This window comes from Anabaena sp. CS-542/02, assembly GCF_028331085.1.
GTDB lineage: Bacteria > Cyanobacteriota > Cyanobacteriia > Cyanobacteriales > Nostocaceae > Anabaenopsis > Anabaenopsis arnoldii.
Map to the genome: position 1 here is coordinate 57672 of NZ_JAQMTM010000076.1, position 56950 is coordinate 114621.

Below are 56950 nucleotides of genomic sequence, written 5' to 3' on the forward strand. Positions count from 1 at the left end.
GTCACGTAGGTACGAATGTCGGGCACAACCTTTGATGATCCCATACTATAGGCGGTGACGCACGCTGTGGCAATCAGCGATCGACCTGGTTCACACAACAATTTTGGCAAAGGAATATTTTCGGCAGTACAAGCTGCTTGTATAACTTCACAAATCGCCTTCACCCATTCTGTAATACTGGGGGGATCATCAGATTCGGTGTACCTAATTCCTAAACCACCGCCAACATTTAATTCTGTGACGCTTAAACCATAATTTGCCGCCTTTTTTAACCACTGCACCATGACAGCAGCCAAATCTCGATGGGGTTGGCGTTCAAAAATTTGGGAACCAATGTGAGCATGTAACCCAAGGCAGTTTAAAGAAGGTTGCTGACTAACAAAGGTAAATACTTCGTCCAAATCATTAGGGTCAAAGCCAAATTTACTATCTAAATGTCCCGTGCGAATGTATTCGTGGGTATGGCATTCAATTCCTGGGGTTAACCGCAACATTACCCGGATGGGGGTAGATGTCCCTGGTGCTTGTTCTGCCATCTTCACCAAGGTATGCAGTTCTTGCCAGTTATCTGCCACAATGGTGCTACCAGACTCTATAGCTAAAAGCAGTTCTTCATGAGATTTATTATTGCCATGGAGGTAGAGTTTCTCCGGGTTCACACCGGCACTTATGGCTGTATATAATTCCCCTCCCGAAACTACATCTATACCTAATCCTTCCGATGCTGCGATCGCACATACGGCTAAACAGTTCCAGGCTTTGGATGCGTATAGTACCTGGGATTCCCCCTGGTAATATTTTTTAAATGTATCTCGATATTGCTGACAAGCTAAACGCAGGGTTTCTTCATCTAAAATATACAAAGGTGAACCAAACTGCTCCACCAGGGTTTTGACATCACACCCACCAATTTCTAGGATGTCCTGACTGTTAACTTTGGCGGTAACTGGTAAAAGTTCCTGGTTGGGGGAAACATTGATGTTTTCACGTCCTTGAATTTGAGGTAAATATTGACTACCAGCATATTGAACGCCAGCGGGGTGAGTGGATACCATAGTTTTTATAAATTGTCCTTGCTCAAAGTTGAAATTTTTTTGGGCGTGGGGTCATTCAGCGTCCCGATTTTCAGTTTAACCAAAATAGCGTGGAAACAGGAGATATGCCTAGCTTCAGTTGACGGCGCTTTTTTCCCCTCAAGGATGTTTAAATCTTCATATTTATTTACCCATTCGCCATTAACGTGATCTTATTAGACTTAAAACTGAAATCCCTGACTTTAAATGATCTAACTGCCATCCTGGAACTAGATCAAGCCTGTTTTGGCGGTCTGTGGACTATGGATGGCTATCAACGAGAGTTAAACAGTCCTAACAGTGAATTATTGGGTTTATTTTCCCCGGTTTATGGGTCAAAACTGCTAGGAATGGGGTGCTTTTGGGCAATTTTAGAAGAAGCACACATTACAATCTTAGCAATTCATCCCCAATATCACCGTCAAGGTTTGGGACAGGTTTTACTGTATTCTCTACTTCAAACCGCAAGCGATCGCGGACTGGAGCGAGCCACACTAGAAGTCCGCGCTTCTAATTTCGCGGCCATATCCTTATATGAAAAATTTGGCTTTAAGATAGCCGGACGGCGGCGGGGTTATTACCAGGATAATGGCGAGGATGCTCTAGTGCTGTGGCTGTCAGATTTACAATCAGCGCAATTTGCACAAACTTTGGAGAATTGGCACACTACCGTAGTCCATGGCTTGAGGAAGTCATTTTGGCAAATGGTTTAACTGATTGGTGATGATCTCAAGGTAAACCGCGATCCTAATCACATTAGGGAGAAAAAATTCGGGTTTGTGCTCCCATATATTAAAACTTTAAATCAATAATTTTTTTTAATTTAAAATAATTTATTGTTCATTGATATTCTTGACTAGAGGGTGATAAGTATGTTATAATTTTTCATTTGGGAATGGTTAAATAAAAGCCTAACCATAGCGGTTTGGTGGATAGTGGTAAAGCAGGGAAACACTAGTAAACTCAAGGGCCTAAGTATAGCAACCATAAAAAAAGTAATAAAAAACTAACAATTAAGCCATGATGTGGGGCGAAATTTTTTCGTGGCCTATAATCTTTATACAGGCATCCAAAAGCAGAGCCTGTGCTAAAATCAGCATACCGGCACGACGCAGGTGATGGGAAAAATGCCATGTTTGAACGCTTCACAGAAAAAGCCATTAAGGTAATCATGCTGGCCCAAGAAGAGGCCCGCCGCTTAGGTCACAACTTCGTGGGAACCGAACAGATCCTCCTAGGTCTGATTGGGGAAGGTACGGGAGTTGCGGCTAAAGTGTTGAAATCAATGGGTGTCAATCTCAAAGATGCCCGGATTGAGGTAGAAAAAATCATAGGCCGGGGTTCGGGCTTTGTGGCCGTGGAAATTCCGTTTACGCCACGGGCAAAGCGTGTACTAGAGCTATCCTTGGAAGAAGCGCGCCAATTAGGGCATAACTACATTGGCACCGAGCATCTGCTGTTGGGCCTGATCCGGGAAGGGGAAGGTGTAGCAGCCAGGGTGCTAGAAAACCTAGGGGTAGATCTGTCGAAGGTACGAACCCAAGTGATCCGAATGCTGGGAGAAACAGCAGAGGTTTCAGCCACAGGGCCATCGGGACGCACCAAAACTCCCACCTTGGATGAGTTTGGCTCGAACTTAACCCAAATGGCGACGGACAACAAGCTAGACCCAGTTGTAGGACGCGCTAAAGAAATTGAGCGGGTGATCCAAATTTTGGGCCGCCGGACTAAAAATAATCCAGTATTAATCGGTGAACCAGGGGTGGGGAAAACAGCAATCGCTGAAGGTCTAGCATCCCGCATAGCTAACAGGGATATTCCCGACATCCTAGAAGATAAGCGGGTGGTAACCCTAGATATTGGCTTGCTAGTAGCAGGTACCAAGTACCGGGGTGAGTTTGAAGAACGCCTCAAGAAAATCATGGATGAAATCCGCTCGGCGGGTAATGTCATCCTGGTAATTGACGAGGTACACACTCTGATTGGTGCTGGTGCTGCAGAAGGGGCTATTGATGCAGCTAATATCCTCAAGCCGGCTTTGGCTAGGGGTGAGCTACAGTGTATTGGCGCTACTACTTTAGATGAGTACCGCAAGCACATTGAGCGAGATGCAGCTCTAGAGCGACGCTTCCAGCCGGTGATGGTGGGGGAACCTTCTGTAGATGAAACCATTGAAATCCTGCACGGCTTGCGCGAACGCTATGAGCAACACCACAAGCTGAAAATCTCTGATGAGGCTTTGGTGGCCGCGGCAAAATTATCTGACCGTTACATTAGCGATCGCTATCTACCAGATAAGGCTATCGATTTAATTGACGAGGCTGGTTCTAGGGTACGTTTAATGAACTCCCAATTACCACCCGCAGCTAAAGAGTTAGACAAAGAACTACGGCAAATCTTAAAAGAAAAAGACGAAGCTGTCCGCTCTCAAGACTTTGACAAAGCTGGAGAACTGCGCGATCGCGAAATGGAAATCAAAGCCGAAATTCGCGCCATCGCCCAAGGTAAAACTAATACCTCTACCAGCCCAAGTGATAGCGCCCGCGGCCCAGCCGTTGAGCCTGTAGTCGGCGAAGAGGACATTGCTCACATTGTGGCTTCCTGGACTGGCGTACCAGTGAACAAGCTCACGGAATCAGAATCCGAAAAGCTGCTGCACATGGAAGATACCTTACATCAGCGGTTAATCGGTCAAGAAGATGCGGTCAAAGCTGTTTCCCGCGCCATTCGCCGCGCTCGTGTCGGTTTGAAGAATCCCAATCGACCCATCGCTAGTTTTGTCTTCTCTGGTCCAACTGGGGTGGGTAAAACTGAGTTGGCTAAGTCCTTGGCTTCCTACTTCTTCGGTTCTGAAGAAGCAATGATTCGCCTGGATATGTCGGAATACATGGAACGCCACACCGTTAGTAAGTTGATTGGTTCGCCTCCTGGTTATGTTGGTTACAACGAAGGCGGTCAGTTAACTGAAGCTGTGCGTCGCCGACCCTACACTGTGGTGCTATTCGACGAAATCGAAAAAGCTCACCCCGATGTCTTCAATATGCTGCTGCAAATTCTCGAAGACGGACGGTTAACAGATGCGAAAGGTCGCACGGTGGACTTTAAGAACACTTTGTTAATCCTGACTTCTAACATAGGTTCTAAGGTAATTGAAAAAGGCGGCGGCGGTATCGGCTTTGAATTCGCTGATGATGCGACTGAGACTCAATACAACCGCATTCGCTCTCTGGTGAATGAAGAACTCAAGCAGTACTTCCGTCCTGAATTCCTCAACCGTCTGGATGAAATTATCGTCTTCCGTCAATTGAGTAAGGCTGAGGTGACGGAAATCGCCGAAATCATGCTCAAGGAAGTATTTGGTCGTCTGACTGAAAAGGGTATCACTTTAGAGGTGAGCGATCGCTTCAAGGACAGACTAATTCAAGAGGGTTACAGTCCGAGCTACGGCGCTAGGCCATTACGTCGAGCTATCATGCGCTTGTTAGAAGATAGCCTAGCTGAAGAAATTCTCTCTGGTCGCATTAAGGATGGTGATACAGCCTTAGTTGATGTTGACGAGAGTGGTAACGTTCAAGTTAGTGCTGAACAGCGCCGCGAGTTATTAACTCAGGGTGTTGATTCCTAGTTAGAAACTATAAAACTTAAATCAGCGGTGGGGAATTTCCGTTCTCTACCGTTTTTTTTGTGAAGCACCAGGTACAAGAGAAAGAAAGGAGGGTTTTGTGGCTGACCTAATTTCGGATCAGGTATATGGAATAATGTAACTAATTCTAGTTGCACAATTTTTCTCAGGACAGATAATGGAAGTAAGCAGTCGGGAGTTATCATGACCCGCAGGGAGAAATTAATTAAGCGGTTTCTTAGTATTCCCAAAGATTTCACCTGGGAGGAGTTAGTTACTTTGCTTGCGGGGTTTGGATTTGAGGAGGTCAGCACTGGAAAAACGGGAGGTTCTCGGCGGCGTTTTCTCAATGATGGGGGAGTGATTATTACTTTACATGAACCCCATCCTCAAAATATTCTCAAACGATATCAGATTGAACAGATTATCGAGATTCTCCAAGGGGAAGAATTGCTATGAATAACATGATGCAATACAAGGATTATTTCGGGTCGATTCACTATAGTGATGATGATAAAATATTCTACGGACAGGTGGAACATATCCGCAGTTTAATCAGTTTTGAAGGGGAAGATGTGGCTAGTCTCAGGGCTAGTTTTGAGGAAGCAATTGATGATTATTTGGCTCTGTGTGCAGAAAAAGGGATTGAGCCTGAGAAGCCGTTTAAGGGTAGTTTTAATGTGCGTGTAGGTAGCCAACTTCATCGTCAAGCGGCTTTATTTGCTCAACAACGGGGGGTGAATCTCAATAAGTTGGTGACGGATGCACTGGAACGTTATCTGAAAGGGGAATCCTTGGAAAATGCTTGAGGAATTGCGGATTTGAAGTACCAAAAAACAAAATTAAGTATCGTCTAACCATGATTTTACGTTTTGATACTATTAGTTGTGATATTGAAGTATGGATTTATCCGATGTGATCACCTCCATATATTCTTTTATTGCTTTTATGTTTATGTAAACATGGTAAAGTTGTCAAGGATAATTATGATTGAACGCTACGAAAATCAACAACATACCATTTTTCATGGTGATACTATCAGCACCTTATCAAAATATATTCCTACAGATTCCGTAGATTTAATTTTTATTGATCCTCCCTATAACATAGGTAAGCAATTTAGCAATTTCCATGATAAATGGGAATCAGAAGCAGAATATTTAAATTGGTCATATCAATGGCTTGATCAGTGTATTCGCATTCTCAAACCAAATGGGACAATTTATCTCATGACCAGCACCCAAGCAATGCCTTATTTTGACATTTACTTGAGAAAAAAGTTAACTATTCTCAGTCGCATCATATGGCATTATGATAGCTCTGGAGTACAAGCTACAAAATACTTTGGTTCAATGTATGAACCCATTCTCCATTGCGTCAAAAATAAAAACAATTATATTTTTAATAGTGATAATATTAAAATTGCCGCCAAAACAGGCGCACAACGTAAATTAATCGATTACAGAAAATCTGTACCTACTCCTTATAATGCGGAAAAAGTACCGGGTAATGCTTGGTATTTTCCCCGTGTGAGATATCGCATGGCGGAATATGAAAACCATCCTTCACAAAAACCGGAGTCATTACTAGAAAGAATTATTTTAGCAAGTAGTCATGAGGGAAGTTTAATACTTGATCCCTTTGCTGGTACTTTTACAACTGCTGCGGTAGCTAAACGGTTAGGGAGAAAATCTATCAGTATTGAACTACAGGAAGAATATTTAAAAATTGGTTTGAGACGGGTTTTAGAATTAATAGAGTATAAAGGAGAGCAACTTTTACCACCTCAGAAAAATCATCAGGTTAAAAATAAGAATGGTCAAGAATTAAATTTGGATGTGATAGAAACGAATATTTTTGAGCAGAATACTACAACATAATTTTACACTCATTATCAAGAAAATTATCAAATATTTTAATTATTCAGTTAAGAGGTAGAGAATAATTTTTCCCTACCTGTTTTCAGGTATCTTGAATCCACTACTCAAAAATAAAGTGAGATTGTCCCTTGTTTTCCCAGGTAAATTTTAATGATTTAGGGTTTGCAACAGGAAGTCTTTTGGTGGGGGTAGGGAACAGGGAACAGGGAACAGGGAACAGTTTCAGCTATCTGTCATCCCTAAATTTTCTGATTTATTTAACCCAAAATGTACACTTTTGATGGTAGAGCCTTCAAAAACCCTGCACCTGTTTTCTTTTTTAGCAACCTCAAACCTTTGATTTACAGCGCATTTCATCTGAGTAGGTACAAAAGGGCGGGCAGGATGCCCACCCCACAAGATTTATGATATTAAGGTGTGTACTTTATTTACTTGAAAAGTGCTGTATATAGGTTTTACATTTATTATTCAGCCAGCCCTATTTATTTCTCCCCAGATGCAAGCTTTAAGGGATACAATGGCTCTGATCCGTTTAATTGCCAAATTCTCCACACTAGTACAGCAGCTACAGTTAACCAAACACAGGAAAATGATAAAATCATCCCTGCTAAAGGATTAGTTTCCCAATAAATTGCTGTCACCACTAGCGCAGACAACCAAGGACCTAAAATCACCACCGGAACAGCAGCGCCTAATCTCCGTTCTACAGTAAAAATTGTATTCCAAGTATCCCCTAGAGCTAGATGTACCACAAACAGAATTAAAGGTAATAGCAAAAATTGGTGATTCATTGTTTGCCAAACTAATACAGAGGAAATTACCCGCAAAACTGCTATGATCATCCAAACGATGGGAAATGCTAAAGGTGGGGGAGACCATCTGGGTCTAATTACTTGGTCATAGGTGGTACGAGAACGAGTATTATCTAAAAGGGAAAAAATCCGGGAACGGATACTTAAGACGGCAAAAAATAATGCAGTTAATGCAGTGCTAACCCAACTGGGGAAACCGGAATTATGATCAATGAATATGATTAATTTTTCCATTCCCAGCAACACAAGAATCATCACTGCTATTTGTAGGATAGTCCCTAGTTTATAAACTAGAACTGCGTTGATATCTAGTTCTTGTGTGGTCGCTGTTGAGGTGTTGGGGGGGTTTTGTTTACCAGGTTTCACCCCCATAACTGTGTTGACAAATTTTTCTAGTATTCCCGTTTTGGCTTGGTTCATAATCAAGAGATGGTGAGTAGTTGGTAAGTATTAACAATAATTAATTATATGATCATCTAATGTTAATGCACTACCACCACAATCAAGAATGGCAAGAATTACAGACAGGAGACTTGATTGATTATTAGTTCTTCTGTCCCTAGACGTGGTAATATTTGGCTGACTAATTTTGATCCACAATATCATATATGTTGTGGGGTGGGCATCCTGTCCGCCCTAGTGTACCTAACTCAGATGAAAGGGGCTGTAAAACTTACAAGCACAAATATTATACAATTATTTTTATTAAAAAGTAATATAAGTATTAATTTTTTTGTATATTTTTCTATGAATCACCAATCATTATAAAATGCATATGAAATGTTTTGATACAGAGATTATGTATCAATAATTGTTATTTATTTATGAATATGGCGAAAAATCATCAGAGTCAATTTTTATCTAATCTTCAAGCTTACGCAAAGGAATTAACTAATAAATTCTCACTTTCTTCTGTCTCTTTTGGTGCTGAAGATCAACTGAAATCACCTATAGAAAATTTATTAAAATCAGCAGCAAATATTCTGAATCTATCTATTGTAGTAGTTACTGAGGTACAAGAAAAGCTACTTTCAGGAAGACCAGATATGGGAATAACAATTAATGGTCTTTTAATTGGACATATTGAACTAAAAGCACCAGGAAAGGGCGCAGATCCTAGTAAATTGAAAGGAGATGATAAACAACAGTGGGAAAAGTTTAAAAATATCCCAAATGTGATTTACACAGATGGCAATAATTGGGGACTGTATCGCACAGGTGAAAAGGTCGGAAAGATCATTAAATTTTCAGGAGATATTACTTGCAAGGGTGTATCAGCTATTAGTTCTCAAAATGCTAATGATTTACTAATATTATTACGAGATTTTTTCAAGTGGCATCCAATTGTTCCTTCTACGCCAAAAGCTTTAGCAGAAATGCTTGCTCCTATTTGTCGGTTATTAAGAAAAGATGTTTTGAATGCTCTTGAGAATCCTGAATCTAATTTAAGTCAAGTAGCTAAAGATTGGCGACATTATTTGTTTCCTGATGCGGATAATCAACAATTTGCAGATGCTTATGCTCAAACCTTAACCTATGCACTTTTATTGGCCAGGTTTTCCGGTGCTGATGATCTATCTTTACCACAAGCTGTTAAAACTATTAGAACTGGTCATAATTTACTAGCTGATGCTTTAAAAATCTTAGGTGATGAAGTAGCACGCGAACAAATAGAAGTTTCGGTAAGTCTATTAGAAAGAATAATTGCAGCTATCGATATTACGGCAATAAATGAAAATGATTCTGAAGACCCTTGGTTATATTTTTATGAGGATTTTCTGGCTCAATATGATCCAAAGATGAGAAAAGAAAGAGGAGTTTATTATACTCCTATTCCTGTTATTAAAACACAAGTAAGATTAGTAGCTGAATTATTAGGAGAGCATTTTGATGCTGAATTTTCCTTTGTAGATGATAAAGTTATTACTTTAGATCCTGCTTGTGGTACAGGAACTTATATTTTAACAGCTATTAAACATGGACTGGATCAAATTAGTAATTTAAGAGGAAAAGGAATGAGAGTTTCTGCTGCTACAAATGCAGCAGCAAATATTCACGCTTTTGAAATCTTAGTTGGTCCCTATGCTGTTGCTCATTTACGTCTCACTCAACAAATTTTAAGTGAAGGTGGTACTTTACCTGAAAATGGTGTTCATGTTTATTTGAGTGATACTTTAGAATCTCCCTATGCTCAATTAAGTGGTAATTTACCTTTAATTTACAAATCTTTAGGTCAAGAATATAAACGCGCTCAAAAAATTAAACAAAATACACCGGTGATGGTTTGCTTAGGAAATCCACCTTATAACCGTCAAACAATTGATGAAGATGATTTAATTAATCAAAAAAGAAAGGGTGGATGGGTCAGATTTGGAGATGATGAGCAAAAGGTAGATGAAAATCGGCAATTAATTAAAAAACGTCCTATTTTAGAGGATTTTCTAGAACCATTAACAGAAATGGGTTATGGTGTTCATGCTAAAAATTTATATAATGACTATGTTTATTTTTGGCGATGGGCTTTGTGGAAAGTATTTGAAGCTAACACAGAAAATAAAGCCGGAATTATCAGTTTTATTACAGCTTCTTCCTATTTGCGTGGCCCTGGATTTGCGGGAATGCGTAAGGTGATGCGTCAAACGTTTGATGAACTGTGGATTATTGATTTGGAAGGTGATAATTTAGGGGCTAGAAAAACAGATAATGTGTTTGCAATTCAAACTCCTGTGGCTATTGCTATTGGGGTTTGTTACAACCAACCTCAACCTGAAGTTGCTGCTAAAGTTCATTTTACTATAATTGATGGTACAACTCAAGAAAAACTAGCAATTTTAGATAATATTCACTCTTTTAAAGATTTACAATGGCGTGAATGTCCTAATAATTGGACTGATTTATTTTTACCTGTTAGTGATACACATTATTGGAATTGGGCAAAGTTAACTGATTTATTTCCTTGGCAAGAAAATGGTATTCAATTTAAAAGAAAATGGACTATTGGTGAAAATAAGGAAGTTTTAAATAAACGTTGGCAAACTTTGATTAATGCTAGTAAATCGCCAGGGATACAGAAAAAACTGTTTAAAGAAACAGATGCTAGAAAAATTAGTAAACAGTATTCATCTTTAGAAGATAAAGGAAATTTATTAGCTCCCATTGCTAATTTATTATCTAAGGATTTACCTGTAGAACCAATTCGTTATGCTTATCGCAGTTTTGATCGCCAGTGGGCTTTATTAGATAATAGATTGTGCGATCGCCCTAGACCCAATTTACGACGTTCTCACAGTGATCAGCAGGTTTATATGACAAGTTTATTAACTAATGTTCTAGGTGAAGGTTCTGCTGCTGTTGTTACTGCTTTAATTCCTGATTTACATCATTTTTGTGGGCGTGGAGCAAAAGATATTATTCCTCTCTGGAGAAATTATGAAGCTAATCAACCTAATATTACCACTGGAGTTTTAGAAGTTATTAGTAATATACTCAATTACAATATTGCACCACAATATTTTTTTGCCTATTGTTATGCTATACTAGCAACTCCCAAATATGTCAAAGAATTTTGGCATGAACTAGAAACACCTGGACCAAGGATTCCCATTACTAAAAATAGGGATTTATTTATCAAAGTAGTGGAAATAGGACGCACTTTAGTTTGGTTACATACCTATGGTGAAAGGTTTGTTCCCAGTGGTAAAAAACCAGGTAAAATTCCTATTGGTAAAGTTCGTTGTCAAGTAGGAATACCCAATACAGTCAATGATTATCCCACAGAATTTTCTTATGATGTGGGTACACAAGAATTAAAAGTTGGTAGAGGTGTATTTGAAAATGTCCGTCCAGAAGTTTATAATTTTAGTGTTTCAGGTTTAGAAGTTGTCAAGTCCTGGTTAGCTTATAGGATGAGAGACGGTGCTGGTAAAAAGTCCTCACCTTTGGATGATATTCGTCCTCAAACCTGGCAATTTGATGGTGAATTGCTTGATTTACTCTGGGTTTTAGATGCTACTGTAGATTTATATCCTAGTTTATCTTCCTTATTTGAGGAAGTGATTAACAGTGAATTATTTGCAGCTACGGAGTTTCCACAACCAACAGAGTTAGAAAAGTCCAACTCTTTAGAAGTGCAGACAGATTTACCAATTTTCAATATACAAGAGATAGATGTAGAAGGTGAGTAAGCACTTACAGCGGACTTCATCTAAGTGGGTAGGGTAGAGCGGGCAGGATGCCCACCCCACAATAGTTATACAATTAATACCTGTATTTTATCTAGGTATAAACTGCTATAACTAAATTCTCAGAAGCTCGAAAATTTAACGATATTGCTGGTGTCAAGGCGATCGCCTACTTTACGGTAAGTAGTTATTTAATATACATTCACAATTTTTTACTCAACTTAATTGTAAATCAAAGTCATAATGACTATGATTAAAGTGGGAGAGGAAAGAAGGATGATGAGAGTTGAAGAAATCCCCTTAAATCAAATCAAACGCCCTTTACCCCGTGTCAACGACCCTGATAAAGTCCAAGCCTTAATGGAGTCTATTGCAGCGATTGGACAACAGGAACCCATCGATGTCCTAGAAGTGGAGGGACAGTATTATGGGTTTTCCGGTTGTCACCGTTATGAAGCTTGTCAGCGTTTAGGTAAAGTAACAATCAAGGCGAGAGTCCGTAAAGCTACACCTAGGGTACTCAAGATGCACTTAGCATAATCGGATACAAGTAAACAGGAGAAAAAATATGTCATCTCAAGCAACAGCTAAAAATGTCAATATCGGTATTGACGACGCGAGTAGAGCGAAAATTGCCGAGGGGTTATCTCGTTTATTAGCTGACACTTATACACTGTATCTCAAAACCCATAACTTTCATTGGAACGTTACAGGTCCAATGTTCCAAACCTTACATTTAATGTTTGAGACACAGTATACAGAACTCGCTTTAGCGGTAGATTTAATTGCAGAAAGGATTAGAGCCTTGGGATACCCAGCACCGGGAACCTACAGCGAATATGCTAAACTCAGTTCAATTGCGGAAACTGCGGGAGTTCCTAAAGCTAAGGAAATGATTAGCTTGCTGGTGGAAGGACAAGAAGCGGTAGTCAGAACTGCACGCTCTATTTTTCCCGTACTGGAAGAGGTGAACGACGAACCCACCGCCGACTTATTAACTCAACGGATGCAAGTTCATGAGAAGACCGCTTGGATGTTGAGAAGTTTACTGGAAGAATAACCTAAAAAATATTTACATGAAACTTTTGTGGGGTGGGCATCCTGCCCGCCCATGGTATATAAGTTAAATATGTCACCGCTTAACCAATGAGTAATCACACCCAAAAGCTGCAAAATTTGATGCAGCGTGTAAATATCCCTAGTTTTAAAGCCTTAAGTCGTGATGCTGGGGTTTCAGAACGGCAAATTTTACGGCTGCGACAAGGGAAATTAACACAGATGCGGGTGGATGTGCTGCTGAAGTTATCCCAAGTGCTGAAGATTTCATTGGCTGAATTAATAGAGACTTTTTCACCGGTGACTACTCAGGATGACCTACCCGGTAGCCAAACGGAGATAGAAGCATTAAGAACAGAGTACCAGCGATCGCAACAGCAATTAGAACAACAGCGAGAAATGTTAATACAGGAGTTCCAGCAGTCGAGTTTACAACTGCTGGAATCTTTATTATTACAATGGCCGACAGCGGCGCAAAAAGCTGAGGAAAATCCCCAGCTAGCTGCAATTAAAATTGTGCCTTTGGTGCAGAAACCCTTAGAAAGACTGTTACAGCAGTGGGGAATAGAGGCGATCGCCCCTGTGGGAGCAGAGGTAGCATATAATCCCCAAATACACCAATTAATCGAAGGGACAGCAGAACCAGGCGCAACAGTGAAAGTACGTTACACGGGCTATCTCCAGGGACACAAGCTACTGTATCGAGCTAAAGTTAGCCCAGTGTAACCATTAAGCTGGATAAATCCGTAACCGCCGATTTGGTTCTTCCCCAAAACTATCAGACTTGAGCCGATAATGTTCTACCAGCTCATGCTGCATCTTCCGTACCTTAGAAGAACGGGGTAATAACTCTACAGGCTGTCCTTTAGGAATGACAATCTGCTCCACAGCCAGTCTAGCTTCTTCTAGGGCGTCCACCTCATCATCAGTGCCACTGTGTAAAAACAGTTGTAGTTCTAGCTCATCGGTCATTTCCGGATCTTCCATGTTCAGCAACCGCCGCAAACCACGGGTAATCTGGGGAATTGTACTAGCCTTAATCATGTGAATTGGCACATGGCGGGCTTTAGCCATTTGCCTGAGTTTGGCCTGGTTTTTCACGTGCGATCGCAGTGCTAAAACTGCATCAGATGTGTCAATGTCTTTAGTTAAAATCACTGGCAGATTTAATACAGCAATTACCTGTTCTAGTTGGTGACGACTGACACCATAGGGATAAATATGTAGTGGTAAATCTTCACCATTGGGTCCAGTGTATCTACTGGTCTTGACATCAAAACTCTCAGAATAGTTAAAAGACTCATCCAGCAAGCGGTCAAACTCAGTAGGTGCACTTACCCGCTCCCGTTCTAAAGACAGGGGAGGTAGTGCTACCATTTGTCCTGATGAACGCCAGCCATTAGTTGGTCGCACTGGTGGCAAAGATTCCTCTGTGCTGGGAAACTCCCCACCCAGACCTTTAACCAGGGATAACTGCCGCGTAATGGAAACCTTCCCCTGGTCATCTACGGTTCTAGTTTGTGGGCTAGGCTGACGACCTCTCAGGAGGGTATCTACAGTATCAGCTACACTTTCATGTATTACCCAGCGCTGCCGTTCTAACATTTCTACAGCAATTTCAAAAGTCGGTGGGGCTTTGCGCTCCAGAACAGTCTTTTGACTACCCCGCCTTCTAGCTTCGTCATCCCCTAAGGTCACAGCCTGAATACCGCCAACTAAATCAGAAAGGGTCGGGTTTTTAATCAGGTTGGCAATTTGATTACCGTGAGCAGTACCAACTAACTGTACACCCCGTTCCGCAATAGTCCGAGCCGCTAAAGCTTCTAATTCCGTACCAATTTCATCAATAACGATCACTTCTGGCATATGGTTTTCCACAGCCTCAATCATCACCTGATGCTGTAGTTCCGGTTGTGCGACCTGCATCCGTCTAGCCCTACCAATGGCCGGGTGCGGCACGTCACCATCCCCAGCGATTTCATTGGAGGTGTCAATAATTACTACTCGCTTACGTAAATCATCCGCCAAAACCCGGGCAATTTCTCTTAAAGCCGTGGTTTTACCCACACCTGGTCGCCCCAGCATCAGAATTGATTTACCAGTTTCCACTAAATCGCGGATCATGCCAATAGTGCCGAATATTGCCCGACCCACACGACAGGTCAAGCCAATAATTTTACCACTGCGGTTACGGATAGCACTGATACGGTGTAAAGTTAGCTCAATTCCGGCTCGGTTATCTCCGCTAAAAATTCCCACGCGCTGAATACAATCGTCGATTTGTGCTTGAGTCACCGGTGTTTCGCTCAGATACTCAGCTTGATGAGGAAAGCGAGCCTCTGGACAACGCCCAAGATCCAAGACCACTTCTACTAAATTATCTCGTTGGGGATGACTTTCTAGAACTTTCTGCAGGTCTTGGGGTAAAATGTCTAATAACTTTTGAAGGTCTTCTTTAATCGTCATGCTTTCTATGGTGACCTTTTGAGAGATAACGTTTACACTGAAGGCGGCCAAAGTGAAGGAGGAGTGATAGCTCCTGCTATGACTTGATCTGGGAAACTAGGGAATGGGCAAGCTTGACTGCTCGCCAGAGTAATTCGGGTTCTTCTTCCAGGCGCAGTTTGGCCTTAACACTGGTTTGACTCACCTCCTGATTCTCTAACTGTTCGAGAACTGGTGACAGCAGCACACGGGCGTAGCTACCGTAAGCGATGCCAGAAACATGAGCACTGTTGACAGATTTCAATAGCCCCATTGCTTTTAACTTAGCAACTGTGTAGCTATTAGTGCCACCTGCTAATTGGACATACCCCGGTAAGTTAGCTGTCAAAACTTTCTGCCCTAATTTCACCGTTGCTAAGGTGGTGCCATCCCCAATATCACCACTCATAGGGCGTCCGTCTGTCTGCCAAATTAAGGCACCAGAGAAGGAGGTAATTATATCAGTAATTTCTCGGAGGTAGTCAATTATTCCCTCCCCATCTGGGCAGCTAATGGCTACTAATTGGAGTTGGTCAGCCCATGGTGCAATTGTTTGCCATAGTTGCCTAAATTCTGCCAAATTTCCGACTTTTGTATGAATTTCTAAGGCATCTACTACCTGGGAAATCACTAATGGTGCGATCGCCGTCCCACTGGATATATATGATTTTGTATAAATTTTATCATATGGGCAAATGGGTAGGCAACGTCCACAGCCGTAACACTTTTGGGCTTCAATCCCCGAAAATTCACTTATACTCTTAAATATGATGGCTTGTGCCGGGCAAATAGTTTCACAGGGTCTAGGGCAATCTGGGGGACAGTCACTAGAGTTAAACTCGGCTTTACGAAAATGGGGATCTTCGCCATCGTTCAAGCTCACCATCAAAAAAGGTAAGTTACCTCTATAGCCATAACCCCTCTGTTTAGCATCCTTGACCAAACTCTTGGCTACTTGCAACCCTTCCTGGGCTGCTGCGATCACAGCAGGGTCAGCAGCCACATCTATACAGTCAGCACCCGCCAATGTATAGGCTAATGTTAAACTTCTGACGGCGGGCAGATGTTGGTAGCTGGCTCCGCAGATCAGTTTGAACCAGTTTCCTGCTTTCAAGGATTGTAAAGGGGCTAACAAATCAGTCACATTTCTATTATGCTGTTATGAAACTAAAAATAGTAGTCTCGAATATATAAAAAAGTCTTGATTTTCTGAGCTTGAGTTCTTAGTAGTTAGAGTCTCATTGTTGTCAATGGTCTGTCAAGCCTCTATGGTCAGATATTTGGCGGCGACTATTTGATTTTTCGTTATAAATTCATACTTCCTGGTATTCATTGCTGCTGAACAAGAATGAACGCCAGGAATTGAGCGCAATTCCCCATCCGGGGGGTTTGACTGTAATTGACTCTAGGCATACAATAGCGGCTAATTCAGTCCCCCAATATTATTTAGCGGCCAAAAACGGAGTACGGCACGACCGATAATATTCTCCCGGGGAACAACACCCCAGCAGCGGCTGTCATAGCTACTGTTGCGATTATCACCTAAAACTAGGTATGAGTCAGGGGGTATGGTTTGCGGTTGTGCTAAGTATGCTTGCTGGGTGGCTGATGTACAAACATCAATTTCTGTGCGCCGCTCGGAGGACAGGTAGCTAAGTTCCTTCAGGGGTTCATTATTAATGTACACTTGCCCATCCTTAAGTTGTACCTTTTCTCCTGGTAGGGCTACTATACGTTTAATAAAGGCGTCTTTGTATTGTTCGTTTTGTAGTGTTTGTGTGGGAGAAAAGACGACAATATCTCCGCGCAGTGGTCGAGAAAACCTATACTTCAATTTATCGACAATTATCTTGTCTGCCTTCCACTGGTCGGGAGTACCATTGAGTGTAGGCTCCATAGAGCCGGAAGGAATCCAGCGAGCTTCGGCTACAAAGGTACGAATGCCTAGAGCTAGCACAATGCTTAATACAACTGTTCTAGCTAGTTCGGCAAACCACGAATTATCAGATTGTTGAGCGGAGTTGTTATCAGACACTTGATTTTGCATGAAATTACTGAAAATTTGGCAGGAGGACAGTAATTAACTCGTTGGCGGAGAATATATTCTTTAATCTTAACGAGTAAATTCTGTTTTCTGACTTGAAGTGATCATTGATCATAGAAGGTTTAAGCAATTAAAAATTAACTTTTTGCGCTCTGGGATGCCAAAGGTAGTCAGGATATGTAAAAATACATCCCAATAATAAGGGAAATTAACTGGCAATCAAGTTTATCCTAAAAGCAGGAGTATCTGTTGAAATCCTATTAACCTCATGTCATCTCCATATAGTTTACTAATTCGCGGCGCTAATATTATTCTCCCCAATGGTGAGTTAATGGTGGGGGATGTGCTAACGCGCGATCGCCAAATAGTTGAAGTTGCGCCCCAGATTTCCACCGCTGCACCAACTACAGAAATTGACGCTCAAGGGTTAACTTTGTTGCCGGGAGTTATTGACCCCCAGGTGCATTTTCGTGAACCGGGTCTAGAATATAAGGAAGACTTGTTTACGGCCAGTTGTGCCTGTGCCAAAGGTGGTGTGACTTCCTTTTTGGAAATGCCTAACACCCGCCCGCTGACTACCACTCAGCAAGCTTTAGATGATAAGTTGCAACGTGCAGCCAGTAAGTGCGTGGTTAATTATGGCTTTTTTATTGGCGCTACCCCTGAGAATCTGCCAGATTTACTTTTGGCAACGCCGACACCAGGAATTAAAGTTTTTATGGGGTCGATGCATGGTCAGTTACTGATGGATCAAGAAGAGGCTTTAGATGCTATATTTGCTCGAGGCGATCGCTTAATTGCTGTTCATGCGGAAGACCAAGCGAGAATTAACCAACGTCGTCAGGAATTTGCCGGTATTCATGATCCAGCGGTTCACTCTCAGATTCAAGATAATCAAGCGGCACTTTTAGCCACTCAATTAGCATTAAAACTTTCTCGCAAATATCAACGCCGTCTGCATATCCTCCATATGTCCACGGCGGAGGAAGCTGAGTTACTACGTCAGGATAAACCTAGTTGGGTGACAGCAGAGGTAACACCACAGCATTTAGTATTGAATACTAGTGCTTATGCAACAATTGGCACTTTAGCCCAGATGAATCCACCCTTGCGATCGCCCCACGATAATGAGGTACTGTGGCAAGCTCTGCGCGACGGTGTGATTGATTTTATTGCTACAGACCACGCCCCCCACACCTTGGCAGAAAAGGCTCAAGAATACCCCAATACCCCCTCTGGAATGCCGGGGGTAGAAACTTCTCTACCAGTGATGTTAACTGCAGCTCAGGAAGGTCGCTGTACTGTGTCTCAAGTGGTTAATTGGATGTCTCACGCGGTGGCGGTGGCTTATGGTATCCCCAATAAGGGGGCGATCGCTCCTGGTTATGATGCGGATTTAGTTCTAGTAGATTTAAACACCTATCATCCCGTCCGCAGGGAGGAACTCTTAACTAAGTGTGGTTGGAGTCCCTTTGAGGGCTGGAACCTCACAGGATGGCCTGTAACCACTATCGTCGGCGGTGAAATTGTTTATGACCAAGGTAAGGTAAATACAGAGGTACGGGGACAGGCTTTAAGCTTTATTTGACACTCCCCACGGCTAGAAACCGGTGAAGTCGCTAGCGCACTACACCCCCCATAGTTAGAAACTAGGGGTACTGTGCGCGTTTTTTGGTAGGGGCTACTCACTTAAAAGTGGCTTTAAAGCCTTTTTCAGGCCAATTAAGTACACACCAGTTTGTTCCCCATTCCCCATTCCCCATTCCCCATTCCTCATTACCTATTCCCCATTCCCCATTCCCTAAAACTAAAAAACTTTATAACTCACGATCATGGGAAATGCTTTATGTCAATATATAATCTGATGTTTATATCTATTCTCACCTACATAAATTTATAAGTATAACTTCTAAGAAAAATCATTTAAATAAATTAATCTCATTCATCTACTATCAGTAACTGTTGCTCTGTAAATCCCGAATCCCACCGGGGAATACTACTGACAAGGATAAGTTCAGGATATATATTTTAAATATGAGTTTTTGTGTGGAAACTATCCGGATTTTGGATTTAAACAACGTATTCAATAACTAGAGTTAAGTAAACGGGCAATTTTTTTCAAAACTATGTTTGATACATATAAGAATTTCGTATTCATTTAACTGAACCGTCTGAAAACTTAATTCTGATATTTCTGATTATTTTTGATTTTCTTCTGTAACTTTGATCACCAGCTTTACAGCAGGCAGTCAGTCGAAACACAACCAGATAAATCAGCATCTGATCACACAAACTTAACCATTATTTACCGGGACATCAAAACAATGAAGCAATAGGAATAACAGTCGTGGCGGCAGATGAAAAAACAGGGTAAGTATTAAAAACTGCTGGTAAGTTCACAGATATTGCTAATCAAGGCAATCTCGTCGGATGGTTTGAGTTAGTTAACATTCATCTACTAGCTGTTCACATATTCAGGAATATTTAATTGATTTTGGAATCATGAAAACAACAATGATAACCGTAAGTTTTGCTGATGAGCGTGGTAGTGGTAGATAGCGGCATTTTCATGCATTTAGTATGAATATTCCACAAGCAAGGTTATTAGGAAAATTCCGCACCTTGACAACTGTCAGTGTTAATACTGTAACCTTTTCTCAAATTGATAACCTGATTTTCCCTACTCAGGCGATTTTTCGCTTGAGCTTTTGTGCTTTGATGCTTTTTTGGTTTTAGACAGAGGACGTTGAAATCTCTGGAGACACTTTTCGCTGTTTTTCCAGTGTCTAGGATTCTCAACCGTTGAGATAGGAATGATAATAATATACAGCACTTTTCAAATAAATAAAGTACACACCTTAATATCATAAATCTTGTGGGGTGGGCATCGGTGCCCGCCCTTGTACCTACTCAGATAAAATGCGCTGTAATTATTGCTGTTTAAGCCTTGTGAGGTACAAAATACATAATAGTCTCGGTCCATCCTTCTGTATAGTGCCGCAGATACAAGTCATAATCATCCCTGATAGTTAACACAAACTCAGGAATACGCCAAAAATCTGAGGGATGATGATAGACTGCGATCGCCAATTTTAGTGTGTTCCCTTTTGGGTGATCGCTTTTTGAGCTTGTGTAGCTTAAGGCGATCGCTCTTTTAGCCTACAGGTAAACCATACCTAGAGCCTAGTAATTTGGGCTTGACGAGTCCCGTCTTCCCCATAGGTCAATAACACCCTCAGATAACTATCCGGCTTGTAGCACATTCGTTGTGGCCATTCAATGGCCACGATTCCCGGTATCACCTCCACACCTTCCCAATAAGTTTCTAGGTTCAAAGCCACAACCTCAGAGGGTTCTAGGCGATATAAATCTAAATGGTATAGAGGGATACGCCCTTGGGTATACTCATTAATCAGGGTAAAAGTAGGACTAACAATTGATTCAGTGATGCCTAAACCTTGACCAATTCCCTGCACTAGGGTAGTTTTACCACTGCCTAAATCACCTTCTAATAAAATTACAGTCCCAGGAGTGAGGTTTTGACCAAGTGTGATGCCTAAGCTGAGAGTTGCCTGTGCATCTGTAAGTACAATATTCCCATACGGGTCAAAATGGGATATTTTTTCTGGTTCCATTTTGAATTCACTTGCCATGATGATTTCCACTGTACCACCGTAATAACACTCGTGCTAGTTTCTGGGGATTGTGACGCACATAACCTGTTTCATCTTCATATAAGACATTAGCTAGAACAATTCGCCGCCCTAATAGGGTGACATTTTCTCTATCCAAGAATACTGGATGGGAATTTTGTTGAGCATAACGGATGAGTGATGTCGCAGAGGGAGATTTTTTGTGTACTAAAACCGCATCAAACAGTTGTCTGTTTCCGCATACTGCATCAATAGCTTGAATATGGTCACCAACAGTATATCCCTGGGTTTCTCCCGGTTGAGTCATGATATTGCAAATGTAGATGCGAGGGGCTGTAGATTTGGCGATCGCATCGGCGATTTCTGGTATAAGTAAATTCGGAATGATACTAGTATACAAACTACCAGGGCCAATAATAATATAGTCAGCCTCCTTAATGGACTTAATCGCTGCGGGCAAAGCCGGGGGATTTGGGGGAATACAGCCAATTTTGACAATTTTACCCCCGGCTTCAGGAATACTAGATTCTCCCTCAATGCGACGACCATCCTCTAATTCTGCCCAGAGACTCACATCACTTAGAGTAGCCGGTAACACTTGTCCTTGTACGGCTAGCACCTTAGAACTGGCTGCTACCGCCTGTTCTAAATCCCCAGTAATATCACTCATAGCAGTTAAAAACAAATTGCCAAAACTATGGCCTATCAACCCATCCCCAGCCTTAAAACGATATTGAAATAATTCTGTTAATAACTTTTCTTCATTTGCCAGTGCGGCCACACAATTACGAATATCCCCCGGTGGTAAAACACCAAATTCCTGACGTAACCGCCCCGAAGACCCACCATCATCAGCTACAGTTACAATGGCGGTAATATTGGCGCTATAGGTTTTCAATCCCCGTAATAAAGTAGAAAGTCCTGTACCACCACCAATCACGACAATTTTTGGACCGCGGTATAATCGGCGATGTGCCATCAGGACGTCAATTAATTCTTCTTCACTATCTGGTCGTAGCACCTGAGTAATTGAGCCTACAGTCCGAGTTTGACCCCAAAGCAGCAACAGTAAACCAGCCAGTAACACCAACGGTCCACTAATATAGTGGGGTAAAACCTCAGCAATTACTGCCAAAAAACTCCTAAGCAACTCTATAGCCCAAAAAATTGGGGTTAGCTTCACCGATATTGCTAACCCCAAAATTGCCAACAGTACACCCCCCAGACTGATAAGTAACCAACGTTTTATAGCTAGTCCTGGGGATAACCACTTGAACCACTGGTTGAGACGGTGAGAGGTGAAGCAGGTAGACTGCTTTTGCAGGGCTTTAAGAAGCCGATTGAGAAAACCAATTGACATACCTGATTCAGACCAGTGCTACAAAATAAATGATTAACAGGAAATTTACCCTACTTGGCTTAACATCAAATGTGAAATTTAAACTTGATTCAGGATTTTAGATTAGCAGCAAGTGGTCAAACTTGCCAGTGTGACTTTCAACTTGAATTTAATGGAAAAACGTATTTTAGGATTAGATCCGGGATTAGCAATTTTGGGCTTCGGGCTAATTAGTTGCACCCAGAATCCGGATCAAATCACCGATAAATCGGTGAAAATGGTAGATTTCGGGGTCATCCAGACCTCTGCTAAAATGGATATGGGACAGCGCCTGTGTACGTTATTTGACGATTTACACACTGTGATTCAGGAATTACAGCCAGATTTGGTGGCGGTAGAAAAATTATTTTTCTATCGGATGTCGAGTACAATTCTTGTGGCACAGGCTAGAGGTGTGCTTTTGTTAGCTTTAGCACAGCATCAGCTGACCTATGTGGAATTTACTCCCGCCCAAATTAAACAAGCCCTAACGGGTTATGGTAATGCCGATAAGTCTGAAGTGCAAGATGCTGTGGCGCAGGAATTGGACTTAGATGAGATCCCCCGACCAGATGATGCTGCTGATGCTTTGGCGGTGGCTTTGACGGCTTGGTATCAACTACCTCCAGTTCAGGGGAAGCCAACTAGAGGTAGTTCCTTCTAAAATATTTGAGATTTTTTGATTTTTCTATGGATTTTTGTGTTAACTTATTTCACTTACCCAATCAGCAAATTCAGTTAGTATTAAGGATGTTTGACCATTTACTCGCTGATTGTCACAGCTAAAAGTATTAGTGTTATTTTTATCTCATTCAATAGCGTTTAGCTCCCATCGCTCCCATGCTGACCCATCACCGCAAACCTGTATGTTTATCACTTATTTCCACTGATCTGCCCCTCCGGTCTGTGGTTGAGACTGCGTGTACACTGTATCAAAAAGATACTGATAAATTCCATTTACTGTTGACAGTACCGCCCCTAATTACCTGTGAAGTGGCCAGTTCTTTAGGTTCACAAGACATCTATCACGGAAATCACAAGCAAGCTCAAACCCCCAGAAGTCCGCGAATTTTGTGGTTGGAGATTTCGCCCTACCGCGTAATTATGACTATGCAAGGTAATGATCAAGTTAGTTATCGTCATTTCTGGGAACAAGGCGTTTATGGAGTGAGCCGTTATTGGTTACCTACAGAGTCTTTGCAACCTCATACTCCCATGCGGTTACGAAATTTTACGAAAATCCTCTCACTCAAGGGAAATTATTTACCAGAGTATTTGCATCTGGAATATGAATTATGGGCTGAAAAAGTCCAATTGGGAAGTTACATCTTGAATCTAGAAATTCACCACTAAGCAAGGTTTTTTTTGGGAATGGGAACTGGGGAAGAATTGCTTTCATCTCCGACCCCAATTACCCGAAATAACTGGGTTCATTTCCAGGTTTCCATTTAATATTGCAGCCAATACTGGGCTTTTGTTCTATCTTAATGGGTTGACCGGCCAACACTGCGGCGATCGCACTGCGTAAATCTGCACCTGTCACCGGTTGATTATTACTGGGACGGCTATCATCTAGTTGTCCCCGATAAGCGAGTTGACGTTGGGCGTTAAATAGGAAGAAATCTGGTGTACAAGCGGCTGTATAAGCTTTTGCAGTCTCCTGGATCTGGTCGTAACACAAAGGAAACTTAAAATCAAGTTCTATAGCCATTGCTTTCAAAGACTCTGGCCCATCATCCGGGTATTTTTCCGCATCATTAGCACTGATGGCAAGGATACCTAAATCACTGTTGAAATAGTCTTTTCCTAGCTGGGCTAATTCGGTTTTAATATGTTTGACAAATGGGCAATGCTGACAAATAAACATGATTAATAATGCTTTTTTATCAGCAAATGTGTCTAGGGAAATTGTTTTTCCAGATACCACTTCTGGTAGATGAAAACCTGGTGCTTGTGTGCCTAATGGCAACATTGTGGAAGCAGTTAAAACCATAGTTCACCCTGATAATGTCATTTGACAACGGATCTTGCTGGTGCGTTACTGTCAAAATACCATGGAACTCTCCATAAAATTAAAGACGTTCACTATAAACGTCTTAATCATATTTTAAATATTAAATTGTCAAGATTAGTTTTTACAGGCTCGCCAATAGGCCGAAGATACCATGTCCTGTGAATACTTCTAATGCTATGAGGGAGACAAAACCAATCATTGCTAAACGACCGTTGAGTAATTCGGCGTAGGGAGTAAACCCGGTGCGATCGCCTTGCTCATCTACATAAACCTTTGGCTCAATGGCAAAGTTGTTCATCAGACCTTGTTCGTCAACAATGCTTGTGTTGCTACGCATGTGGTTTTTCCTGTCTTTTATATCTTATGTGAATAATTGTAACAGGTAAATTAATTTTTGTAAAGTATCTAGATCAAGTTTTAGTTGGCTTCCCTAGTGGATGAAAGAGCTATGATAATGAATCGGGTTGACAAGACATTTCACGAACAGGCTACAATTTATCAATGGATCGATTTCGAGTAGAGGTTATTGCCAAAACACCAAATCCTCAGCAGGTGATTTACGCCGCGATGCACCAAGATTATAGTGATGGCTTAGTGTATGATCAGCGTGACTCCTGGCCTACAGAGTCAAAATGTGGCGAAATTATTCTCAAGCGACTATTAGCGGGGGAAAGGGGACATTATGGACCACTGGAGCATCCCCAAATTGTTTTCAACTGTGGTTATTTTCCCCATAGTGTGATGCAGCAGGCTCGTACTCATAGAATTTCTGTATCCTTTGATGTCCAGTCTTTTAGGTATACGGGTAACCAATTTATTGATGTAGTGGAAGGCAAAAAAGACATTGAAGAGGTTTTTTACCTGCGTCCAGTTGGTTATTACTCCGATAGAAATGGTAAAAAATATTACTATTCTCCCGAACAACGCACAGCGGATTTAGCATGGTGTCTGGAAGCTGCGAAGCGTTATAAAGCTGATTTTGAAGGGGGAATGTCTGAGGAACACGCTAGAGGTAAGGTACCTTTTGATTATCGCCAGCATTTTGTGGTCAGTTTCAATTTACGCTCCTTCATGCACTTTTGTGATATGAGATATAAAAAGGATGCTCAATTGGAAATTCAAAAGTTGTGTGAACTGATGTGGCCTCATTTTGTAGAATGGACACCGGCGATCGCACAATGGTATGAAAAGCAGCGTCAAGGTAAGGCTCGATTAGCACCTTGAATTTTGTCAAGGTATAGTTTAATCCACGCTATCGCCAAGTTTTTTGATCTGAGTTACACTTTTTTAAAAGTGCTACGGGGAAGTTTTGTAGTGCTTCCCCAACCATGATATTTTTATCAGCTTTGAGCTTTTCCCCGGTAATGCTATCTTGCCACATCAAGGACGCAACTGGTGGTAATTGAATATAGGTATTATCCCAGACTGATAAACCAAGGGGATATTCACCTGGTTGAATTACACTGGTAAGAAAGCGGGGTGCAATGGTAATGATTTGATCATCACCATGTATTCTCGCAAAAGCAATGATATGGTCTGAAAATTTTCCCCCAGTTTCTAAGGGAATATAACTACCCTCTTGAAAAACCCTGATGTTTTCTCTTCTTGCTTTTAAGGCTTGGGTAGTGAGAAATAATTTTATCCTACCATCTTCTTTACTTGCTAACAATTTATCTATCAAGTTTAAAATATCCGTCTGGATTTCTTGTTTAATGAATTTGAGATGATCCTGGCGAATCGCAAAATCAACTTGACGACGATTATCCGGGTCTACCATACTCAAATCCCAAAGTTCAGTTCCTTGATAAAAGTCTGGAACTCCCGGGGAGGTGATTTTTATTAATGTCTGGGATAAAGAGTTAAAAATACCATAGTAGGCGACCTTTTGCTGAAAGGGTAAAAATTTCTGCCAAAATTTATTTTCTGGCGACAATTTTAACACTTCTGCCACAAATTTAGTTAAAGCGTTTTCATAGGTTTGATTTGGTCGCAGCCATGCTGTGTAAAGTTTAGCTTCTCTAGCAGCTTTGAGTACATAGTCTTGAATACGTTGATTAAAGTTGCTATACTCACGTTCAAAAAATGGCAATGCCCCTATGAGCATCTGATATAATTGATATTCGTCATTAGTATCTGGTATGGATAAAGTTTTATTTATAGTGGTTTTGTGAACACGGCTGATTTCACAAAATCCATAAACTTGTTTTTGCCATTCTTCGGGAATTTCTGATAAAACATTTAATCTGGCGCGAACATCTTCACCTCTTTTAGTATCATGGGTAGAGGTAGTATTCACCGAGTGTAGCCAACGAGTTTGGCGCTGTTGGTTAAAGTCATGGAAATCGGTAATAGTGAAACCAAATTTAGCAGGGTTTCCACCAACTTCATTTAAGGAAATAAACCGGTTATAAACATATAATGCAGTGTCTTCAACGCCTTTAGCCATTAAGGGACCGGTATACTGTTGTAGTCGCATGACGAAATACAGCCATTGCTCTTGGTCTTCTGGTGTGAGAGAATTTTCATATTCCAGTAACAGGACTTTTTCAATGAAAGTTAATTCATGGTGTAATAGAGGTAGATTTGATTTAGCTTGTTGAATTACTGCTGTGATATATTGGCGGTCTGCAGCTAAAATATGACTTTGATGGGTATAAGTTCGATAAATGGGAAATAAAGTGAGGATTTGGGCGATCGCTCGTTTTAAACCATTAATGGTAAAATCATTACCATAACGATATTTACTCGCTATTTTCTTAAAAATATAAGTTAAATTATCAACATCTCCAGCTAAATTTGTTTCTAAAATTAAGTGTTTTTTATCAACAGTCAATTGATCATAGGGGGTTCTAAAACCTGTCACATTGCAATAAGTTTTGGTCAAAGCTTGTGCGCTTACAGGTTGACAAAAAATACCATTCAGATAATTTAAGAAATCATAACCCGTAGTCCCCTGAATTGACCAGTTGTGAGGTAAATCTTCTCCTGCTTGCAAAATCTTTTCGACGATGATGTATGTATCCCCTACTTTTGATTGTAATCTCTGCAAATACTCAGTTGGGTTATAAAGACCATCAATATGGTCAACTCGTAAACCGGTAATTTGATTTTCCTTCACCAAGTTAGTAATTAAAGTGTGGGTGTGTTCAAATACCTGAAAATCTTCACTTTTAACAGAAATTAACTCGTTAATAGTGAAAAACCTCCTGTAATTAATCTCTTCTGCGCCCACCTTCCAAAAAGCGAGGCGGAAAAATTGTTCAGAGAGTAAACTATCTAAAAGATTAAAGCTTTCTGGGTTACCGGGTTGACCATTAAAAAAATTGAGATTTTTATCAATAAATCCTTGAAATTCTTTATGTTCCGTATAAAGTTCCCATAATAATCCTTTGACAAAATCAATTTGGTCTTGTCTTTCCTTTGGTGTGACATCAGCAGGTATATGTTTGACTATATAAAGAATGCCTAATAGTCTGACAAATATGGGATTATTTCTCCCTAAAACTTGAGATAATTTAGCTATATTTTGATCAAAAAATGTAGCGTAAGATTCCAGTTTCAGCGGGAAGCTTAAATCATAATAATTCACACTCAAGCCATTTTGACCATATTTAAGTTTAATTTCCCCGTTTTCCAAAGAATCACCATAAAAGTTACCAAGTAAAGGTGCTAAAAGTTGTTCTTGACTCTCACTAAATCCATTAATTATGGGAGAATTCCAGGAAATATCAAAATAGTTTGCATAAACAGAATTACTACCATTTTCTAGAACATTCATCAGATATTGATTTTGGGTATCATAAGCCATATGGTTAGGAACAATATCTTGTAACCATCCCATATTATGCTGTTTTAGTTCTGCAACTAAAGCCGTAAAATCTGCCGGTGTTCCTAACTCTGGGTTTAATTGATTAGGGTCAACTATATCATAGCCGTGATTACTACCCCTTCTGGCTTTAAATATTGGTGATGCGTATAGGTCAGAAATACCTAAATCATCCAGATACTTGATAATTTTTTGAGCGGAATTAAAATTAAATGCAGAATTGAATTGAATGCGATAAGTTGCTGTAGGTATGCGCATAGGAAAGCTAACTCCTTTTGAGGTTACCCAAGAATTAACTCTTTACTGTTTGTGTCTGGGTGTTGATTTTTGATACACTACAAAACTTTGCTGAGGTAGGGTTAATTCCTGCTGTAATTTAACTTGAACCGGTAACTGTGAACCCCTACCTAACCACTTGGTTGCAGCAGAGTCTAAAACTTTAACCCAATTATTACTTGCAAAGTTTTGGGTAAAACTAACTTGATAATTATCAAAATTCATTGCGCAAAATATCTGGTTATTTTCCCTATATTTAGACCATGAAATTAGCTTTTTCTCTTCATGAAATCCTATTTCTAAATTTTCTCTGGCGCTTTGTAATAAAGAGAGATTTTCGCGGCGTATCTCAATCAGCTTTTGGTAAAATGATAATAAAACTTGATGCTGGCCTGCTTGGCGTTTTTCCCAATTCAGCTTACAGAGGTTAAAGGTGTTAGTTGACTCTGGGGGTGGAGGTTCTCCTTGAGCATAAAAAACCGAAAATTCCTGTTTACGTCCTTGTTTAACTGCTTGAATTAAATGGGGGTCTGAATGACTAATAAAGTATATAAATGGTGATTGTTCGCCATATTCTTCCCCCATAAATAACAGAGGAATATAGGGAGAAAGTAAAACTACACCAGCAGCTAATTTTAAGGAGTCAAAATTTACCAGTTGCGATAATCTTTCACCTAAAACTCTGTTACCTATCTGGTCATGATTTTGGCTATAAACTATAAATTGAGATGGAGGGCGATCGCTGGGGTTATTTCCGTGATAACGTTGGCGATAATGGGAATATTGCCAGTCATAAACAAAACTATCTTGGTAGGCTTTTACTAGATGTTCACACAGACCAAAATCCTCATAGTATCCTGTGCGATCGCCTGTCAACAAACTATATAATGAATGATGAAAGTCGTCACTCCATTGAGCATCAATACCATAACCACCCAACTCAGGTGGGCGAATAATACGCGGGTCATTTAAATCACTTTCAGCAATTAAATACAGTTTCCGTCCCTGTTGCTGAGAAAGCACAGCTACATTTTCAGACAGTTCAGCTAAAAAGTGTTTTGCACCCAAATCATAAATAGCGTGAATAGCATCTAAGCGTAAAGCGTCAATATGAAATTCAGTTAACCAATATATGGCATTTTGAAGAAAAAATTGCCGCACATTATAGCTATGTGCATGATCAAAATTAATCGCACTACCCCAAGGAGTGCGATAAGTTTCTGTGAGATAAGGTGCGAACCGACTTGTATAATTACCCTCTGGGCCAAAGTGGTTATAAACCACATCTAAAATTACAGCTATTCCCTCTTGATGACAAGCATCAACTAATTGTTTTAACTGATCAGGGGAACCATAGGAATTATGTACCGCAAAGGGATAAACACCATCATAACCCCAATTGCGTTCTCCGGGAAATTGGGCTACAGGCATAAGTTCAATAGCATTTATTCCCAACTCTCGTAAATCTGGGAGTCGGGTAATAATCGCGGTAAAGGTTCCCTCCGGGGTGAAAGTACCAACATGCAACTCATAGATAATCATGGTTTCCAATGGAACACCAGACCAACTGTGATCACTCCAACCAAAACTATGATTTATAACTTGGGAAGGTCCATGTACATCTAAAGGCTGAAAATGTGATGCTGGGTCAGGTCGAGACTCACTATTATTTAATAGATATAAATATTGTGTTCCTGGATCAATATCTCTCCCGGTAAATTGCCAATATTCCCCTAACTGCTGCATCGGAAGTAAGCGCCGCTGGGGGGAGATAATTTCCAGTGAGACTGTTGCTAAATTTGGACCCCAAACGGTAAATGTACAAACACCATCACCTAAATAATCAGTGCCAATTTTCATAACACCGCCAGAGAATAATTGTGATTTTACTTTACCTCAGCAATGATGCTTTTTATTCCATCACTGGGGGTAAGCATGATGTAATCAGGGAGATATTAAGAGGTAGATTTTAGTAAATTGTTTAAGTATGGTAGATGACAAAGCAATCTTAAATTAATCATGTTTGGATCTCATCTTGTGATTTAAATTCATACTTGTGAGAGTCAATATTGGTGAAAAATGTCATTCTCCTGGACTGAGGATAATCATAATTAGAAATATCTATCTTAAGGTTGTGATAAAAATGTCAATATTTTCTATAGGATTGGTACGAGTATTTTTAAAATCAAGCTATGTAGTAGCTATAAAGACGAAATGAAGTAATTAAAGGCAATAACGCTAAATCATACATCCTCTGGTGGAGAAAGGAATATGACACGACCGATTAGAAATTCAGTCATCGTAATTACAGGTGCATCAACCGGTATTGGACGGGCGACAGCTCTAGAATTTGCCAAAAAACGGGGAACATTACTGTTAGCAGCACGGAATCAAACAGCACTCGAAGAAGTAGCCCAAGAATGTCAACACTTGGGTGGAACGGCTCTAGCCATACCAACCGATGTTAGTAATGAGTCGGAAGTTCAAGAATTAACCCAGCGGGCGATCGCATCTTTTGGCAGAATTGATGTATGGGTAAATAATGCCGCTGTTAGTTTATTTGCCAGATTTGAAGAAGCACCCCCGGAAGTATTTCGCCAGGTAATTGAAACCAATCTATTTGGTTATATTTACGGTGCGCGGGCTGTGTTACCGCACTTCCGAGAACAGGGTAGCGGTAACCTGATCAATGTTTCCTCAGTAGTGGGGGTAACGGGTCAGCCATACACCAGCCCTTACACCATCAGTAAATATGCGATTCGTGGTCTTTCCGACTCTCTGCGCATGGAATTATATTTAGATAATGCCAAAGACATTCATGTTTGTACAGTACTACCAGGTTCTATAGATACACCAATTTTTCAACACGCAGCCAATTACACCGGTCGCCAAACTAAAGCCATGAACCCGGTATACCCTGCTAAACAGGTAGCTGATGCCATTGTCGAGTTAGTGAATAAACCACAGCGAGAAATTGTCGTTGGTCAAGCTGTATACTTGCAGATTTTACAAAAAACCTTAGCCCCAGACCTATATGAACCGATGATGGCAAAGCTTGTTGATCAGGATCACTTTCAGGATCACAAACCAGCCCATATTACTGATGGTAACGTATTTCAGCCCATGGGAGATTATACAGGTATCAGTGGCAATTGGCGAGGTACGGGCGGCATCACATCCCAAGATGTCTGGGATATGGCCAGGGAGACAGCACAGAAAATTGGTTTACCGCTGTCATAGTTTCTGATAGCGATAGCGTGGCGCTAGCCATACTACTCGTGAGGTAGTTCAGTGCCACGTGTTTCTGGCCGTTGTATTTTCAATACTAGCGTGAAAATGCTACCTTTTCCCACCTGACTTCCAACTTTGAGAATCCCTTTATGTTTTTGGGCGATCGCCTGAGCAATGGCTAGCCCCAACCCTGTACCTCCGGTTTTACGAGAGCGATCGCCATCAACACGGTAAAAGCGCTCAAAAATTCGCTCCTGATCAGCCAGCCCAATGCCAATCCCCGTATCTTTCACCGCAATCACAGCAGTGTAATCACTCTTGACTAGGCTAACAGTTACATATCCCCCAGTGGGTGTGTACTGAATGGCATTGGCAATCAAGTTTGAGACTAAACGGTAAAGTTGGGATTCGTTACCTAAAGTATAAACCTGGTAAGTGGGAATTTGGCAGGTTAAGTGAATATCACCAGCAGTGGCCATCTCTAAAAATTCTTCGGTCAAATCGCTCACCAAATCATTTAAGCAACAAGTAACCGAAAATTGCTCTCCATCTGAATTTTGCTCAAGACTGGTTAACAAGAGTAAGTCCGCGATCAAATGGCTCAATCGTCGTCCTTGGCGCTCAACAGTATAAAGCATTATTTGCATATCTTGTGGATTTGATTGCGGTATGCGCAGAATAGCTTCCACAGTTGCCAACAAGCTAGCCAGGGGCGATCGCAATTCATGGGCCGCATTGGCGGTAAATTGTTGGTGTTGCTGATAGGACTGGTAAATCGGCTGCATTGCTAATCCTGAAAGCCACCAACTAGAACTAGCAACCAAGCTCAAAGCAATAGGCAACCCAATGGCCATAATCGATTGAATTCGCCTGATTTCCCCATCAAAATGTTCTAAAGTGCGCCCAATTTGCAAATAGCCCCAGGATGAATCAGCATTGGCACTATGTAAAATCGTGGTGAATTGGTGATAGCGAATACCCTTAGCGGTGCGGAAGGTTTGCCATGAATTGCGGTTGAGAGTTGGCGGCACAGATAGGGGTTGATTGGGTGAAAAAGCCAGGAGTTTCCCTTGATGATTGAACAGCCGAATATAATATGTGGTGCGATCGCTGATACCAATGGTGTGTCGTTGAATCAGGGTTGGCGTAGCCTGACAAGGTTCCCCACTCAAACACAGATCAGGAAAAATTTGTTGCAGCACAGCAGTAGGTTCTTCCCCTGCGGGTAGTAGTGGTTCGACGCTATCGTGTAAAGTTCCCGCAATTGATTCTATTTCGCGCTCCATTGCTGCCCAGTTTGTTTGTACCATTGCTCGATACATCCCCAAGCCAGAAACACTCAAAATCACACCCATGACCCCAGCATACCAAAGGGCTAGCCGTAGACGACTGCGCCAAAAAAGTGAGTAGCTATTCATAGCCGAGAATCAAGTTGAGAGTTAAAGCGATAGCCAGCACCTGGAACAGTTTCAATAGGACACGGACAGCCATGATTTGCTAACTTACGCCGCAATAAGCGCATTTGCGCTGCAACTACATTACTAATAGGTTCTTCTTCCATGTCCCAAAGTTGATGACGCAATTTGCTACCGGGAATGATCCGATTGGGGTTTTGCATCAAATACATGAGCAGCTGAAATTCTTTGGTAGTTAAGGGAATCAGCAGGGGCGTAGACCGATCTGAATTCACTCCTAGGACATTGTTGGCTGTATCCAGAGTAAAACCTGCAACAGTCAGGGTGGATGGTTGTAGTTGAGGCGATCGCCTCTGTAGCGCCCGCAACCGCGCCAGCAATTCTTCCATGAAAAACGGTTTGACCAAATAATCATCAGCTCCCGCATCCAGCCCCGCCACACGATTTGACGGCTGCCCCAAAGCAGTGAGCATAAGCACTGGTAAGGGATTTTGGTGCAGTCTGATCTGCCGACATAACTCCAATCCCGACATTTCCGGGAGCAGCCAATCAACAATCGCAACTGTGTAGTCTGTCCACTGGCTTTCCAGGCATAGCCAGGCTTGAGTGCCATCTGTCAACCAATCCACTACATATCTTTCGCTAATTAAGACTTGCTTGATTGCCAGTCCCAAATCCGCTTCATCTTCTACCAGTAAAATTCGCATTGCTCCAGAGAATCAACCATGAGGGAGCTTCATATATTTTACAAAAACATCTGCCATTTCACCTGAATTTCATCTGCCCTTTGGCAAACTTATGGAGAACTTTTGTTTAACCCCTATCTTGTGAGGAGTAATCATGAAATCCTTTCGGCTAATGAGTTCGATTCTGGCAGCCAGTTTAATTGTTTGTGTCCCTACAGTTGGGTTTCCTCATGTCGGACATGGTGATGAATTTCAGGCAACCGGTGGCATTAATCGGGTGAAAGTCAATCCCCAAACCGATCAACTATTAGGTATTGTGGTCACGCCAATCGCCTCCTCTGCTCAAGCAGGGTCTGGCGTGATGATTCCGGTGACAGCATTGGTTGATGCCAACGGTAAACAGATAGTCTTTGTACAGTATGAGAATTTTTATGAGCCTGTGGAAGTCACCACCGGTGCGACCAAAGGCGAACTAATCGCAGTCACCACAGGATTGTCAGTTGGCGAAAAACTGGTTACTCAAGGTGGTTTGTCCCTATATGCCGAATCGCGCAAAGCCCAAACTGCGGATACCCCTGGGACTCCAACAGCCAGTGAGACTCCCACAACCCTAGCTGAAGCAGACAATCAGGATACTACACAGCAGGCCAGTGGATTACCAATGGGTATCTTAGCAGGAGTCGGTGGTGGAGTCGTGCTTGTGGGGGGAGCGATCGCCGTTATTGCTGGGAATCGCAAAAACAAGGGAGGCGTTTAATTGAGATGTTGAATTCCATCGTCAATCAGATTCTCAAAAACTCAATTACCCAGCGTTGGTTCATAGTTATCTGTGCGATTTTAGTGACCCTGTGGGGAGTGTTCACCGTCACTCAGATGCCACTGGACGTGTTTCCTCAATTTGCGCCCCCCCAGGTGGATATTCACACCGAAGCGACTGGACTAGCTGCAGAGGAAGTGGAATCACAAATTACCGTGCCGATTGAAAGCGCGGTGAATGGTTTGCCAGGGGTAACTACGGTGCGTTCTTCCTCCAAAGTGGGTCTGTCAATGGTGCAGGTGGTGTTTGACCAGGATGCCGACATTTATCAAGCCCGGCAATCAGTGACAGAACGACTCCAACAGGTGACCAATCAGTTACCTGAAGGGGTGCATCCGCCGGCAATTTCACCCTTAGCATCACCATTGGGGACAATTTTACAGTATGCCTTAACTGTGAATAGCCAGGGTAAAACCTCCCTGATGGATTTGCGCCGTCTGGTGGATACTACCCTGAGCAATCAAATTTTGTCTGTGCCGGGAGTCACCCAAGTTACTGTTTACGGTGGGGATGAACGACAGGAACAAGTGTTAGTTGATCCGGCAAAATTGCGATCGCTCAAGGTTTCCCTGACGGAAGTTACCAATGGGGCTAAGGGTGCAAATTCTAACGCACCGGGTGGATTTCTCATTGGTGGCGGTCAAGAACTTTTGGTACGCGGTATTGGCCAGGTAAAATCAATTGCAGACTTGCAGCAATCTGTGGTCAAGGTGCAAGATGGGAAACCGATTTTGCTTCAAGATGTGGCGCAAGTAAAAACCGGTGCTGCACTCAAGCGGGGAGATGCTAGTTTTAATGGACAGCCGGCTGTGGTGATGATGATTAACAAACAGCCTGATGTTGATACTCCCACGGTGACAAAAGCAGTAGAAGCGGTAATGCAATCCTTGCAACCAACCTTTCCCCCTGATGTGCAAGTGAAACAAACGTTCCGGCAATCTAACTTTATTGATACTGCCATTGTCAATGTCAGCAGTTCCCTGATGCAAGGCATCATCATTGTATCAGTAATTATGCTGTTATTTCTGATGAATTGGCGTACTGCGGTAATTACACTGAGTGCAATTCCTCTGTCACTGTTAATTGGCTTAATGTTCATGAAAGCTTTTGGCTTAGGCATTAACACTATGACCTTGGGTGGTTTAGTCGTAGCCATTGGCTCAGTTGTGGATGACTCAATCGTGGACATGGAAAACTGTTATCGGGGTCTGCGAAGCAATCAGGCCCAGGGCAACCCCAAGCATCCCTTTCAGGTGGTCTATGATACATCTGTGGAAGTACGGTTAGCCGTGATTTTTTCTACAGTGATTATCGTCGTCGTGTTTGCACCAATTTTTAGTTTGACAGGGGTTGAAGGCAACATTTTTGCCCCAATGGGTTGGGCGTATTTGCTTTCCATCTGTGCTTCTACTTTGGTGGCTATGACCCTTTCCCCTGCCCTGTGTGCAATTCTGCTGGCAAACCAAACCCTACCGCCTGAAGGTACATTCATTTCCCGTGGGGCAGAACGGTTATATCGTCCACTGTTAAATCTGTCCCTGCGATACCCTCAAATCATTCTGGGTGTGGCCCTGGCAGCATTGGTTGCCGCTTTTGCGATTATTCCCTCCCTGGGACGGGTGTTTCTGCCGGAATTTCAGGAGAAATCATTGGTAAATTCCATGGTTTTATATCCAGGGGTTTCTCTGGATATGACCAATCGGGCGGGGATGGCTCTGTCTACTGCGCTTAAAGATCATCCTTTATATGAGTGGGTGCAAGTACGGGCGGGACGCACTCCCGGTGATGCAGATGGGGCGGGAGTAAGTATGGCTCATGTGGATGTAGAACTCAGCGATCTCGCCCTCCAAGACCGGGAAGCCAGCATTAAACAATTGCGGCAAGAGTTCAATAAACTGCCTGGTGTGGCATCTAATATTGGTGGGTTTATTTCTCACCGCATGGATGAAGTGCTGTCGGGGGTGAGAAGTGCGATCGCTGTGAAAATCTTTGGCCCTGATTTAATCGCACTGCGGAAGATTGGCGAACAAGTGCAAGATGTGATTCAGCCCATCCCTGGGGTTGTAGATTTGCAGCTTGAACCCCAACTGCCCATTCGTCAGGTACAAATCCATTACGATCGCGCGGCGGCCGCTAATTATGGATTGAGTATGGAGCAGTTATCCAACGTGGTGGAAACTGCCCTCAATGGTCGTGTAGTCTCGCAAGTGGCAGAAAATCAGCAAGTCATTGATGTTTATGTCTCCTTGACGGAGAAAGCCCGCAATAGTTTAGATGCCATTCGCGCTATTCCTCTGATTACCCCTACTGGGCAAACCATCGAACTGGGTGCTGTAGCCACGGTAGACTACGGTATGGGAATAAATGTGGTGAATCGGGAAGATGTATCGCGGCTGATAGTTGTTTCGGCAAACGTTGCCGAGCGTGATTTGGGCAGTGTTGTTAGTGATATTCAATCCCAAATTAAACAGAAAATCAAACTCCCCAATGGCTACTTCATCCAGTACGGCGGACAGTTTGAATCGGAGCAACGGGCTACTAATAATCTACTGGTATTTAGTATCTTGGCAGCGATCTTGATTGCCGTGTTGATGTTCTTCTGTGTTAAATCCCTCAGCGCGACCATCGCGATCATGCTCAATCTGCCTTTGGCTTTGGTGGGTGGTATTGTCTCTATTGCCTTGAGTGGCGGTGTGATGTCCATTGCTTCTTTGATTGGATTCATTACCTTATTTGGGGTTGCTGTCCGCAATGGCTTGTTGTTGGTGGATAACTATAACAATAAGTTGGCTCAGGGAATGCCCCTCAAAGATGTGATTGTCAACGGTTCTCTAGAACGAGTTAATGCTATCCTGATGACCGCGTTTACTTCCGCACTAGGTATGCTGCCTTTGTCGATCGCCAGTGGAGCAGGGAACGAAATTCTACAACCCTTGGCAATTGTGGTTTTGGGCGGTTTATTTACTTCTACCGCTTTGACTTTATTAGTCATTCCGGCTCTCTACGCCAAGTTTGGGAAACAGTTTATCCCTCAAGACAAACCTGCTTTGATTAACCAAAAATGGTCAAATTAATAACGATGATGTTGTGATTTTGACACTCCCCACGGCTAGAGTCCGGGGGATTCTAGTTTCACGTTATCGCGATCGCTTTGCCGTACAATGGGAGTAATTTTGTCACAATATTTATCAAAGCTGTATCTAAAAGGTATGTTACTATCTCAAACATAACTGCACCAAAACAGCTATGGTAAAAGAATTAGCGATTCGTACCTGCGGATTAACTAAGCAATTTGATCAACATATTGTTGTCAACAATGTTGATTTAGAAATCCCAGAGGGTGAAGTATATGGATTAATTGGCCCCAATGGTTCCGGGAAAACCACTCTCATCCGGATGTTGGTCACTGCTGAACAACCAACCACGGGGGAAATTTATCTTTATGGTCATCCCCTAGAATTTGACAAGAGTAACTCAACTCTCAAGCGTCGTCTTGGCTACTTACCCGATAACTATCCCCTATATGAAGATTTAACAGTCTGGGATTACTTAGACTATTTTGCCCGGTTGTATCATTTGCGGGAACCATATCGTACCCAACGCTTACACGCAGTTTTAGAACTTATCCAACTGGAGAATAAACGTCAAGCCCTAATTTCTACCCTATCCCGGGGGATGAAGCAGCGCTTAGGTTTGGCGCGGGCGATTATTCACGAACCAATTTTACTCATTTTAGATGAGCCGGTTTCTGGACTTGACCCTATTGCTAGGATGCAGTTTCGCGACATCATTACAGCTTTGCAAGCTGCGGGAATGACTATTTTAATTACTTCCCATATTCTCAGTGATTTAGCGGAACTATGCACTAGTATAGGCATTATGGAATTGGGGTGTTTGGTAGAAACCGCTTCCCTGGAAGAAATCTACAAACGATTTTCTCAACAACACATCATCTTATCAACCCCTGGAAGTTTAGAGTTAATCGAGCAGGAATTACAAAACTATTCCTTGGTGCAAAGTTGGCAAAAAATCCCCGGTGAAAACAGTCTCAAGGTCAGTTTTACCGGTACACCAAAAGATGGCGCTGATTTATTGCGTTCTCTGGTTCTATCGGGTTGTTCTATCAGTAACTTTCACAGTACACAAGAAGATTTAGAAAGTATTTTCTTAAAATTAGGGCACAAACAAGCATCCTAACAAGTCAATAATTATCTGTGTATATCTGTTCGGGGAGTAGGCTCATGATGCGGAATATGATCTCTGGCTTAGGTGAATTAAACCCTCAATTCTTACGGGAAATTAAGGGACGCTTAAAAACTCGCAACGTTTTATTAGCATTATTTGTCAGTGTTCTGGTTCAGTTGATGGTGTTTAGTTCCTTCCAAGCTGAACTACCAACAAACGAAAATCTCGAATATCTCCATCCAGCTTATTGTGAATATGAATGGACGACTTCATCACAAATTGTTAAATGTGCTGTTGATCAGTATGGTAAGGTAATTATTGATTGGCGAGCATGGCATGATGATCTTTTCTCCTCTCTGAGTGTAATCATCGTTTTTGCTCTTGTGTTGGTCGGAGTTTATTTACTCATCGATGATTTAGCCAGGGAAACCAGGCGAGATACCCTCGGTTTTATACGTCTAGCTCCCCAATCACCTCAAAGTATTCTTGTGGGTAAAATCCTTGGGGTTCCCATCAATTTATATATTGCCATTTTATTCGCAATTCCTTGGCATTTGTGGTTAGGTTTAAATGCTGAAAAATCCTTATATCAGATACTAACTTTTTATGGCATTTCCCTGGCACTTACCATTTTCTACTATAGCGGTGCATTACTATTTAGTTTAATAGCTTCTTGGTTAGGTGGGGTTCAAACTTGGTTAGGAACTGGTTTACTTGCAGCTATTTTTCTATTCTATAACCTTCTAGATATTAACAATGCTCGACTAGATAATATACTCACATTGCAGCTAATTATGCCGCAATATTTTATTCCTGACTCTTATTATGGTGGTTTCAGATTGACCTATTTCCATTGGTTCGGTGTAGCACTAGGAGAGAATGTTGCCATAACCATCAGCTTTAGTTTATTAATTTCCCTGGTTGGCACTTACTTTTTCTGGCAATCTATCAGACGTTGCTATAGTGTCTCCCATACTACCATGTTAAGTAAACAGCAAAGTTATTTATTAACTAGTATTTTTACCATCATAACTGTAGGATGTGCTAATTGGCAAGACTTGACATATATCCATGGGGATATATTGCTTTTAATGTTTGCCAATTTCTGGCTATTTTTATATCTGATTGCTGCATTAACACCCCATCGGCAAACAATTCAAGAGTGGGCGAGATATCAGCACGTTTATAGTCATAGTTATCCTGGAAAGCACAAATTAATCAAAGATTTAATTTGGGGTGAAAAAAGTCCCAACATATTGGCGATCGCCATCAATGCTCTAATTTATGTCATCGGTAGCAGTATATTCATTTTAGCCTCATCGCTGCCTGTATTGCATAAGTTAAATATTCTTCTTGCCTTAACTTTTGTCTTCACTTTAATAGTAATTTATGCAGCGGTAGCACAGTTACTGTTATTGATGAAAAATGGGCGGCGGTTGTTATGGACTAATGTGATTTTAGCCGCTGTGATGATCGTACCACCGGTTTTGTTAGCAATGCTTTTTCGGGACTCTGCTCACAGTTCACTATTGTTTTCTGTGTTGGCACCAGTTGTAATTATATCCTCAGAAACTGCTGCCATAACTAAGGCGATCGCAATTATGGGACATATAGCTATTTTCGGGCTATTACTCTGGCAAATTAACCGCCAATTAAAAACATTAGGGGAGTCAGCAACAAAAGCATTATTAAGGTCAAGTTAACCACTCAGAAATCAAAACAATCCCCAAGTCTGGCGTAATCACTATGAATTATTCCCCAACTACAAGTTTTTTTCTCGACAATTTTTGCTCAGAATAGGATTTCTGAACTAATTCATAGTATACAGCCTGGGTTTCTTGATTAACCCGTGCTGCTTGGAAATACTGTAAATTTTCTTGAGCGCGACATTTCCACCTCTGTAGGTCTACAGGTTCCCTGAGCAGTTGTGTCAAAACTTCAGCCAAGGTTCGACTATTTTGGGGTGGAACTAAAATACCAGCTTGTCCGTTATCTAAGGTTTCTGGGATACCATCTACATTACTGGCGATAATTGCACAACCCGCTTCCCTAGCTTCTGTGAGCACTAAACCAAATGATTCACAGTGAGAAGCTAAAACAAAAATATCTGTTGCTAGCATATAGCGTTGCGGTTCAGGCTGGAAACCTGTAAAGTGAATGCGATCGCTATACGGTGTATTGCTGACCATAGCCTCAAGCATGGGGCGATCTGGTCCATCTCCCACTAAATATAGATGTGCATGGGCAAATTCTGCCGCAATGGTGATAAAAGCTGTAATTAACTCAGCAATTCCTTTGCGGTAATACATCCCCGCCACAGTGGTAATTGCTGGACGCTGTAGGGGTAGTGGTTGGTAATCTTGAATACGACGATGTCGGGGACTGTTTAATGTACCGTTGGCTACCACTCGCACCTTTGCTTGTGGTATACCACGCCGCACCATAGAGTTAGATACTGCATGACTAACTGCAATTACCCGCTCTGCTAATCCCATGACTATGGAACTATGCTGAAACTCATTATGTACTGTAGCAATTAAAGCATAATTACATATGCCTTTGAATATTCCTGCTAGTATAACCCCTGTCATCATATGTGCATGAACAATATGTGGCTGAAACTCTCGCACAATCTGTCGATAACCCCAAGCAGCTTTGAGAATATTTAGGGGTTCTCTACACTGATTTAATTGCCAGTGTTTAACAGCATACAATGCTAATAATTCCTCATATTCTCCACCATCTGAGACTACAGCAACGGTATGACCATCTTCAGTTTGTAAACAAGCTAAGTCTACCGCCACATTGACAATTCCATTACCAATTTTCTGCACATGATTAATAATATGTAAGATCCGCATTTAAGTTTTGTCCTTAGCAGTTATTCAACCTTAAAAAAGATTTTATAAGCAGCCCGAAAACGGTTTCATCAAGCATATGGCAAGTAAAGGCGGTAAAAAATAGTAAAAATATTGATGTTAAATCATTGATACAGCACATTTCATCTCAGTGAGGTACACAAAGTCCGGCAAGATGCCCACTGCACAAAAGTGTTATCAGATTCGGTGCAAGGTGCTGTATGACAATTTTCATCAGTTATGTGTTTCCTTGCTTGCTTTTACCTGAAAAAGCTTATCTAAATTTTACTACTTGTATAGCAAATAAATTTATTTTCTATAGGAAGAAATAAAATTAATTTTTTGGGAATTTTTGATTAACCATGCAGTCACAAACAAAAAAACGGGTTACTAGAGAAAGTCTAGAAACCCACTTGGATGATTTACAGCATTTAAAAAATGTGCTAATATCTACAATTTAAAGCGATAGATAATCACTTTACCTTTGGCATTTTCTTCTACAAATAGGAGATACTCACCATTATTTCGCCGCATAGCACGAAGACCATAGGGGATATCAATCCAACCACTTTGCGATGCAACTTCTGGACCTGGTGTTAAGTTTTTCACAAACGCCCCGGTTCTGGCATTATATATATATACTTTTGCGGTTTTACCCGTCACAGCAAAAACATAGTCACCCGTTACACTCATGGCTGAGGTAGAAACTTCACGTTTACCGGTATTATCGTAGGGAACTACTATCCGCCAACGGGGTGTTCTATTTCCCCGACTCCAATTATCAAAACGTACAATCTCAGAACCCACAACTTTAGTGTCATCCCCAACAGCTGGATGATCTAGCGTAAACCCTGATAAATACATGGTATCGGTTTCCGGTAAATACTCAATCCGCCGCAAATCGGTAAACAGACTCGGGGTTGCTTCCTTTGACATGGAAGCGTAGGTATAGATCGGGTTACCATGCTCATCTAGTCCCTGCAAAGGATAGTGTCGGATACCCTCCTTAGTTCGTACGGTTTTCCACACATCCCCTCGACTATCTACCCACCATCCCCCAATGTAGGGATAATCTTTGGTGTTGTCGTATTCAATCCGATCAAACTTACCGTTATTGTTGCGATCGCGCCAAATCCATTCTCCCTCTTCTGGCTGATCAGGAGGCCAATTTCCCAGAATTGATTTTCCCCCACCCCCACGAGTACCCACAAACATTCCCGACGGAATCGCGATTTTACCATCCGTCTGAGGATTAAAGCGATAAATTTGCAGAAAACTTTCATACATATCAACCAGGAAAATAAACGGTTTCCCTTGGATACGACGCACCCAAGTAGCATCAGGGGAGGTATGTAACCGTGGATCTTGGGGATATTTGAAAGGATTTAAGGTGTAGGCTTTATAAGTCCATTGCTTACCCGCAGGTTGACTATAATCCATCAAGAATTCTTCTTGTTTGGTAAATAAGCGTACTCCATCACTGGTGGGGTCAGCATCAGCATTATCAACAAACATCAATCCCATTAACTGCCATAATAATTTTCGTGATGATGAAAACTTGCGTAAGTCTGTACCTGAGTTGTTAAACCCATTACTATTTACATAGATATTACCTGCAAAATCTGTACCGACTCCCGTCAAACCGTACAGTTTTAAATCTTGGATTTCACCAGGAACACCCCCATAAACTCCCCCCGGAGTACCGAAGGTACTCACCAGAACAGGTTGATCTTTAACTTGGTAAATCAGCACCTGCTGACGAGGGCCATTTTCTCCTACCAAAATTCTGTTTTGCAAATCAACTGCGATCGCACTGGGTTCTACAATATTGGTTATTTCCTGGGGTAACTGCTTTCCTTCGCGGGAATAACGCACGATTTTAGCCGGATTACTCCCTTGTTTGGTTTGAATAATCCAGAGGTTACCCTGTCTATCAACAGCTATCCCCCCCGGACTCGCAACCCTAAAGCTGCGTATTTCCTGCATGGTTTCTGTATTATACACACGCAGACGGTTAGTAGCAGCATCACTAACATATAATTCATTTCCCCTAATTGCTAATCCAGTTACTGGACTTTGGTTACTGACAATTAACATACTTTTATCCCAACCACGTCCTTGAGCAAAGGGTGCGGATTTACCAGATAAGTGGTAGCGTCTGACACAATGCCAAGTTGTCCCTTCTGGGGGATAGTCTTGATCTTTCCTATTCACAAAATCTTGGCGCATGCCAATATAAACATATTTATCATTGGCTGTCACAGCCTGTCCTCCGAGACGACCCCAACCGTGAAGATCCGCCAATCTCCCAATCACATCACCATCTTTGTATATTCCCGCTTCTCTACCTGCTTCATCCCAGAGACTATTAGTATAAACTGTACCATTGGGTGCCACATACATCGCCTGAATATAATTTTGTACCCATTTTTCTCCACCACCAAAGGTATTACCAATCCAAGAAGTTTCATATCTCAGTTGAGGCGTTCTGCTGATAACTTCATCATTGGCAAATACCAGAGAAGTCAAAATTATGACTACAGCTATAATAGATACAAAATTTACAAGTTTAAATCTGTGATACATCATAGAGAATTTATATCAGTTCAATCATTAAATACCTTATTTCATAACAAATAATCCCCATTTAAAAATGAATATTCATGCAAAAAACACATACTTAAAGACTCTATAGAGTAGAGTAGGAAAATGACTGATTCTTTAGATAATAGCAGGAGGTAAGAATAGCATCCATCTAGATCATAGGAGCTAAGTAGTAGGTGGAAAGTAAAAAAGAAAAATCTCAAACAACACCTGCATCTATTATCACAGTGGGAACAGGCTGGTTTCCTCAAAAACCCGGCGGATTAGAAAGGTACATTTATGAACTGACTCATACATTAGCAGCCAATCAAGACAAAGTGGAACTGTGTGGAGTTGGTCTACCAGAATCTAAACTAAATTTACCCATAAAGTTGACTAATTTAGCTGATCCAAATCAGGGAATCTTGCAACGACTAGCAACTATTCGTAATAACTTTAAAACAACGCGAGTTAGTCAACCGGATGCTGTTAATCTGCATTTTGCCTTATATAGCTTTCCAATTTTGGATCTTTTACCCAAAGGCGTACCCATAACTTTTAACTTTCATGGACCATGGGCTTCTGAAAGTCAGGAGGAAACAGTTAGTAATAAATTCAGTTTTTTTGTGAAGCGATGGCTGATAGAACAAGCAACTTATAACCGTTGCGATCGCTTTATTGTTCTCAGTCAAGCTTTTGCCAATATTCTACATAGAGAATATAAAGTTTCATCGCATAAAATCCATGTTATACCAGGTGGTGTTAATATCGATAAATTCCAACCCAGGTTAGTGCAAACAGTAGCTCGTCAACAGCTAGGCTGGCCAGAAAATCGCCCCATTTTATTTACATCCCGGCGTTTAGTTCATCGCACAGGTGTAGATAAATTATTAGCCGCTATGGCGATTATTAGACCAAAAATACCTGATGTTTGGTTGGCGATCGCCGGTCGAGGTCATCTGCAAAATTCTCTCAAAGAACAAGTTAAAGAGCTAGGCTTAGAAAACCATGTCAAATTTTTAGGTTTTCTGCCAGACGAAAAGTTACCTGTAGCCTACCAAGCAGCGAACTTAACTGTTATACCTAGTCAATCTTTTGAAGGATTTGGATTAGCAATTGTGGAATCTTTAGCCTGTGGTACACCTGTTATGTGTACACCAGTCGGGGGTATGCCAGAAATTTTACAACCATTCTCTCCAGAGTTAATCAGCACGTCTCACACAGTTTCAGCGATTGCTGAAAAATTAGAGGAGATATTACTAGGAAAAATATCAAACCCTTCGCGTGAGAGTTGTTTTCAGTATGCTGTCACTAACTTCAATTGGGAAAAAATCGCTCAACAAGTGCGTCAAATTATCTTGGCTTAAAAGCAGGCATAAAATAATAATTCCTGCAGGAAAATCCCTAATTAAAATCACTGTAACCAGAAATCCTTAAATCCTACACCCCAGAGCGCACGATGGTTGTGAATACTCTACTAGCTAATCAATACTACATCTACATCAAAAAAGGTCAAAAACCAATTCCTTGGGATATATACCAGACCAATCCACCAATTAAATTTAGCTTGGCTGACTATGTTTGTAAAGTCTTTCAAGCCATAGAAGAAAATTCTACTCTCAGTGGTCTAGTATTTTACGTCACCTGGGATGCAATGGATGAAATCCCATCCTATGGTGAGAATGTGGTTGTTTTGATCATCGGAGACGAATGGTATCGTATACCAAAATATTTTCATAAGGTAAAGGCTGTATTTAAGTGTATAGGTACCCGCCCCATTTTAGGATGTAATCCTATACTTCAGCCTTCTTGGCTGAACTTGCTGACATTAATTCAATTTATTAGAATTTTATTAGTCTGCTTACCCGGCTTACTCAATTATCAATTTCAGAAATTAAAAAGTTGGATTTTAGGTAAAGGTGAAATAACTCCAATTTATGATATTCCTCTAGGATATAATAATTCTAAAGATTTACCTATTAAGCCTCTACAAGAACGTTTGTATGATACTTACTTTTCTGGTAGTATTGTCCACGTAAATTATCCCATTTGGTGTTTTAAGCGTTGGCTAGGAACTCCCAAAAGTTTAGCACGGAAACTGATGATCTCAAACGTCAGAAAATTCCAACGCCAAAACCACAATTTTAGAGTTGAATTAGGGATTACCGCTGGCTTTCATGATCGAAGTAGTGAAGATGAGCGCAGCTACAGTGAAATTATGATGGATACAAAAATATGTCTTGTTCCTAGAGGTACATCTTTTGAAACAACTCGCTTATTTGAAGGTATGAAATATGGTTGTGTCCTAGTCACAGAGGCTTTACCTTCTCGCTGGTATTTGGATGGAGCACCCGTAATTCAAGTTAAAGATTGTCGAAATTGGGAAAAAGTTTTAAAAGAACTATTAAACAATCCACAACTTATGGAAGAAATGCACCAAAAATCCCTAAATTGGTGGGTGAATAAGTGTTCAGAAACTGTTGTAGCAACATACGTGGTTGAACAGTTAAATGGTTCCATAGAAGTGAAAAATTTGGCTGTAGATGTAGTTCCTAGATCCAATTTCTCTATGTCTTTAAATAGTCCTTGAAACTAAAATCAGCTTGAGGTAGTATCACAGGAATATTGCCTCAAGTACCGCCCTTTTATAGCTAACTTCGATGACAGGGGCTGTATTTATTTTCTAGATCAACTCTAGCTGCATCAGTAATAATATATTATTCCTATGAAAATTTTATTTTTAGACCAAAGTGGTAAACCTGGTGGTGCTGAACTTTGTTTAATAGATATTGCTAAACCCTATAAACAACAAGCCTTAGTCGGTTTGTTCGCAGATGGCCCTTTGACAAACTTACTTGAGCAGCATCATATCCCGGTAAAAGTTTTCGCCACTGAAACAATACCAGTTTATAAACAAAGCAATTTTCTACAAGCTTTGGCTAGTTTTAGACAACTTATACCACTGTTAGCTAAAGTGGTACAAACAGCAAGGAAATATGATCTCATCTACGCCAATACACAAAAAGCCTTAGTTATTGGCGCACTGGCTAGCTTTTTAGCCCGTCGTCCCTTGGTTTATCATTTACATGATATTCTTTCCTCAGAACATTTTAGCCGAACTAACCTGCGGATTGCTGTTACGTTAGCAAATCGTTTTGCCTCATTAGTAATTGCTAATTCCCAAGCTAGTCAAAGGGCATTTATCCAAGCAGGAGGAAACTCAAAACTGACGGCAATTGTTTATAATGGTTTTGAGTCTCAAAATTATCAAAGCTCTCCATCTGTAGTTAAAGAATTACGGCAACAGTTAGGACTAGAAGGAAAATTTATAGTTGGACACTTCAGCCGGCTTGCACCTTGGAAGGGTCAACATATTTTAATCGCCGCTTTGTCTCAATGTCCGCCAGAAGTGTCAGTAATTTTAGTTGGTGATGCTCTGTTTGGTGAACAAGATTATGTCCAAGAACTGCATGAACAAGTCACAAGGTTAGGACTAGAAAACCGGGTCAAATTCTTAGGATTTCGTGGGGATGTCCCCCAGCTAATGGGAGCGTGTCACTTGGTAGCACATACATCAATAGCCCCAGAACCCTTTGGAAGAGTTATTGTTGAGGCTATGTTATGCGGTAGGCCTGTGGTAGCTGCAAAAGCTGGGGGGGCGATGGAATTAATAGAACATGGCGTTAACGGTTTTCTGGTGACACCGGGTTTACCAGAAGAGTTAGCACAGGTGATTAATACCTGTCTTCAAAAGACAGAAATCACTACCAGTATAGCCAGTTACTCCAGGGAGATGGCTTGTCAGCGTTTTGATATCAAAGCTATTAATCAGCAAATAGCTCAACTATTGTCCCACCCTGTGGGACAATCGTTATAAGCTTGTGTCGCTTTTCCACCCCGGTTTAAAAACACGGGGCTACTAAGCTCCCGTACTTTTTACGTGATTTTACTACGCCACTTCTCGCATTTGTGAGGGGATGTTTATTTCTGGGAATGGTCGCGACATTTGCTCCGATGCTGGCGCTACAGCTTGCTCTAAAACTTGTACTTCGATATTCACACTCACTAAATAACTACCAGTTTCATTACCAACAGCTTCAGCTATTAATTGAGCAATATCCGGACGTTTCGCCGTCAGTGGGTCACGTAAAGTACACCTGTCCCATTCGTGCCGGGCAGTCGGATGGAGGTTGAGAATATAATGCTTGATCATTGGACTAACCCTTAAATCCATCTTCCAGAAGTCTGTTGCAGCAAACCTTTGCTCTTTGTTAGGCAATATTCGCGCTATAGTCCATTATAGTACAAATGTTCTAGTTTGTCTCCTATGAAGTTTTAGTGATAAAAAATACTATTAGCCTCCGTTGAATTATTTAATCGCTCACTAATAAATCATATAGGTACAGAAGACTCTGACTCCCCGACTTTTGCAAATAGTCGGGGATCTGTGAATTACTTGATCACTCAGATTTGCCATTGATTTTTGAGTGCGGCAATTCACCTTGATTCAGCCAAATACCTTGTTGAGGTACAGGAATTGAGAATCCGGCTTGATCAAAGGCGATTTTTAAGCGCCGACGAAACTCGCGCCCCACATCCCACTGTTTAAGTGGTAGTGTCTTGATCCACACACGAATCATTAAACCGCGATCGCCAAAGTTATCTATTCCTAGAACTTGAGGCATTTCCAGTATTTGAGGTTTCCACAGAGGATCTTGATTCATCTGCGAGCCTACCTGTTTAATCAGATCCATGGCATCATCAATATTATTTTCATAGGCAACTGGAATAGTTAAATCGGCTCGTGACCAACGGCTAGAAAGATTCGCAACCACTTTAATTTCACTATTGGGAATCGTAATCAAACGTCCTTCGGCATCCCGTAGCTGGGTAACCCGCAGATTGAGATTTTCTACTAATCCTCCTACATCCCCCACAGCAATCACATCACCCAAAGCATACTGGTCTTCAAAAATGATCAGAAAACCGTTAATCGCATCTTTAATTAAGCTTTGGGAAGCTAGAGACACAGCCACACCAATTAAACCCGCACCTGCTAGCAGGGGAACAATATCTATACCCAAGGACAGCAGAGATAGTAAGATGCCGACCACTAACCAAATTCCAGTGATAATGCTTTTAGTTACACCAGAAAATGTAGAAACTCGCAGTTCCATCCGTCTGGAAGCTTCTGTATTTAATAAAACACCAGTGCTGATCAAAGTCGAGGTCAACCGGTCAATCAGCGCATAGGTGAACCGGGTGGCGACATAAACTCCTACTATGATCACAGCCAATGCTATAGGAATTTGAGCAGCTGTAATAATGCCTACCTGAAATACTCTGGTATAAGGAAATAGACCCAATATAAAGAGAAATCCACCAGACCAAATCCCGGTTTGAGTTAATTGAAACAGTCTAGTTTTAACCTCTTGAATATCTCGATCTTGCTGTTGATGTAGTTGGGTGGTCAGCTGTTGAGCATTATCTGCTATGGGTAGGATGGGGTGTTGTGAATGCTCTTTTAAACGGCGTTGAAGGTAATAAACTCCCCCACTCAACACAATCATTAACACTCCCACCCCAACCGCAACCTTACCTTGATTGATTAAAATTTCAGTTGTGCGCTCTTTGTCAGCCCTTTCCAAGGCTTTTTTTAACTCTTCGGTAATTTGAACTGCTGATACAGCTGCTTCTTCTCTTCGCAGTCTGGCATCTTCCATCGTCACTGTCATCAGGTATTGACCATTGACATAAATTACTGGTGAGTTATTCAGTATCCTGGTGTCAATGTTAATATTTCGTTCAGAGGAACTTAGGTAATTTTGGCGAATCTGATTGAGATTTTGTTGTATATTCCGGGAACGCTCCGGAAAATTCGTTCTGGTTCCTGCTATTTGAAATACTGGGTAACCATCTAGATAAATCCAACCAGAGACAATTCTATTATCTGCATCACTACCGGTTGTACTGGGAGATTGTAGAAAAGGCAAAATGGGGAGTTGAGCGGAGGCTTTTGGTATAGAAACAACAGCGATCGCCATTGAACTGGCAATTGTCACTATCATACCTCTAGCTAAAATTCTTTTGGATGATACCCCCTGTCTAGGTGTGAGAGAGGCTGGATGAGATACGTTGTTACCTGATTTGTGCTTGGCAGCACTGCGGGTATTACTAAGGCTATTTTCCCCTAAAAGTGCTAGTTTATGCTCAAAATAACCAAAATTTGACCATAAGACCTGCTTGGCGATCGCCAAAATTTGAAAGCGCACTCAAATACCTCCCTAAAGTAACAGATGTTCTTGATCCACTCCTCACAAAAATTAGGGATGAGGTTAACCTGAAAACCATGCAATGTCAACCTAGAACAAAGTACAATTAACAAGCTTGGTGGTAAATACAAGCCAAAATCATCAGCTGTACAATACCCTAGTAAGGTACGTGATTTTTACGTAACTTTTTTGATTCTTCTGAGGAAATTTTTAATGACTGCAACTTCTCCCCGACTAAAGCACGAGGTTAAAGACCTCGCCCTAGCTCCCTTGGGAAGACAGCGTATTGACTGGGCTGGACGGGAAATGCCAGTATTAAAGCAGATACGCGATCGCTTTGAGCAAGAAAAACCCTTTGCTGGTTTACGCCTTGTAGCTTGCGCCCACGTGACCACAGAAACAGCACATTTAGCGATCGCCCTCAAAGCCGGCGGTGCTGATGCAGTTTTAATCGCCAGTAACCCCTTATCAACTCAAGATGACGTAGCAGCTTGCTTAGTTACCGATTACGAAATTCCAGTATTTGCCATTAAAGGCGAAGACGCAGCGACCTATAACCGCCATGTGCAAATCGCCTTAGATCATCGCCCCAACATTATCATTGATGACGGTAGTGATGTGGTTGCCGATTTAGTGCAACACCGTCAACACCAAATTGGCGATTTAATTGGGACAACCGAAGAAACCACCACCGGAATCGTGCGGTTACGCGCCATGTTCAACGATGGCGTTCTCACATTCCCCGCCATGAATGTTAACGACGCTGACACCAAGCACTTCTTTGATAATCGCTATGGTACAGGTCAATCAACCCTAGATGGTATTATCCGGGCGACAAATATCTTATTAGCTGGTAAAACCATCGTAGTTGCTGGTTATGGTTGGTGTGGTAAAGGTACTGCTTTACGGGCCCGTGGTTTAGGCGCTAACGTCATTGTTACCGAAATTGACCCCATCAAAGCCATTGAAGCGGTTATGGATGGTTTCCGGGTATTACCCATGTCCGAAGCAGCGCCCCAAGGTGATTTATTTATTACTGTCACCGGTAATAAACACGTGATTCGAGGCGAACATTTCGATACCATGAAAGATGGTGCGATCGTTTGTAACTCCGGTCACTTTGATATTGAAATTGACCTTAAATATTTAGCCGGTCAAGCCAAAGAAATTAAAACAGTCCGTCCCTTCACCCAACAGTACATACTCAACAGTGGTAAATCTGTAATTGTCTTAGGTGAAGGTCGTTTAGTTAACCTCGCCGCCGCAGAAGGACACCCCAGCGCCGTTATGGACATGAGTTTTGCTAACCAAGCCTTAGCTTGTGAATACCTGGTGAAGAATCAAGGTAAATTAGAGCCTGGTTTACACTCTATTCCTGTAGAAGTTGATCAAGAAATTGCTCGTTTGAAGTTGCAAGCTATGGGTATTTACATTGATAGCTTAACTCCTGGGCAAGTTGAGTATATCAATTCTTGGCAGTCTGGAACCTAATCTTAATTAACTAGTTGATTTTTGGGGGATGAGCGTTTTGCTCCTCCCTTTTTTTTCGCACCCAGGAAGAAAAGAAGATATGAGTCACACATTGATACCTTGTTTATTAATTGACAAGGCTAAATATTTATTTCTTAGAGGTTGTTTGATAAGTTTTCCACATGTAATTTTTATCTTAGGGAACAGGGAACAGGGAACACACAAAAAACAATCAAATCCAGTCCCCTCCCCTTAGAGGATGTTTGATAAGTTTTATCAGGTGATTTTAGACACTTATTGATCCCCCCTAACCCCCCTTAAAAAGGGGGGAACTAGAGTCAAAGTCCCCCTTCTCAAGGGGGATTTAGGGGGATCTAAAAATATTTGATACACTAATCATGACTTGACAAACATCCTCTTAGCACAAACAAGATCCTGAAATTTTCTGTGCGTGTCAGAGTCGAGCATTTCCAATTGTTTGACAAGATTTAAACTCTTAGTGGTTTTAGCAATTTCTACCAAAGATTCGTCGATTTGATAGTTCTTGTGTTCAATCAGCCAGGTAAGGATATCAAGGAGATACCAGACAGACTGCGACCCTCCGTAGATAGCAGTGGGAGGGTCTGAAATGCTTTTTGATAGTAAGTTTTGAATATTTTGTCGAGAGCATCCCAAAAGCTTCGCTACATCTGTCACACCAACAAAATTGGGTGATGCCTCGATAATCTCCGCTTGTGGAATACCCTTTCTGACATCATTTATGGCGCTAGAAATTGCATCATAGGCCGATGGTGCTTCACGAATAAAATCAAGAGCGATAAAACCCTTTGTCCCAGTGCCAATAATAGCATCATCACAGCCCGATTCATAAAGGGCATCGACAAACATACCAGTATCAGTCATAGGATTTGGCAGTTTGAATTTCAGAGTAAATTCATATTCTCTCATTTAAGTATTACTCTCTCCTCAGAAGTAATCATTTCTTGAGTGAATTGTCAACTGACAACTTACTCCGTCCATTTTACAAAAAACCACAGCATAAAGCCCACGTGCCTCTAGACGGGGGAGTGTCAATTTATCAATAAAATGTATAAGTGTTTACACTCTATGCAAATGGGGATTAGAGACAAAGAAGATTGAGAAAGCCAAAAACAAGTAATGGATAAACGCCCCAATTGGGCAGAAAAATTTAATATAAGTAATTTTAATCACGGAATTTGGTTGAGCATTAATCAAATCATGGCAAAATAAATCAGTACTCAGTTGTCTAAGGCACGAATGTATCTGGCAAGGATTAAACTCTCTTATTACTGGGGTTGACTTCCACATGAGTTATTGTATCAATCCTCACTGTCCTAAACCCTTTGATCTAGCAAATGCTCATCATCGTATTTGCCGTAACTGTGGGTCAGAATTAATCCTGAAAAATCGCTATCGTGTAGTTAAACAACTAGGTCAAGGTGGTTTTGGTAACACTTTTGAAATTGATGACAGTGGGGAAACTAAAGTATTAAAGGTACTGACTGAAAATAACACCAAAGCTGTGGAACTGTTTCAACAAGAAGCTAAAGTTTTAACTCAGCTTCAGAGTGCAGGTATACCCAAAGTAGACCAGGATGGTTACTTTACTTTTTTCCCTAGAAATAGCCAAGTACCATTACACTGCTTAGTGATGGAGAAAATTTCAGGTGTTGATTTAGAGCAGTGGATGGAGTCCCGTGATTATCAACCGATTACCCAAACTCAAGCTCTTGATTGGCTGAAGCAACTTGTCGAAATTCTGGCCTTAGTACATGGCTATCAATACTTTCACCGTGATATTAAGCCCCAAAATATCATGCTGCGACCCAGTGGGCAACTGGTTTTAATTGATTTTGGTGCTGTGCGACAAATCACAACCACGATTTTAGAAGGAAATTCCCATACGAGAATTATTTCACAGGGCTATTCACCCCCAGAACAACAAAACGGTTATTCAGTACAACAGTCAGATTTTTTCGCACTGGGACGGACTTTTATATTTTTGCTCACCGGTAAACAACCCCAGGATCAGGCTATTTATGATCCTCTCAATAATGAGTTACATTGGCGAAAATATGCCGTTAATCTTTCTGTGCTGTTAGCAGATTTAATAGATCATTTAACGGCTCCAACTGCAAATCAGCGCCCTGAGAATACACAAGTAATTTTGCAGAGGTTGAAGGCAATTGAAAAAAGTCTAAATAAACCTCATACTTCCATAAACACCACTAAAAGTCAATCAAACCATAGTTCTTTACCCACTGTTTCCATTGGTCTGAGTAAATCGAATAACGCCACAGGTCAATTAACTCAAAACTGGGTAAAATATTGGCAATGGAGTATTGGTTTAGGTGTGGGATGTTTGGCTATTGCTGCTTTCTTGAAACCTTATCATCAAAATACAGTTATACCTCAAGAAAAAATCCCTGGATTCAGTCCTAGTAGTTCTAATACATCCCCAGTTATTCCCATTACTCAACCGACACCAAATACTCAACCTAAAATTACCCAAAGTCCTGTAAATGTAACTGCATCTCAAGAAATAGAAATACAAAAACGGGCGGCTGCTTTAAAAGCTGAACAACAAAGACAAGCCGCCATAGCAGCACAAAAAAAACGTGATGAGCAGAGGCGAGAAAAGGAACGTCAGGCGGCTAAATTAGCAGAACAGAAAAAGCGGGCTGCAATGGGAGAACAACAACCCCAAAAAGCAGTAATTCAACCAGAAAAAGCTAAACCAGTTTCTCAAAAAAGCCGACAAACAACAAATGTCCCCACTCCCAAAAAACCACAACTACCACCCCCACCACAAATAGAAAGGAGAAAACAGCAAAATGCTGAGTCTGGTCATCATCATCATGTAGTTGATATGAATAAACCTTGGGAATCTACACATCCTATTCCCAGAGCTTCCGATAAATTAGAACAGGTCATAAGAGGAGGAAATTAATCGTGAAATTGACGGTAAAAACCTTAATTACTTTAGTGGTTGCTGGCTCGGCTTTATTATTAACACCAATCAAAAGTCACGCCCAAGTGAATATGACGACTTTGGCTGAGGTGGCAAAAAGTTGTCAGAAAGATGCGGTTTCTCCAAGGTACTATCAGCAAATGTTATTCAATTCGGAGGATTTTACTTTTATTGAACAAAACGCCAACGCATTTATTGAACTATGTATTAGGGAACGATATCATTACTCCTTAGTTTTGGAGCAATTTCCTGGGCTGAGTTCCGGGGGAGAAATCATACGTGGGTATCCTGGGTCTGTAGTTGTTGGGCTACTGGCGGCGAAGGGTGCTCGGTGGACGTCCGTAAACGGTTTATTAGACTGTTTGATTTCTGAGGATGCTTCTAGTAATGTATGCTCCTCAACTAGGGGTACTATCGGTATAGGCGGGGAACCGCGACCTGAAAACCCATTTCGATGGTCGGAATTCGAGTACCTAATTTATGTTTGTCCCTCTTGTGTGGTAGCCCATGATGAAGTATCAGGTTCAGGAACAGTGATTTTAAGAGCCTTTATGAAATGGTTTCTCACCCTTGACAAATCAGAAAGAAGACAAGTGATGTCCCTTTTAGGAGATGAAGATAATGCTAGAAACCTGCGTGACAATCTATCCCAAGAATCCAGGGAAGCAATCGAAGAATACAGGGAAGCACGTGCAAGAGTTGAGCAACAGGAACGGGAGAGACGTAGACAAGAATTACTAGGTCTGTAGGTGGTGTTAATAAAATGATCTAGGGTGGGTTAGGGACGCTCTAATCTACCCGGTAATTAAATTAAATTTTTACCAAGTAATAGTAATATTTTAGCAATTCTATAAAGACGCACTAAAAGATAAATATTACGGATTGCTGAAGGAAGTTAGGAGGAATCTCCGATGGTCTAAGAGGATGTTTGATAAGTTTTATCAGGTGATTTTAGACACTTATTGATCCCCCCTAACCCCCCTTAAAAAGGGGGGAACTAGAGTCAAAATCCCCCTTCTCAAGGGGGATTTAGGGGGATATAAAAATATTTGATACACTAATCATGACTTGACAAACATCCTCTAAGTCCCCATCATATAATTTTGAACTTATTAATTAAAATGTCAACCATACTTATGAGGCTTTAGTTTTAATATTCATTTTTTCTTTGCGCCATTTATCCACGCTTTTTTTAACTGCTTCTATTTCCGCAAAATCTACTTGCACAGTTGCCGTTTCAAATTCGACACCCAAAGCGGTGCTGACTTCGAGAATTTCTACAAAACTGGCACATTGATAATCTGTATCCTCATATTCCTTGACTCTTTGTTCAGCAATTCCTAATCTATCAGCAAGTTCTCGCTGAGTAATTTTGGCTGCTAACCGAACTTTAATTAAAGCATCTGGCAGTTTATTTAAAGAATCGACTTGAATTTTTAAAGGTTTACTGGTGTCGCAATTAATCAGTCTTTCGTATTCGGTGATTTCTGACTTTAACTCGTCAACTTGACTCTGATATGAATCTCTGTGAAGTTTCCACCGTTTTGGTTCTGCCTTCAATTGTTCATTGTTATCCAATTCCGCTATAGACTGTTCAAAGCGTTGCAACCAAGCTAAGGAATTTTGATACTGTTGCTCATTTTTGATCATCATGGTTTCCACCTTTGTAAATCTATAGCAATAATTCCTTTGCGCGTATTCGTCCTGGTATCAAATTGAAAAAAATCTATGTAGGCTGTACCGGAATCATTAGCTGGATAATTTGACGGAAAAATTTCCCGCTTTTAATTGTTCCGCCGTCATCTGTAGCCATAGATAAAAATCTTGGTCGTAAAGTTGAGAGTTTATCAAAGCTTTCGGTTGAGGTGCTGTCATGTAATTCTTTCAACCTATCAAATTTTTACCAAGTAATAGTAATATTTTAGCAATTCTATAAAGACCCACTAAAAGATAAATATTACGGACTGCTGAAGGAAGTCAGGAGGAATCTCTCATGGTCTAAGAGGTTGTTTGATAAGTTTTATAAGGTGATTTTAGACACTTCTTGATCCCCCCTAACCCCCCTTAAAAAGGGGGGAACTAGAGTCAAAGTCCCCCTTCTCAAGGGGGATTTAGGGGGATCTAAAAATATTTGATACACTA

General features: G+C 41.3%; 45 protein-coding genes (1 of these 45 running past the window's edge). 25 read left to right on the forward strand and 20 right to left on the reverse strand.

Translation table 11 applies throughout. The annotated features are described in order from the left end of the window. Positions 1–1055, reverse strand: partial view of a diaminopimelate decarboxylase gene (lysA, locus tag PN447_RS08485; RefSeq protein WP_271762325.1) — the 5' portion only. It extends 364 nt beyond the left edge of the window; the window shows 1055 of its 1419 coding nt (coding positions 1–1055); its start codon is at positions 1053–1055; the stop codon falls past the left edge of the window. 185 nt (positions 1056–1240) lie between these two features. Here lysA and rimI point away from each other — a divergent pair, with 185 nt between their 5' ends. The 5 genes from rimI to yhdJ all read left to right on the forward strand — a co-directional run bounded on the left by rimI (position 1241) and on the right by yhdJ (position 6575). Next, entirely contained in the window at positions 1241–1786 is a 546-nt protein-coding gene (gene rimI / locus PN447_RS08490) for a ribosomal protein S18-alanine N-acetyltransferase (protein ID WP_271762326.1), read from the forward strand. A 419-nt stretch (positions 1787–2205) separates the two neighbouring features. After that, complete coding sequence (locus PN447_RS08495; RefSeq protein ID WP_271762385.1) at positions 2206–4698, forward strand: ATP-dependent Clp protease ATP-binding subunit; 2493 nt, start codon at positions 2206–2208, stop codon at positions 4696–4698. A gap of 201 nt (positions 4699–4899) precedes the next feature. Next, positions 4900–5154 carry a type II toxin-antitoxin system HicA family toxin gene (locus PN447_RS08500; protein ID WP_271762327.1) on the forward strand — a complete coding sequence of 85 codons (255 nt, stop codon included), beginning with the start codon at positions 4900–4902 and terminating at the stop codon, positions 5152–5154. Beyond that, entirely contained in the window at positions 5151–5504 is a 354-nt protein-coding gene (locus tag PN447_RS08505; RefSeq protein ID WP_225880382.1) for a type II toxin-antitoxin system HicB family antitoxin, read from the forward strand. The genes PN447_RS08500 and PN447_RS08505 overlap by 4 nt, the downstream gene beginning before the upstream one ends. Before the next feature lie 177 nt (positions 5505–5681). Then, positions 5682–6575 (forward strand): adenine-specific DNA-methyltransferase, encoded by an 894-nt coding sequence (yhdJ, locus tag PN447_RS08510; protein ID WP_271762330.1) that lies wholly within the window; start codon positions 5682–5684, stop codon positions 6573–6575. A gap of 482 nt (positions 6576–7057) precedes the next feature. Here yhdJ and PN447_RS08515 read toward each other — a convergent pair whose 3' ends face one another. Beyond that, entirely contained in the window at positions 7058–7807 is a 750-nt protein-coding gene (locus tag PN447_RS08515) for a TspO/MBR family protein (protein ID WP_271762333.1), read from the reverse strand. A 410-nt stretch (positions 7808–8217) separates the two neighbouring features. On the opposite strand from PN447_RS08515, the gene PN447_RS08520 reads away from it, so the two are divergent. The 4 genes from PN447_RS08520 to grpE all read left to right on the forward strand — a co-directional run bounded on the left by PN447_RS08520 (position 8218) and on the right by grpE (position 13350). Continuing rightward, positions 8218–11571 carry a type ISP restriction/modification enzyme gene (locus PN447_RS08520; RefSeq protein WP_271762335.1) on the forward strand — a complete coding sequence of 1118 codons (3354 nt, stop codon included), beginning with the start codon at positions 8218–8220 and terminating at the stop codon, positions 11569–11571. A 273-nt stretch (positions 11572–11844) separates the two neighbouring features. Next, complete coding sequence (locus tag PN447_RS08525; protein ID WP_271762337.1) at positions 11845–12108, forward strand: sulfiredoxin; 264 nt, start codon at positions 11845–11847, stop codon at positions 12106–12108. A 28-nt stretch (positions 12109–12136) separates the two neighbouring features. Then, on the forward strand, positions 12137–12628 hold the full coding sequence (locus PN447_RS08530; protein ID WP_271731062.1) for a Dps family protein: 492 nt from the start codon (positions 12137–12139) through the stop codon (positions 12626–12628). Between the two features lie 86 nt (positions 12629–12714). After that, entirely contained in the window at positions 12715–13350 is a 636-nt protein-coding gene (gene grpE / locus PN447_RS08535; protein WP_271762339.1) for a nucleotide exchange factor GrpE, read from the forward strand. Positions 13351–13353: 3 nt separating this feature from the next. On the opposite strand, the gene PN447_RS08540 is transcribed toward grpE, so the two are convergent. The 3 genes from PN447_RS08540 to lepB form a co-directional block, all read right to left on the reverse strand. Continuing rightward, on the reverse strand, positions 13354–15090 hold the full coding sequence (locus PN447_RS08540; protein WP_271762340.1) for a R3H domain-containing nucleic acid-binding protein: 1737 nt from the start codon (positions 15088–15090) through the stop codon (positions 13354–13356). 76 nt (positions 15091–15166) lie between these two features. Then, entirely contained in the window at positions 15167–16252 is a 1086-nt protein-coding gene (gene ldpA, locus PN447_RS08545) for a circadian clock protein LdpA (protein WP_271762341.1), read from the reverse strand. Between the two features lie 279 nt (positions 16253–16531). Further along, the gene (lepB, locus tag PN447_RS08550; RefSeq protein ID WP_271762342.1) at positions 16532–17155 is read right to left on the reverse strand and encodes a signal peptidase I; all 624 of its coding nucleotides are present in this window, start codon (positions 17153–17155) and stop codon (positions 16532–16534) included. A 265-nt stretch (positions 17156–17420) separates the two neighbouring features. On the opposite strand from lepB, the gene PN447_RS08555 reads away from it, so the two are divergent. Continuing rightward, a complete protein-coding gene (locus PN447_RS08555) occupies positions 17421–18740 on the forward strand; it encodes a dihydroorotase (RefSeq protein WP_271762344.1) in 1320 nt (439 codons plus the stop codon). Between the two features lie 992 nt (positions 18741–19732). Further along, entirely contained in the window at positions 19733–19888 is a 156-nt protein-coding gene (locus PN447_RS08560; protein ID WP_271762345.1) for a hypothetical protein, read from the forward strand. 440 nt (positions 19889–20328) lie between these two features. On the opposite strand, the gene tsaE is transcribed toward PN447_RS08560, so the two are convergent. Beyond that, positions 20329–20787 carry a tRNA (adenosine(37)-N6)-threonylcarbamoyltransferase complex ATPase subunit type 1 TsaE gene (gene tsaE, locus PN447_RS08565; protein ID WP_271762387.1) on the reverse strand — a complete coding sequence of 153 codons (459 nt, stop codon included), beginning with the start codon at positions 20785–20787 and terminating at the stop codon, positions 20329–20331. Positions 20788–20794: 7 nt separating this feature from the next. Beyond that, entirely contained in the window at positions 20795–22165 is a 1371-nt protein-coding gene (locus tag PN447_RS08570) for a gluconeogenesis factor YvcK family protein (RefSeq protein ID WP_271762346.1), read from the reverse strand. Between the two features lie 151 nt (positions 22166–22316). Between PN447_RS08570 and ruvC the strand changes: the two genes are divergently transcribed. Continuing rightward, entirely contained in the window at positions 22317–22847 is a 531-nt protein-coding gene (gene ruvC, locus PN447_RS08575; protein ID WP_271762348.1) for a crossover junction endodeoxyribonuclease RuvC, read from the forward strand. Between the two features lie 176 nt (positions 22848–23023). Next, complete coding sequence (locus PN447_RS08580) at positions 23024–23536, forward strand: hypothetical protein (protein WP_271762349.1); 513 nt, start codon at positions 23024–23026, stop codon at positions 23534–23536. A 58-nt stretch (positions 23537–23594) separates the two neighbouring features. On the opposite strand, the gene PN447_RS08585 is transcribed toward PN447_RS08580, so the two are convergent. Both PN447_RS08585 and PN447_RS08590 read right to left on the reverse strand, forming a co-directional pair. Next, entirely contained in the window at positions 23595–24176 is a 582-nt protein-coding gene (locus tag PN447_RS08585) for a thioredoxin family protein (RefSeq protein WP_271762350.1), read from the reverse strand. 142 nt (positions 24177–24318) lie between these two features. Then, a complete protein-coding gene (locus tag PN447_RS08590; RefSeq protein ID WP_200987786.1) occupies positions 24319–24534 on the reverse strand; it encodes a chlorophyll a/b-binding protein in 216 nt (71 codons plus the stop codon). A gap of 164 nt (positions 24535–24698) precedes the next feature. Between PN447_RS08590 and thyX the strand changes: the two genes are divergently transcribed. Continuing rightward, complete coding sequence (thyX, locus tag PN447_RS08595; protein ID WP_271734348.1) at positions 24699–25421, forward strand: FAD-dependent thymidylate synthase; 723 nt, start codon at positions 24699–24701, stop codon at positions 25419–25421. 28 nt (positions 25422–25449) lie between these two features. On the opposite strand, the gene treY is transcribed toward thyX, so the two are convergent. Then, complete coding sequence (treY, locus tag PN447_RS08600; RefSeq protein ID WP_271762351.1) at positions 25450–28281, reverse strand: malto-oligosyltrehalose synthase; 2832 nt, start codon at positions 28279–28281, stop codon at positions 25450–25452. A gap of 42 nt (positions 28282–28323) precedes the next feature. Then, entirely contained in the window at positions 28324–30159 is a 1836-nt protein-coding gene (treZ, locus tag PN447_RS08605; RefSeq protein WP_271762352.1) for a malto-oligosyltrehalose trehalohydrolase, read from the reverse strand. 411 nt (positions 30160–30570) lie between these two features. On the opposite strand from treZ, the gene PN447_RS08610 reads away from it, so the two are divergent. Then, a complete protein-coding gene (locus PN447_RS08610; RefSeq protein ID WP_271762354.1) occupies positions 30571–31539 on the forward strand; it encodes an SDR family oxidoreductase in 969 nt (322 codons plus the stop codon). Between the two features lie 32 nt (positions 31540–31571). Here the strand turns inward: PN447_RS08610 and rppB are convergent, their stop codons facing one another. Both rppB and rppA read right to left on the reverse strand, forming a co-directional pair. Continuing rightward, the gene (gene rppB, locus PN447_RS08615) at positions 31572–32948 is read right to left on the reverse strand and encodes a two-component system sensor histidine kinase RppB (RefSeq protein WP_271762356.1); all 1377 of its coding nucleotides are present in this window, start codon (positions 32946–32948) and stop codon (positions 31572–31574) included. Further along, positions 32945–33652, reverse strand: coding sequence for a two-component system response regulator RppA (gene rppA / locus PN447_RS08620; protein ID WP_271762357.1), 708 nt, complete (start codon positions 33650–33652; stop codon positions 32945–32947). The genes rppB and rppA overlap by 4 nt, the downstream gene beginning before the upstream one ends. A 151-nt stretch (positions 33653–33803) precedes the next feature. On the opposite strand from rppA, the gene PN447_RS08625 reads away from it, so the two are divergent. From PN447_RS08625 to PN447_RS08640, 4 genes are all read left to right on the forward strand, one after another. After that, the gene (locus PN447_RS08625; protein ID WP_271762358.1) at positions 33804–34388 is read left to right on the forward strand and encodes a cobalt transporter; all 585 of its coding nucleotides are present in this window, start codon (positions 33804–33806) and stop codon (positions 34386–34388) included. A 5-nt stretch (positions 34389–34393) separates the two neighbouring features. Next, on the forward strand, positions 34394–37522 hold the full coding sequence (locus PN447_RS08630; protein ID WP_271762361.1) for an efflux RND transporter permease subunit: 3129 nt from the start codon (positions 34394–34396) through the stop codon (positions 37520–37522). 172 nt (positions 37523–37694) lie between these two features. Further along, positions 37695–38645 (forward strand): ABC transporter ATP-binding protein, encoded by a 951-nt coding sequence (locus PN447_RS08635; protein WP_271762362.1) that lies wholly within the window; start codon positions 37695–37697, stop codon positions 38643–38645. Positions 38646–38689: 44 nt separating this feature from the next. Next, complete coding sequence (locus PN447_RS08640) at positions 38690–40336, forward strand: hypothetical protein (protein WP_271762364.1); 1647 nt, start codon at positions 38690–38692, stop codon at positions 40334–40336. 48 nt (positions 40337–40384) lie between these two features. Here the strand turns inward: PN447_RS08640 and PN447_RS08645 are convergent, their stop codons facing one another. Further along, complete coding sequence (locus PN447_RS08645; protein ID WP_271762365.1) at positions 40385–41494, reverse strand: glycosyltransferase family 4 protein; 1110 nt, start codon at positions 41492–41494, stop codon at positions 40385–40387. A 447-nt stretch (positions 41495–41941) separates the two neighbouring features. After that, the gene (locus PN447_RS08650) at positions 41942–44080 is read right to left on the reverse strand and encodes a hypothetical protein (protein ID WP_271762366.1); all 2139 of its coding nucleotides are present in this window, start codon (positions 44078–44080) and stop codon (positions 41942–41944) included. 191 nt (positions 44081–44271) lie between these two features. Here PN447_RS08650 and PN447_RS08655 point away from each other — a divergent pair, with 191 nt between their 5' ends. The 3 genes from PN447_RS08655 (at position 44272) to PN447_RS08665 (ending at position 47951) form a co-directional block, all read left to right on the forward strand. Next, the gene (locus PN447_RS08655; RefSeq protein ID WP_271762367.1) at positions 44272–45441 is read left to right on the forward strand and encodes a glycosyltransferase family 4 protein; all 1170 of its coding nucleotides are present in this window, start codon (positions 44272–44274) and stop codon (positions 45439–45441) included. Between the two features lie 92 nt (positions 45442–45533). Beyond that, positions 45534–46664: a glycosyltransferase family 1 protein gene (locus tag PN447_RS08660; RefSeq protein ID WP_271762368.1), complete on the forward strand. Its 1131-nt coding sequence runs from the start codon at positions 45534–45536 to the stop codon at positions 46662–46664. Positions 46665–46799: 135 nt separating this feature from the next. Then, positions 46800–47951 (forward strand): glycosyltransferase family 4 protein, encoded by a 1152-nt coding sequence (locus PN447_RS08665; RefSeq protein WP_271762370.1) that lies wholly within the window; start codon positions 46800–46802, stop codon positions 47949–47951. 72 nt (positions 47952–48023) lie between these two features. On the opposite strand, the gene PN447_RS08670 is transcribed toward PN447_RS08665, so the two are convergent. Next, entirely contained in the window at positions 48024–48287 is a 264-nt protein-coding gene (locus PN447_RS08670) for a hypothetical protein (protein WP_271762388.1), read from the reverse strand. A 247-nt stretch (positions 48288–48534) separates the two neighbouring features. After that, a complete protein-coding gene (locus PN447_RS08675) occupies positions 48535–50118 on the reverse strand; it encodes a mechanosensitive ion channel family protein (RefSeq protein ID WP_271762389.1) in 1584 nt (527 codons plus the stop codon). Positions 50119–50559: 441 nt separating this feature from the next. On the opposite strand from PN447_RS08675, the gene ahcY reads away from it, so the two are divergent. Continuing rightward, a complete protein-coding gene (gene ahcY / locus PN447_RS08680; protein ID WP_271762371.1) occupies positions 50560–51837 on the forward strand; it encodes an adenosylhomocysteinase in 1278 nt (425 codons plus the stop codon). Positions 51838–52212: 375 nt separating this feature from the next. Here ahcY and PN447_RS08685 read toward each other — a convergent pair whose 3' ends face one another. Beyond that, the gene (locus PN447_RS08685) at positions 52213–52719 is read right to left on the reverse strand and encodes a helix-turn-helix transcriptional regulator (protein ID WP_271762372.1); all 507 of its coding nucleotides are present in this window, start codon (positions 52717–52719) and stop codon (positions 52213–52215) included. A 424-nt stretch (positions 52720–53143) separates the two neighbouring features. Here PN447_RS08685 and PN447_RS08690 point away from each other — a divergent pair, with 424 nt between their 5' ends. Together PN447_RS08690 and PN447_RS08695 are read left to right on the forward strand one after the other, a co-directional pair. Beyond that, positions 53144–54787: a protein kinase domain-containing protein gene (locus PN447_RS08690; RefSeq protein ID WP_271762373.1), complete on the forward strand. Its 1644-nt coding sequence runs from the start codon at positions 53144–53146 to the stop codon at positions 54785–54787. A gap of 2 nt (positions 54788–54789) precedes the next feature. Then, entirely contained in the window at positions 54790–55557 is a 768-nt protein-coding gene (locus PN447_RS08695) for a hypothetical protein (RefSeq protein ID WP_271762376.1), read from the forward strand. A 385-nt stretch (positions 55558–55942) separates the two neighbouring features. On the opposite strand, the gene PN447_RS08700 is transcribed toward PN447_RS08695, so the two are convergent. Continuing rightward, complete coding sequence (locus PN447_RS08700) at positions 55943–56461, reverse strand: helix-turn-helix transcriptional regulator (protein ID WP_323216016.1); 519 nt, start codon at positions 56459–56461, stop codon at positions 55943–55945. Between the two features lie 96 nt (positions 56462–56557). Next, positions 56558–56683, reverse strand: a complete 126-nt coding sequence (locus tag PN447_RS08705) for a DUF29 family protein (RefSeq protein WP_271762377.1) — start codon at positions 56681–56683, stop codon at positions 56558–56560. Between the last annotated feature and the right edge of the window lie 267 nt (positions 56684–56950).

Coding starts and splice junctions, on each gene's coding strand:
- PN447_RS08670 (WP_271762388.1), bottom strand. CDS start 48,287: ATGATCAAGCATTATATTCTCAACCTCCATCCGACTGCCCGGCACGAA.
- PN447_RS08590 (WP_200987786.1), bottom strand. CDS start 24,534: ATGCGTAGCAACACAAGCATTGTTGACGAACAAGGTCTGATGAACAAC.
- PN447_RS08580 (WP_271762349.1), top strand. CDS start 23,024: ATGCTGACCCATCACCGCAAACCTGTATGTTTATCACTTATTTCCACT.
- PN447_RS08500 (WP_271762327.1), top strand. CDS start 4,900: ATGACCCGCAGGGAGAAATTAATTAAGCGGTTTCTTAGTATTCCCAAA.
- PN447_RS08675 (WP_271762389.1), bottom strand. CDS start 50,118: ATGGCGATCGCTGTTGTTTCTATACCAAAAGCCTCCGCTCAACTCCCC.
- treZ (WP_271762352.1), bottom strand. CDS start 30,159: ATGAAAATTGGCACTGATTATTTAGGTGATGGTGTTTGTACATTTACC.
- PN447_RS08640 (WP_271762364.1), top strand. CDS start 38,690: ATGATGCGGAATATGATCTCTGGCTTAGGTGAATTAAACCCTCAATTC.
- thyX (WP_271734348.1), top strand. CDS start 24,699: ATGGATCGATTTCGAGTAGAGGTTATTGCCAAAACACCAAATCCTCAG.
- PN447_RS08660 (WP_271762368.1), top strand. CDS start 45,534: ATGGTTGTGAATACTCTACTAGCTAATCAATACTACATCTACATCAAA.
- treY (WP_271762351.1), bottom strand. CDS start 28,281: ATGCGCATACCTACAGCAACTTATCGCATTCAATTCAATTCTGCATTT.
- tsaE (WP_271762387.1), bottom strand. CDS start 20,787: ATGGAACCAGAAAAAATATCCCATTTTGACCCGTATGGGAATATTGTA.
- PN447_RS08570 (WP_271762346.1), bottom strand. CDS start 22,165: ATGTCAATTGGTTTTCTCAATCGGCTTCTTAAAGCCCTGCAAAAGCAG.
- PN447_RS08555 (WP_271762344.1), top strand. CDS start 17,421: ATGTCATCTCCATATAGTTTACTAATTCGCGGCGCTAATATTATTCTC.
- ahcY (WP_271762371.1), top strand. CDS start 50,560: ATGACTGCAACTTCTCCCCGACTAAAGCACGAGGTTAAAGACCTCGCC.
- PN447_RS08520 (WP_271762335.1), top strand. CDS start 8,218: ATGGCGAAAAATCATCAGAGTCAATTTTTATCTAATCTTCAAGCTTAC.
- PN447_RS08560 (WP_271762345.1), top strand. CDS start 19,733: ATGAATATTCCACAAGCAAGGTTATTAGGAAAATTCCGCACCTTGACA.
- PN447_RS08505 (WP_225880382.1), top strand. CDS start 5,151: ATGAATAACATGATGCAATACAAGGATTATTTCGGGTCGATTCACTAT.
- PN447_RS08645 (WP_271762365.1), bottom strand. CDS start 41,494: ATGCGGATCTTACATATTATTAATCATGTGCAGAAAATTGGTAATGGA.
- rppA (WP_271762357.1), bottom strand. CDS start 33,652: ATGCGAATTTTACTGGTAGAAGATGAAGCGGATTTGGGACTGGCAATC.
- PN447_RS08515 (WP_271762333.1), bottom strand. CDS start 7,807: ATGAACCAAGCCAAAACGGGAATACTAGAAAAATTTGTCAACACAGTT.
- grpE (WP_271762339.1), top strand. CDS start 12,715: ATGAGTAATCACACCCAAAAGCTGCAAAATTTGATGCAGCGTGTAAAT.
- yhdJ (WP_271762330.1), top strand. CDS start 5,682: ATGATTGAACGCTACGAAAATCAACAACATACCATTTTTCATGGTGAT.
- ruvC (WP_271762348.1), top strand. CDS start 22,317: ATGGAAAAACGTATTTTAGGATTAGATCCGGGATTAGCAATTTTGGGC.
- PN447_RS08705 (WP_271762377.1), bottom strand. CDS start 56,683: ATGACAGCACCTCAACCGAAAGCTTTGATAAACTCTCAACTTTACGAC.
- PN447_RS08635 (WP_271762362.1), top strand. CDS start 37,695: ATGGTAAAAGAATTAGCGATTCGTACCTGCGGATTAACTAAGCAATTT.
- PN447_RS08650 (WP_271762366.1), bottom strand. CDS start 44,080: ATGATGTATCACAGATTTAAACTTGTAAATTTTGTATCTATTATAGCT.
- rppB (WP_271762356.1), bottom strand. CDS start 32,948: ATGAATAGCTACTCACTTTTTTGGCGCAGTCGTCTACGGCTAGCCCTT.
- PN447_RS08685 (WP_271762372.1), bottom strand. CDS start 52,719: ATGACTGATACTGGTATGTTTGTCGATGCCCTTTATGAATCGGGCTGT.
- PN447_RS08585 (WP_271762350.1), bottom strand. CDS start 24,176: ATGGTTTTAACTGCTTCCACAATGTTGCCATTAGGCACACAAGCACCA.
- PN447_RS08690 (WP_271762373.1), top strand. CDS start 53,144: ATGAGTTATTGTATCAATCCTCACTGTCCTAAACCCTTTGATCTAGCA.
- PN447_RS08530 (WP_271731062.1), top strand. CDS start 12,137: ATGTCATCTCAAGCAACAGCTAAAAATGTCAATATCGGTATTGACGAC.
- PN447_RS08700 (WP_323216016.1), bottom strand. CDS start 56,461: ATGATGATCAAAAATGAGCAACAGTATCAAAATTCCTTAGCTTGGTTG.
- PN447_RS08540 (WP_271762340.1), bottom strand. CDS start 15,090: ATGACGATTAAAGAAGACCTTCAAAAGTTATTAGACATTTTACCCCAA.
- PN447_RS08625 (WP_271762358.1), top strand. CDS start 33,804: ATGAGTTCGATTCTGGCAGCCAGTTTAATTGTTTGTGTCCCTACAGTT.
- PN447_RS08630 (WP_271762361.1), top strand. CDS start 34,394: ATGTTGAATTCCATCGTCAATCAGATTCTCAAAAACTCAATTACCCAG.
- PN447_RS08525 (WP_271762337.1), top strand. CDS start 11,845: ATGATGAGAGTTGAAGAAATCCCCTTAAATCAAATCAAACGCCCTTTA.
- PN447_RS08610 (WP_271762354.1), top strand. CDS start 30,571: ATGACACGACCGATTAGAAATTCAGTCATCGTAATTACAGGTGCATCA.
- PN447_RS08665 (WP_271762370.1), top strand. CDS start 46,800: ATGAAAATTTTATTTTTAGACCAAAGTGGTAAACCTGGTGGTGCTGAA.
- lepB (WP_271762342.1), bottom strand. CDS start 17,155: ATGCAAAATCAAGTGTCTGATAACAACTCCGCTCAACAATCTGATAAT.
- PN447_RS08495 (WP_271762385.1), top strand. CDS start 2,206: ATGTTTGAACGCTTCACAGAAAAAGCCATTAAGGTAATCATGCTGGCC.